General features: G+C 60.9%; 50 protein-coding genes (1 of these 50 running past the window's edge). 14 read left to right on the top strand and 36 right to left on the bottom strand.

The genetic code is table 11. From position 1 onward, the window contains the following. Positions 1-206: the 5' end (the start) of a 4-aminobutyrate--2-oxoglutarate transaminase gene (gabT, locus tag V5E99_RS21325; protein WP_499804234.1), read on the bottom strand. The gene continues 1,087 nt to the left of window position 1, outside the view; 206 of the gene's 1,293 nt are visible here — the first part of the coding sequence; the start codon lies at positions 204-206; the stop codon falls past the left edge of the window. A 272-nt stretch (positions 207-478) separates the two neighbouring features. Here gabT and V5E99_RS21320 point away from each other — a divergent pair, with 272 nt between their 5' ends. Further along, positions 479-1,405 (top strand): 2-hydroxyacid dehydrogenase, encoded by a 927-nt coding sequence (locus V5E99_RS21320; RefSeq protein WP_499804233.1) that lies wholly within the window; start codon positions 479-481, stop codon positions 1,403-1,405. 119 nt (positions 1,406-1,524) lie between these two features. Here the strand turns inward: V5E99_RS21320 and V5E99_RS21315 are convergent, their stop codons facing one another. The 13 genes from V5E99_RS21315 to V5E99_RS21255 form a co-directional block, all read right to left on the bottom strand. Further along, positions 1,525-2,604: a tartrate dehydrogenase gene (locus V5E99_RS21315; RefSeq protein ID WP_499804232.1), complete on the bottom strand. Its 1,080-nt coding sequence runs from the start codon at positions 2,602-2,604 to the stop codon at positions 1,525-1,527. Positions 2,605-2,632: 28 nt separating this feature from the next. Further along, positions 2,633-4,090, bottom strand: coding sequence for an NAD-dependent succinate-semialdehyde dehydrogenase (locus V5E99_RS21310; protein WP_499804231.1), 1,458 nt, complete (start codon positions 4,088-4,090; stop codon positions 2,633-2,635). A 238-nt stretch (positions 4,091-4,328) separates the two neighbouring features. Next, on the bottom strand, positions 4,329-5,486 hold the full coding sequence (argE, locus tag V5E99_RS21305) for an acetylornithine deacetylase (protein ID WP_499804230.1): 1,158 nt from the start codon (positions 5,484-5,486) through the stop codon (positions 4,329-4,331). Then, on the bottom strand, positions 5,483-6,637 hold the full coding sequence (locus tag V5E99_RS21300; RefSeq protein WP_499804229.1) for an NAD(P)/FAD-dependent oxidoreductase: 1,155 nt from the start codon (positions 6,635-6,637) through the stop codon (positions 5,483-5,485). Before V5E99_RS21300 ends, argE begins: the two co-directional genes overlap by 4 nt. After that, positions 6,634-8,010, bottom strand: coding sequence for an FAD/NAD(P)-dependent oxidoreductase (locus V5E99_RS21295; RefSeq protein ID WP_499804228.1), 1,377 nt, complete (start codon positions 8,008-8,010; stop codon positions 6,634-6,636). Before V5E99_RS21295 ends, V5E99_RS21300 begins: the two co-directional genes overlap by 4 nt. Beyond that, complete coding sequence (locus V5E99_RS21290; protein WP_499804227.1) at positions 7,992-8,300, bottom strand: (2Fe-2S)-binding protein; 309 nt, start codon at positions 8,298-8,300, stop codon at positions 7,992-7,994. The genes V5E99_RS21295 and V5E99_RS21290 overlap by 19 nt, the downstream gene beginning before the upstream one ends. Next, positions 8,297-10,138: an ABC transporter ATP-binding protein gene (locus V5E99_RS21285; protein WP_499804226.1), complete on the bottom strand. Its 1,842-nt coding sequence runs from the start codon at positions 10,136-10,138 to the stop codon at positions 8,297-8,299. Before V5E99_RS21285 ends, V5E99_RS21290 begins: the two co-directional genes overlap by 4 nt. A 1-nt stretch (position 10,139) precedes the next feature. Beyond that, positions 10,140-11,015 carry an ABC transporter permease gene (locus tag V5E99_RS21280; protein ID WP_499804225.1) on the bottom strand — a complete coding sequence of 292 codons (876 nt, stop codon included), beginning with the start codon at positions 11,013-11,015 and terminating at the stop codon, positions 10,140-10,142. After that, positions 11,012-11,968, bottom strand: a complete 957-nt coding sequence (locus V5E99_RS21275; RefSeq protein WP_499804224.1) for an ABC transporter permease — start codon at positions 11,966-11,968, stop codon at positions 11,012-11,014. The genes V5E99_RS21280 and V5E99_RS21275 overlap by 4 nt, the downstream gene beginning before the upstream one ends. 45 nt (positions 11,969-12,013) lie before the next feature. Next, positions 12,014-13,651 (bottom strand): ABC transporter substrate-binding protein, encoded by a 1,638-nt coding sequence (locus V5E99_RS21270; protein ID WP_499804223.1) that lies wholly within the window; start codon positions 13,649-13,651, stop codon positions 12,014-12,016. A gap of 83 nt (positions 13,652-13,734) precedes the next feature. Next, positions 13,735-15,009 (bottom strand): NAD(P)/FAD-dependent oxidoreductase, encoded by a 1,275-nt coding sequence (locus V5E99_RS21265; RefSeq protein ID WP_499804222.1) that lies wholly within the window; start codon positions 15,007-15,009, stop codon positions 13,735-13,737. Between the two features lie 27 nt (positions 15,010-15,036). Beyond that, complete coding sequence (locus V5E99_RS21260; protein WP_499804221.1) at positions 15,037-15,705, bottom strand: haloacid dehalogenase type II; 669 nt, start codon at positions 15,703-15,705, stop codon at positions 15,037-15,039. A gap of 439 nt (positions 15,706-16,144) precedes the next feature. Then, entirely contained in the window at positions 16,145-17,617 is a 1,473-nt protein-coding gene (locus V5E99_RS21255) for an aldehyde dehydrogenase family protein (RefSeq protein ID WP_499804220.1), read from the bottom strand. Between the two features lie 242 nt (positions 17,618-17,859). Here V5E99_RS21255 and V5E99_RS21250 point away from each other — a divergent pair, with 242 nt between their 5' ends. Next, entirely contained in the window at positions 17,860-18,717 is an 858-nt protein-coding gene (locus V5E99_RS21250) for a GNAT family N-acetyltransferase (RefSeq protein ID WP_499804219.1), read from the top strand. 38 nt (positions 18,718-18,755) lie between these two features. Beyond that, complete coding sequence (locus tag V5E99_RS21245) at positions 18,756-19,463, top strand: cupin domain-containing protein (RefSeq protein ID WP_499804218.1); 708 nt, start codon at positions 18,756-18,758, stop codon at positions 19,461-19,463. Here V5E99_RS21245 and V5E99_RS21240 read toward each other — a convergent pair. Beyond that, positions 19,456-20,346, bottom strand: a complete 891-nt coding sequence (locus V5E99_RS21240) for a LysR family transcriptional regulator (protein WP_499804217.1) — start codon at positions 20,344-20,346, stop codon at positions 19,456-19,458. The genes V5E99_RS21245 and V5E99_RS21240 overlap by 8 nt on opposite strands. Before the next feature lie 90 nt (positions 20,347-20,436). Here V5E99_RS21240 and V5E99_RS21235 point away from each other — a divergent pair, with 90 nt between their 5' ends. Beyond that, a complete protein-coding gene (locus V5E99_RS21235) occupies positions 20,437-21,414 on the top strand; it encodes an NAD-dependent epimerase/dehydratase family protein (protein ID WP_499804216.1) in 978 nt (325 codons plus the stop codon). Positions 21,415-21,471: 57 nt separating this feature from the next. Further along, positions 21,472-22,257 (top strand): transporter substrate-binding domain-containing protein, encoded by a 786-nt coding sequence (locus tag V5E99_RS21230; RefSeq protein ID WP_499804279.1) that lies wholly within the window; start codon positions 21,472-21,474, stop codon positions 22,255-22,257. A 49-nt stretch (positions 22,258-22,306) separates the two neighbouring features. Here V5E99_RS21230 and V5E99_RS21225 read toward each other — a convergent pair whose 3' ends face one another. After that, positions 22,307-23,209, bottom strand: coding sequence for a helix-turn-helix domain-containing protein (locus V5E99_RS21225; protein ID WP_499804215.1), 903 nt, complete (start codon positions 23,207-23,209; stop codon positions 22,307-22,309). Positions 23,210-23,453: 244 nt separating this feature from the next. Between V5E99_RS21225 and V5E99_RS21220 the strand changes: the two genes are divergently transcribed. The 3 genes from V5E99_RS21220 (at position 23,454) to V5E99_RS21210 (ending at position 26,136) form a co-directional block, all read left to right on the top strand. Next, positions 23,454-24,764, top strand: coding sequence for an ABC transporter substrate-binding protein (locus V5E99_RS21220; RefSeq protein WP_499804214.1), 1,311 nt, complete (start codon positions 23,454-23,456; stop codon positions 24,762-24,764). Between the two features lie 37 nt (positions 24,765-24,801). After that, positions 24,802-25,575, top strand: a complete 774-nt coding sequence (locus tag V5E99_RS21215) for an L-iditol 2-dehydrogenase (protein ID WP_499804213.1) — start codon at positions 24,802-24,804, stop codon at positions 25,573-25,575. A 129-nt stretch (positions 25,576-25,704) separates the two neighbouring features. Beyond that, the gene (locus tag V5E99_RS21210) at positions 25,705-26,136 is read left to right on the top strand and encodes a hypothetical protein (RefSeq protein ID WP_499804212.1); all 432 of its coding nucleotides are present in this window, start codon (positions 25,705-25,707) and stop codon (positions 26,134-26,136) included. Here the strand turns inward: V5E99_RS21210 and V5E99_RS21205 are convergent. Together V5E99_RS21205 and V5E99_RS21200 are read right to left on the bottom strand one after the other, a co-directional pair. After that, a complete protein-coding gene (locus V5E99_RS21205) occupies positions 26,087-26,887 on the bottom strand; it encodes a copper chaperone (RefSeq protein ID WP_499804211.1) in 801 nt (266 codons plus the stop codon). The two genes, V5E99_RS21210 and V5E99_RS21205, sit on opposite strands and share 50 nt — an antisense overlap. Before the next feature lie 8 nt (positions 26,888-26,895). Further along, a complete protein-coding gene (locus V5E99_RS21200; protein WP_499804210.1) occupies positions 26,896-28,470 on the bottom strand; it encodes a tyrosinase family protein in 1,575 nt (524 codons plus the stop codon). 476 nt (positions 28,471-28,946) lie between these two features. Here V5E99_RS21200 and V5E99_RS21195 point away from each other — a divergent pair, with 476 nt between their 5' ends. Together V5E99_RS21195 and V5E99_RS21190 are read left to right on the top strand one after the other, a co-directional pair. Next, positions 28,947-31,124, top strand: coding sequence for a multicopper oxidase family protein (locus V5E99_RS21195; protein WP_499804209.1), 2,178 nt, complete (start codon positions 28,947-28,949; stop codon positions 31,122-31,124). Between the two features lie 40 nt (positions 31,125-31,164). Further along, entirely contained in the window at positions 31,165-32,700 is a 1,536-nt protein-coding gene (locus tag V5E99_RS21190; RefSeq protein ID WP_499804208.1) for a tyrosinase family protein, read from the top strand. Positions 32,701-32,754: 54 nt separating this feature from the next. Here V5E99_RS21190 and nirD read toward each other — a convergent pair whose 3' ends face one another. From nirD to V5E99_RS21145, 9 genes are all read right to left on the bottom strand, one after another. Beyond that, positions 32,755-33,132 (bottom strand): nitrite reductase small subunit NirD, encoded by a 378-nt coding sequence (gene nirD / locus V5E99_RS21185; protein ID WP_499804207.1) that lies wholly within the window; start codon positions 33,130-33,132, stop codon positions 32,755-32,757. Next, positions 33,132-35,693, bottom strand: a complete 2,562-nt coding sequence (nirB, locus tag V5E99_RS21180) for a nitrite reductase large subunit NirB (RefSeq protein WP_499804206.1) — start codon at positions 35,691-35,693, stop codon at positions 33,132-33,134. Before nirB ends, nirD begins: the two co-directional genes overlap by 1 nt. A gap of 444 nt (positions 35,694-36,137) precedes the next feature. Continuing rightward, entirely contained in the window at positions 36,138-37,433 is a 1,296-nt protein-coding gene (locus V5E99_RS21175; protein WP_499804205.1) for an MSMEG_0569 family flavin-dependent oxidoreductase, read from the bottom strand. Positions 37,434-37,483: 50 nt separating this feature from the next. Then, entirely contained in the window at positions 37,484-37,819 is a 336-nt protein-coding gene (locus tag V5E99_RS21170; protein ID WP_499804204.1) for an MSMEG_0570 family nitrogen starvation response protein, read from the bottom strand. Between the two features lies 1 nt (position 37,820). Beyond that, positions 37,821-38,843, bottom strand: a complete 1,023-nt coding sequence (locus tag V5E99_RS21165) for a sll0787 family AIR synthase-like protein (RefSeq protein ID WP_499804203.1) — start codon at positions 38,841-38,843, stop codon at positions 37,821-37,823. After that, on the bottom strand, positions 38,836-39,396 hold the full coding sequence (locus V5E99_RS21160) for an MSMEG_0567/Sll0786 family nitrogen starvation N-acetyltransferase (protein ID WP_499804202.1): 561 nt from the start codon (positions 39,394-39,396) through the stop codon (positions 38,836-38,838). Before V5E99_RS21160 ends, V5E99_RS21165 begins: the two co-directional genes overlap by 8 nt. Before the next feature lie 14 nt (positions 39,397-39,410). Beyond that, positions 39,411-40,493: an MSMEG_0568 family radical SAM protein gene (locus V5E99_RS21155; RefSeq protein WP_499804201.1), complete on the bottom strand. Its 1,083-nt coding sequence runs from the start codon at positions 40,491-40,493 to the stop codon at positions 39,411-39,413. Beyond that, positions 40,480-41,457, bottom strand: a complete 978-nt coding sequence (locus V5E99_RS21150) for a Nit6803 family nitrilase (protein WP_499804200.1) — start codon at positions 41,455-41,457, stop codon at positions 40,480-40,482. Before V5E99_RS21150 ends, V5E99_RS21155 begins: the two co-directional genes overlap by 14 nt. 179 nt (positions 41,458-41,636) lie before the next feature. Further along, positions 41,637-42,119: an MSMEG_0572/Sll0783 family nitrogen starvation response protein gene (locus tag V5E99_RS21145; RefSeq protein ID WP_397452632.1), complete on the bottom strand. Its 483-nt coding sequence runs from the start codon at positions 42,117-42,119 to the stop codon at positions 41,637-41,639. 242 nt (positions 42,120-42,361) lie between these two features. Between V5E99_RS21145 and V5E99_RS21140 the strand changes: the two genes are divergently transcribed. Both V5E99_RS21140 and V5E99_RS21135 read left to right on the top strand, forming a co-directional pair. Next, positions 42,362-44,254, top strand: a complete 1,893-nt coding sequence (locus tag V5E99_RS21140; protein ID WP_499804199.1) for a sigma 54-interacting transcriptional regulator — start codon at positions 42,362-42,364, stop codon at positions 44,252-44,254. Positions 44,255-44,426: 172 nt separating this feature from the next. Continuing rightward, positions 44,427-44,771 carry a hypothetical protein gene (locus tag V5E99_RS21135; RefSeq protein ID WP_499804198.1) on the top strand — a complete coding sequence of 115 codons (345 nt, stop codon included), beginning with the start codon at positions 44,427-44,429 and terminating at the stop codon, positions 44,769-44,771. A gap of 327 nt (positions 44,772-45,098) precedes the next feature. Here V5E99_RS21135 and V5E99_RS21130 read toward each other — a convergent pair whose 3' ends face one another. The 7 genes from V5E99_RS21130 to V5E99_RS21100 all read right to left on the bottom strand — a co-directional run bounded on the left by V5E99_RS21130 (position 45,099) and on the right by V5E99_RS21100 (position 52,602). Further along, on the bottom strand, positions 45,099-45,908 hold the full coding sequence (locus V5E99_RS21130; protein WP_499804197.1) for an NADPH-dependent oxidoreductase: 810 nt from the start codon (positions 45,906-45,908) through the stop codon (positions 45,099-45,101). Continuing rightward, a complete protein-coding gene (locus V5E99_RS21125; protein WP_499804196.1) occupies positions 45,909-47,267 on the bottom strand; it encodes an LLM class flavin-dependent oxidoreductase in 1,359 nt (452 codons plus the stop codon). Positions 47,268-47,572: 305 nt separating this feature from the next. After that, positions 47,573-48,883, bottom strand: coding sequence for a CehA/McbA family metallohydrolase domain-containing protein (locus V5E99_RS21120; RefSeq protein ID WP_499804195.1), 1,311 nt, complete (start codon positions 48,881-48,883; stop codon positions 47,573-47,575). Beyond that, entirely contained in the window at positions 48,819-49,946 is a 1,128-nt protein-coding gene (locus V5E99_RS21115) for a hypothetical protein (RefSeq protein ID WP_499804194.1), read from the bottom strand. The genes V5E99_RS21120 and V5E99_RS21115 overlap by 65 nt, the downstream gene beginning before the upstream one ends. Positions 49,947-50,007: 61 nt before the next feature. Next, positions 50,008-50,757 (bottom strand): ABC transporter permease, encoded by a 750-nt coding sequence (locus V5E99_RS21110; RefSeq protein WP_499804193.1) that lies wholly within the window; start codon positions 50,755-50,757, stop codon positions 50,008-50,010. A gap of 7 nt (positions 50,758-50,764) precedes the next feature. Next, positions 50,765-51,766: an ABC transporter substrate-binding protein gene (locus V5E99_RS21105; RefSeq protein ID WP_499804192.1), complete on the bottom strand. Its 1,002-nt coding sequence runs from the start codon at positions 51,764-51,766 to the stop codon at positions 50,765-50,767. Beyond that, positions 51,763-52,602, bottom strand: coding sequence for an ABC transporter ATP-binding protein (locus tag V5E99_RS21100; protein WP_499804191.1), 840 nt, complete (start codon positions 52,600-52,602; stop codon positions 51,763-51,765). The genes V5E99_RS21105 and V5E99_RS21100 overlap by 4 nt, the downstream gene beginning before the upstream one ends. A gap of 136 nt (positions 52,603-52,738) precedes the next feature. Here V5E99_RS21100 and V5E99_RS21095 point away from each other — a divergent pair, with 136 nt between their 5' ends. Beyond that, positions 52,739-53,482 (top strand): GntR family transcriptional regulator, encoded by a 744-nt coding sequence (locus V5E99_RS21095; RefSeq protein ID WP_499804190.1) that lies wholly within the window; start codon positions 52,739-52,741, stop codon positions 53,480-53,482. 26 nt (positions 53,483-53,508) lie between these two features. Here the strand turns inward: V5E99_RS21095 and V5E99_RS21090 are convergent, their stop codons facing one another. Next, entirely contained in the window at positions 53,509-55,902 is a 2,394-nt protein-coding gene (locus tag V5E99_RS21090; protein ID WP_499804189.1) for a TonB-dependent receptor plug domain-containing protein, read from the bottom strand. A 369-nt stretch (positions 55,903-56,271) separates the two neighbouring features. Here V5E99_RS21090 and yghU point away from each other — a divergent pair, with 369 nt between their 5' ends. Then, positions 56,272-57,111: a glutathione-dependent disulfide-bond oxidoreductase gene (gene yghU / locus V5E99_RS21085; RefSeq protein ID WP_499804188.1), complete on the top strand. Its 840-nt coding sequence runs from the start codon at positions 56,272-56,274 to the stop codon at positions 57,109-57,111. A 27-nt stretch (positions 57,112-57,138) separates the two neighbouring features. On the opposite strand, the gene V5E99_RS21080 is transcribed toward yghU, so the two are convergent. Then, positions 57,139-57,671: DNA/RNA non-specific endonuclease (locus V5E99_RS21080; RefSeq protein ID WP_499804187.1), on the bottom strand; the 533-nt coding region annotated here is incomplete at its 5' end.

Genomic DNA, 57,671 nt, shown 5'->3' with positions numbered 1-57,671 from the left:
GCCGCTACAACTTTCGGGTGATTGTGGCCAATGTTCAGCACGCCGATGCCGCCGACAAAATCCAGGTAGCGCTTGCCATCCACGTCCCACAATTCGGCACCTTGGGCGCGATCGATCACCAACGGGTGAGCGGTAACCAGGCCACGCGGCACGAATTGATCGCGCTGACGGAGCAAATGAGGGGTGTCGTCGACTTTGCTATTCATGGCATTTCCCATCGTGAGTCCGGCAACCGGGAGGTGGTTGCGATGGTGTTCAGGTTAAGGCTTGCGCGAAACGAACTACGCCGAACTTGGGCCCTGAGAAATTCGGATCGACTGTTTTCACCCCGCCAAACGGCAGATTCCTTCAGCCCGCCGAATCTGCCGGGGCCGCACCGATACAGCGTGACGCAAGCCGTTTAACCCGGCGCTTTCGACAGATCCTGCCTCGCCAGTGCGCGATGATGAGAGCACCTTCACCCCTTCAGGAATTGCCCATGGCCCTGCTTTATAAAGCTGACCCTGTGCGCGGCAAACAGTGGCAAGCGCTGTTCGCCGAACACGCCCCGGATATCGAATGGCGCGCCTGGCCGGACATCGGCGATCCGAGCGAGATTGAATACCTGGCCGCGTGGCAGGCACCGGATGATCTTGAGGTTTTGCTGCCGAATTTGAAGGTCTTGTTTGCGCTGTCGGCCGGCGTCGATCAACTCGACCTCAGCCGTATCCCGGCGAGTTTGCCGGTGGTGCGCCTGCTCGATCCGGGCATCACCCGTGGCATGTGCGAGTACGCCAGTTTTGCCGTGCTGAGTTTGCACCGGGACATGCTGAAGTATCGCCAGCAGCAGATGGCGCGGTGTTGGCAGGCGCACTTGCTGCAACCGGCGAGCAAGCGTCGGGTCGGTGTGATGGGCCTGGGCACCCAGGCGCAACAGATTCTGGCGACGTTGCAGCCGTTAGGGTTTGCGCTGAAGGGTTGGGCGCGCAGTGCGCATCGGATTGAAGGCGTTGATTGCTTTGCCGGTGACAAGCAACTGCCGGCGTTTCTCAGCCAGTGCGACATCCTGTTGTGCGTGCTACCCCTGACAGAGCAGACCCAGGGGATTCTGGACCGGGAACTGTTCCGGCAACTGCCCCATGGCGCGGCATTGATCAACATGGGCCGGGGTGGGCATTTGGTGGAAGGCGATTTGTTGGAAGCGCTAGACAGCGGCCAGCTCAGCGGCGCAGTGCTGGATGTGTTGCAGCAGGAGCCGGCGCCGGTGGACCATCCGTTTTGGGGGCACCCGCAGATTCTGCTGACACCGCACATCGCGGCGATGACCCAGCCGGAAAGTGCGTTTGGGGTATTACTGGAGAATATTCGGCGGCATCAACGAGGCGAGCCGATGGTAGGCAAGATCGACCGTACCCAAGGTTACTGAACACACCCCCCCTGTAGGAGCGAAGCTTGCTCGCGAAAGCGGTGTGTCAGTTGATATTGCTGTCGACTGACACACCGCTTTCGCGAGCAAGCTTCGCTCCTACAAGGGATGGTGGTGACTCAGAGACGGGCGGCGATGGCTTTGCCGACATCTTGGGTTGAACCCTTCCCGCCCAGGTCCGGGGTGATCGGTCCGTCAGCAATGACACGCTCGATGGCTTGCAAAATCCCGTCATGGGCAGCGCGATAACGCTCATCGCCGTTACCCAGGAAATCCAGCATCAACGCCCCCGACCAAATCATCGCAATCGGGTTGGCAATGTTCTGCCCATAAATATCCGGCGCCGAACCATGCACCGGTTCGAACAACGACGGAAACCGCCGCTCCGGATCAAGGTTCGCCGAAGGCGCAATGCCAATGGTCCCGGCACACGCAGGCCCCAGGTCGGACAGAATGTCGCCAAACAGGTTCGACGCCACCACCACGTCAAACCGGTCCGGTTGCAGCACAAACCTCGCACACAAAATATCGATGTGCTGCTTGTCCCAGGTGATGTCCGGGTATTGCGCGGCCATCAACGCGGTGCGCTCGTCCCAGTACGGCATGCTGATGGAGATCCCGTTGGACTTGGTCGCCGCCGTCAGCCGCTTGCGCGGGCGGGTCTGGGCCAGTTCAAAGGCAAACTTCAGAATCCGGTCCACGCCACGGCGGGTGAACACCGATTCTTGCAGCACGAATTCATGCTCGGTGCCTTCGAACATTTTGCCGCCGACCGAGGAATACTCGCCCTCGGTGTTTTCGCGGATCACCACGAAATCGATGTCCCCGGGTTTGCGTCCGGCCAGTGGACACGGCACACCGGGAAACAGCCGCACCGGGCGGATGTTCACGTACTGGTCGAAGTCGCGGCGGAATTTGAGCAGCGAGCCCCACAGGGAAATGTGATCCGGCACTTTGTCCGGCCAACCCACGGCGCCAAAGTAGATCGCGTCGAACCCCTTGAGCTGTTCGAACCAGTCGCCGGGCATCATCTGCCCGTGTTCCAGGTAGTAATCGCAATGAGCCCAGTCGAGTACTTCGATGCTTAAATCCAGCTGCCATTTTTTCGCCGCTTGCTCCAGTACCCGCAGCCCTTCCGGCAGCACTTCCTTGCCGATGCCATCGCCGGCAATCGCGGCGATTCTGAATGTCTTGCTCATCAATGTACCTCCCCCCAGTGTCTGTGAATTACAGCCCGCCGATGTGGAAGGCTTTGACTTCAAGGTATTCATCCAGGCCGTACTTGCTGCCTTCGCGGCCCAGGCCCGATTGCTTGATGCCGCCGAACGGCGCGACTTCCATGGAGATGATCCCGGTGTTGAGCCCGACCATGCCGAACTCCAGCGCCTCGCCGAAACGCCATGAACGACGTATGTCCTGAGTGAAATAGTAGGCGCCCAAGCCATAAGGCGTGGCGTTGGCCAGGGCGAGGGCTTCGGCTTCGTCGGTGAAGCGCATCAAGGGCGCCACCGGACCGAAGGTTTCTTCGTTGGCCAGTAGCATGCCGGCGTGGGTCTCGCCGAGCACCGTGGGTTGCACGAACTGGCTGTCGCCGTCAGGAATACCGCCGCACAGCAACACCGCGCCCTGACTCAGCGCATCATCGATGTGCCGGGCGACTTTGCTCACGGCGGCCGTGTTGATCAACGGGCCGATGGTGACGTCAGCGTCGAGGCCGTTGCCGACCTTGAGTTTGCCCACCTCCTCCACCAACCGCTGAGCGAACCGTTCGTAGATGCCGTTTTGCACCAGAATCCGGTTGGCGCACACGCAGGTCTGGCCGGCGTTGCGGAATTTGCTGAGCATAATCCCCGCCACTGCCTGCTCCAGGTCGGCGTCGTCAAACACAATGAACGGTGCGTTTCCGCCCAGTTCCAGGCTCAAGCGCTTGATGTGTTCGGCGCTTTGACGCATAAGCAAACGGCCGACGGCGGTCGAGCCGGTAAAGGAAATCTTGCGCACCGTTGGGTTACTGGTGAGTTCCTCGCCGATGCCGGCAGGCATGCCGGTCAACACGTTGAATACGCCTGCTGGAATGCCGACGCGTTCGGCCAAAACCGCCAGGGCCAGGGCCGACAGCGGCGTCAGGTCCGAGGGCTTGACGATGATAGGGCAACCGGCGGCCAAGGCTGGCGCGCATTTGCGGGTGATCATCGCGTTAGGGAAGTTCCACGGAGTGATCGCGGCGCAGACGCCCACCGGTTGTTTGAGCGTCAGCAATCGGCGGTCGCCGCTGGGGGCCGGCATGGTTTCGCCGTAAACCCGCCGGGCTTCTTCGGCGAACCATTTGACGAAACCGGCGCCGTAGCGGATTTCGCCTTTGGCCTCGTTCAGGGGTTTGCCCTGTTCGCAGGTCATGATCAGCGCCAGGTCGTCGAGGTTGTCGATCATGGCCTGATACCAACGTTCCAGCAGCGCGGCACGCTCGGCCGCCGGTCTTGCGCGCCAGGCTGGCCAGGCCTTGTCGGCGGCTTCGATGGCACGGCGGGTTTCCGCGCCTTGCAGGGCCGGTACCCGGGCCAGCAATTGGCCGCTGGCCGGGTCAATGACGTCCAGGGTCGCGGCGTTGTCGGCGCCGATCCACTGCCCATCCACGTAGGCGAGTTCTACCAAAAGGCCGGGGTCTTTCAAACGATTCTTGAGCATGGTCGAGTCCTGATCCGAGACAGGTTTCAGTCTAGGGAGGTGCGACGGATGAGGATGCTGAAAGCGCGGATTCGGCGGTGTTGGATGCTGAAAATCGGGATGGGACGGCAGGCTCTACCGGCAAGCAAAGTCAAAAGATCGCAGCCTTCGGCAACTCCTACCGTGGATTGAGCTCACCCATGAAATTGCGGTGAACACGGAACCCGTAGGAGCTGCCGAAGGCTGCGATCTTTCGATCTTAAATTTTCAAAGACCCCAACAAACCTTCAAGAAACCGCTCCCCGGCCTCCATCTGGCTGATCTCGATGAACTCGTCCGGCTTGTGCGCCTGTTCAATCGAACCGGGCCCGCAGACCACCACCGGCACATCCAGCCGCTGCTTGAACAATCCACCTTCAGTACCAAACGAAACCTTGGCGGTGCCGGTATCCGGTGCGGCGAAGTTCTTCAGAAAGCGCACCGCTTCAACGCTCGGATGCGTGTCGAGGCCGGGATAGACGTTGAGGGTTTCGATTTCAATCGCCGCGACACTCGACAGCAACCGCGCCTCGCGCACGATCACTTCGGCGCGCTCCTGCATTTGCTCCAGGAACTGATCCAGATTATCCGCCGGCAAATTGCGCACTTCGAAATCCAGGGTGCACAGGTTCGGCACGATATTCAGTGCCCGCCCGCCGCCAATCTGCCCGACATGCACGGTGCTGTAAGGCACGTCGTAGTCAACGTCCTGGGCGCCCTGTTCTTGCAATTGCTGCTGGCTCTGACGCAGCGCCGCGATGAAATCGCACGCCACATGGATCGCATTGACCGAGCGCGGTGCCAGCGACGAATGCGCCTCCAGCCCCCGACAATAAGTGCGATACGAACCCTTGCCCTTGTGCCCGAGCACAAATTGCATGTTGGTCGGTTCACCGATCAGGCACAAAAACGGCCGCATCGGTGCCAGGTGCAGTACATCGAGCAGGCGCCGTACGCCGACGCAACCGGTCTCTTCGTCGTGGGACAGCGCCAGTTGCAGCGGTCGGCTCAGGGAATGGTCGGCGGCGTCGAGCATCGCGTCGATGGCCAGGGCAATAAAGCCCTTCATGTCGCAACTGCCGCGCCCGTAGATCTTGCCGTCCTGCACCGTCGCTTGAAACGGCGGAACCGTCCAGGCCTGCCCCACCGCCGGCACCACGTCGGTGTGCCCGGACAACAGAATTCCCGGCAGCTCTTTCGGCCCGGTGCTGGCGAACAGATTGGCCTTTTTGCCGGTTTCATCCTTGACGATCAGCGACTCGATGCCCTTGCTCAGCAGCAGGTCGCGCACATACTCGATCAGTGCCATGTTCGACTCCGAAGACACGGTGTCGAACGCCATCAAACGTTTGAGAATATCCAGTACACGGGGTTTCATGAGGCCTTGCTCCGTTGCTCGGCTAAATGGGCGAACCGACGGATAGAGAACGGCTCAATCGAAGTGCTGGTGCTGCCGGTGCTGATCAGCTCGGCCATCACATCGCCGACGCCAGGGCCGAGCTGGAAGCCGTGACCGCAGAAGCCGAACGCGTAGAACAAGCCGTCGACCGTACCGCTCGGGCCCATGATCGGCAAGGAGTCCGGCAAGTAGCCTTCGATGCCGCTCCAGACGCGGATGATGTTCAGGTTGCCGACACCCGGCAGCAAACGGCGCATCTGTTCCATCTGGTTGAGGATGCTGCGCGGCTCGACATAGGCTCGGCGATTGAGCATGTCGGGTTTGCTTCGATAGCCGCCGCCGATGACGATGTTGCCGCGCGGGATCTGCCGGAAGTAGATCACTTCCTCGGGAATCTTGGTGTACACGCCGATCACCGTCGGCAAGGCGTAGGGCACCGGCTCGGTCACGGCCATTTGCGGGCCGTGGGTGTCCAGCGGCACCGGTTCGCCGAACTGTTGGGACAGCTTTTGCCCCCAGGCTCCGGCGGTGATCAGCAGTTGTGCAGCGTTGAACTGGCGACCGTCAGTAGTGGTGATAGTGAACTCGCCACCGACCTTCTGCACCTCGGCGACTTCCGTCTGCTCTTCAATTTGAGCGCCGATACGCTTCGCCGCACGGGCAAACGCCGGGGCCGCCAGACGCGGGTTGGCGTGGCCGTCGTGAGGTGCGTAGGAGCCGCCCTTCACATCCTTCCCGAGGAATGGAAAGCGCTGATGCAACTCGGCACCACGATAGATTTTCAGGTCCAGTTGTGCCGCCTCGGGCGCGGCGGCATAGGCCTCAAGCTCAGGGATTTCATCTTCGCGATAACACACACGCATATGGCCGCTGGCGATGAATTCGAGGTCGTCGTCGATCAGTTCCGGCAGGCGTTTCCACAACGCCCAGGAGCGGTTGGCCAGTGCCAATTGCCCCAAATAACGACCCTGACGGCGGACGTTGCCGAAGTTGACGCCGCTGGCGTACTGACCGATCTGGTCACGCTCCAGCAGGATCACCGACTGCCCGCGCTGGCGCAGGAAAAAAGCGGACGCCGAGCCCATCAGGCCGCCGCCGACAATCACCACGTCGGCTTTCTGAACGGTCATGGCGATACCTCCTCGGTGAGCATCGAAAGCGGTTTGACCGGCGCCTGGCCCCGTTGCCGACCGACCTGTTGCACAGTGACGCCTGCCGCCGCCGCAATCACTTCGGCACCAGCCTGAGAACAATAACGACCCTGGCAGCGACCCATGCCGACCCGGCTGAACGCCTTGGCCCGGTTGACTTCGCAAGCACCCTTCTCGCGGACCACCCCACGTAATTCACCGGCGCTGATCATCTCGCAGCGGCAAACGATAGCCGTATCAGGCAAGGCTTTGGCTTGTTCCGCCGGCCACGGAAACGCTTGGGCCAAACCGAGGCGGAACTGATCCATCACGGCCAGGGCCTGGCGTTGTTCGTCGCGTAATCCGGCGTTTACCGGTTGCTGCCGGTCTTCCAGCAGCGCCATGGCCACCAGTCGTCCGGCGTGTTCAGCCGCGTCCGCACCGCGAATCTTCGAGCCGTCGCCGGCCGCGTACACACCGCTGACCGAGGTCCGGCCCTCTTCATCCACCGCCAGCCACCATTGGCCGGAGGCTTCATCGAAACGCATACGACAACCGGCGAGATCGGCCAATTGGGTTTCCGGACGCAGGTGATACCCCAACGCCACAGCATCACAATCCACATTCAGCGTCTCGCCACGCGCCGTCAAAACCCGCACACCGCTGACGCCGCTGGTCGCATCGCCCTGCACCGCCAGCGGTTTGATCCCCAAATGCACCGGAATTTTCGCCCGATACAACTGCGCCAGCAGTTTCATCCCGGTGAACAGCAAACCGGGCCGCGCCAACAGTTTTGGCAACGCGCCGATTCGCTTGCTGAACGGCGACGTGTCGAGCACCGCCGCCACCTTCGCGCCAGCTTTCACATATTGGCTCGCGACCAGATACAGCAGCGGCCCGCTGCCCATGAACACCACGCTGTGACCAATCGAAACCGCCTGGGACTTGAGTGCAATCTGCGCCCCGCCGAGGCTGTAGGTGCCCGCCAACTGCCAGCCTTCAATCGGCATCAAGCGGTCGGTCGCGCCGGTGCAGAGGATCAGCGCGTCGTAATCCACCGTCGAATGTTTGCCCTGGCTGACGCAGCACAATTGCCTTGGTGTCAGGTTCCACACCAGCGTGTCCGGGCGGTAATCAATGGACCCGCGCAGACGATCAAAACTGTCGTGCAGGTCCCGGGCCTTGCGCGCCTCGGTGCCGTACAGCGTGGCGTAATTGCGGGTAAAACCTTGCGGCTGACGACGGTAAATCTGCCCGCCATCGCGATGATTTTCATCGATCAGGATCGGTTTGAACCCCGCCGCCACCAACGTCTCGGCACAGCGAATACCCGCCGGCCCGGCGCCGACAATGACTATCCGTGCAGTGGCCATGTCGCCTCCGGTTGTGTGGTGACGATGTCCAGCCCTTCACGGACCTCATTGGAACAGGCTCGCAGACGTTCACCGTTGCGGGTCCAGACCCAGCAATCCTGGCACGCGCCCATCAGGCAAAACCCGGCGCGCCGGCCGGAATCAAATTCCGACTGACGCAACGCACTGCCCTGGGTCAGCAACGCGACCATCAAGGTGTCGCCCTGCAACGCCTCGATGGTTGCGCCATCCACCGTCAAACTGACGGTCGGTCGGCCCTGCTCGGCCAGCCTCACAAAACGCCCGCTCATGCATAAGCTCCCTGGGTCATGGTGATCACATCCTGCTGGGTTTTCAGCAGTTCGGCGCTGTCGTGATGGCAGAGGATTTCACTGCCGCCGTCGATGATCCGGCGATTCGGCGCCGTGCGGTTGCACAGGCCATCGACCCGCACCGGGCAACGACTGAGGAAGGTGCACAGCTCCGGCCGATTGGCCCTGGCGCCAATTGGCGGCAGCTCGCCACAGGTGGTGCCACAGTTTTCCAGCCAGCCCTGACGCAACTCCGGCACCGAATGGATCAACAAATCGGTGTACGGGTGGAACGGAGCCTGGGCAAATGATTGCCGAGCCCCGGCCTGGATCTTGTGGCCGCTGTACATCACCACAATGTCGTCGCACAGCGCCCGCACGGTGGAGATGTCGTGGCTGATAAACAGGTAGGAAACCCCCAGTTGCTGACGCAGGTCACGCAGCAGTTCGAGAATCGCCGCGCCGACCACCGTGTCCAGCGCCGAGGTCACTTCATCGCAGAGGATCAGATCCGGTTTCGCCGCCAGCGCCCGGGCCAGGTTGACCCGTTGTTTTTGCCCGCCGGACAGCTCATTCGGCCGCCGCTCGGCCAAGGTTCGGGGCAACCGCACCAGGTCGAGCAATTCGCCGATCCGTTCGCGCAACGCCGCGCCTTTGAGGCCGAAATACATCTTCAGCGGTCGACTCAGAATAGTGCTGACGCTGTGCATCGGGTTGAGCGCCGTATCGGCGTTCTGGAAGACCATTTGGATGCGGCGGAACTGTTCGTCGGTGCGTTCCGAGAGACAGCCACCGAGTGGCTGACCATCAAAGGTCAATCCGCCCAGTGCCGGGGTCAGCAACCCGGCCACCACCCGCGCCAGGGTCGATTTTCCGGAACCCGATTCCCCAATCACGCCAATGGCCTGGCCCCGGCGCACGGTCAGGTCGATGTCTTCCAGCACGCGAATCGACGGCATGCCGTGCATGTTCTTGTTGCCGTAGCCGGCGGTCAGGCCCTTGATGGTCAGCAGCGGTTCGTCTTCGGCCACGCCGCTGGGTGGCCGGATCGTTGTATCGGGGCGCGCGGCGGCCAACAGGCTGCGGGTGTATTCGTGGGTCGGGCCTTTGAGCAGCGGCGCGGTGGCGCTTTGCTCGAAGATCTGACCGCCGTTGAGCACGACGATCTGATCGGCCATTTGCGCGACCACCGCAAGATCATGGGACACGTAAACCGCCGTCGCCCCCCGTTCACGCACTACTCGCTTGAATGCGCGGAGCACGTCGATTTGAGTGGTCACATCAAGGGCGGTGGTCGGTTCGTCGAGCACCACCAGCAACGGATCGCTGATCAACGCCATGGCCGCCATCACCCGTTGCAGTTGTCCGCCCGACACTTGGTGCGGGTAACGTTGGCCGATGTGATCCGGGTCCGGCAATGCCAGGTCGCGGAATAATTGGATGGCTTTGGCTTCCAGCACCGCACGGGTGCCGAGGCCATGAATCAACGCGCCCTCCACCACTTGATCGATCAGTTTTTTCGCCGGGTTGAACGCCGCCGCAGCGCTTTGCGCGATGTACGACACGCGGTTGCCGCGCAGGCCCTGCAATTGCTTTTCACTCAGTGCCAGCATGTCGTGCTCGCCAACTTGCACCACGCCACCGGATAACCGACAACCGCGTCGGGCATAGCCCAGCAGCGCCAGGGCGATGGTGGTCTTGCCGGAGCCGGACTCGCCGATCAACGCCAGCACTTCACCCTTTTCCAGGGAAAAACTCACACCTTTGACGATTTCGGTTTCGCCGCGCTCGCCGCAAGCGACCACGCGCAGGTCTTCGACTCGGATCAATTCGCTCATATCAATGCCCTCCCGTGCGGCGACTACGTCGGGACGACAGTCTGTCGATAAACAGATTCACACCGATGGTCAATGTGCCGATGGCCAAGGCCGGAATCACGATCGCCGGCGCGCCCTGATTGAGGCCGCCGATGTTTTCCCGCACCAGCGAGCCGAGGTCGGCGTCGGGCGGTTGCACGCCTAGGCCGAGGAAGCTCATGCCGCTGAGCAACAAGACAATGAAGCCAAAGCGCAGGCCCAGGTCCGTCAGCACCGGGTTGAGCATGTTCGGCAGGATCTCCACGCAAGCGATGTACAACCGGCGTTCGCCACGGGTGCGGGCCACTTGCACGTATTCCAGCGCTTCGATGTTCACCGCCATGCTGCGGGCAATGCGGAACGCGCCGGGGGTAAAGCTCAGCACGGCGGTGCAAATCAGCAAGGTCACCGAGGAGCCAAACGCCGAGACCATGATCAACGCGAGCATCTTGCTCGGGATCGAGATAAAGGCATCCATCAAGCGACTGATTACTTCATCCAGCCACTTCGGCGAAACCACCGACAGCAATGCGCAACTGGTGCCCAAACCGCTGGCCAATACCGCCGCCACCAACGCCAACCCGACGGTAAAACGTGCACCGACCAGAATCCGGCTGAGCATGTCGCGGCCCAGGTAATCGGTGCCGAACGGGTACAGCGCACTGATGCTGTCGAAGACATTGTCAGAGACCACTTCGCCCACCGGATGCGGCGCCAGCCATGGGCCAAAGAGCGCCACCAGCAACCAGATCACACACATCGCCGCGCCGATCAGCCCCAGCCACGCAGGGCCATGGGACACCTTGCCAACCGACAGGTCGGGGGTCTTGGGCGTCGATTTCACAATGAGATTGTTCATTCGTTTCTCAGCCTCGGATTGGACAGAATCGCGCACAGGTCGGCAATCAGCACCAACCCCAGGTACGCGGTACAAAACAGCATGGTGCAGGCCTGGACCAGCGCCATGTCACGGTTGGTCACGGCATCGACCATCAGGCTGGCGATGCCGGGGTAGTTGAAGATCGTCTCGACAATCACCACCCCGCCGAGCAGGTACGACAGGCTCAGGGCGATGGCGTTGGCAATCGGCCCGATGGCGTTGGGCAAGGCATGACGCAGCACGATGCGCATCGGGCTGACGCCTTTGAGCCGGGCCATTTCCACGTAGGGACTGTCGAGTTGATCGATCACAGCGGCCCGGGTCATCCGGGCCATTTGCGCGACGATGACGCAGCACAGGGTCATCACCGGCAAGGCGTAAGTGCGCATGAATTGCCACGGTGAAGTGATGTCGCTGGCATAGGACAGCGCCGACAACCAACCCAGGTTCACCGCAAAAATCAGCACTGCCAGGGTCGCCACCAGAAATTCCGGGACGGCAACCATGGCCAGGGTGAAAAAGCTCAGGAAGCTGTCGATGCGCCCGCCCCGGCCCATCGCCGAGCCGATGCCCAGAATCAACGCCACCGGCACCGACACCAGCGCCGTGGCGGCCGCCAGCATCAGGGTGTTCGGCACGCGGCCGGCCATTAACTCACCGACCGGCATCGCGTTGGACACCGACAGCCCCATGTCACCACTGAGCAGGTTCATCAACCAGTGCAGGTAACGCAGCACACCGGGCTGGTCGAGCCCCAGTTTCAGGCGCAGCGCCGCCACCTGTTCCGGCGTGGCGAACTGCCCGAGCGATTGTTGCGCCGCGTCCCCCGGCAGCACCGCCGTGATCGCAAACAAGACCATGGACACGATCAACAAAGTCACGATCGCAGCGCCCAGACGCCGGCCGATCAACCACAGTGTGTTGCTATTCATCGCCTACCCTCCTGCACTGTCCCTGACGTACAACCCGCCCCACCATCAAGCGTCCAGCCAGACCTGTTCGGCGAACATGTAGCCCATGAAGCCACCCAGCGGATTGCTGCCGTAGCCTTTGATGCGCTGGTCAACGCCATCGATGTTGCTGATGAACACCGGCACGCCAATGCCACAGTGGTCATGCACCAGGGTTTGCATGTCCGCGTACATCTTGCTGCGCTTGGCGTCGTCGGTTTCACCGCGAGCGAGCATCAGCAACTGATCGAACTGGTCGTTCTGCCAACCGGATTCATTCCACGGCGCCTTCGACTGGAAGAACTGCGAAAACATCACGTCGGCGTTCGGCCGTGGGTTGATGTTGCCGAAGCTCAGCGGGTGCTTCATCCAGTGGTTGGACCAGTAGCCATCGCTCGGCAAGCGGTTGACGTCGAGCTTGAGCCCGGCCTGTTTCGCCGATTGCTGCAACAGCACGGCGATGTCCACCGAACCGGTGGCCGCTGGAGAGGCGACCAGCGGCATGCTGATGCTTTCCATGCCGGCCTTCTTGAGCAGAAATTTGGCTTTTTCCGGGTCGTAGACGGTTTGCGGCAGGTCGGCGTTGTAGTAGCGCGAACCGGGAGCGATCGGATGGTCGTTACCGACCACGGCAAAGCCACGGAACACGGCGGATTTGATCTGCTCGCGGTCCATCAGGTGCTTCATGGCCTGGGTGAATTCCGCGCTTTTGCCCGGCATCTGGTCCTGACGGATGATCAAGTCAGTGTAGTTGCCCGATGGCGCATCGACGACCCGGTGCTTGGCGCTGGCCTTGATCCGGGTGGTGGAGCGCGGGTTGACCTCGTTGATCATGTGCACGTCGCCGGACAGCAACGCGTTGACCCGGGACGGTTCGTCGGCAATCGCGATGAACTCGATCTCGTCGAGGTACGGCAGGCCCGGCTTCCAGTAGCCGGTGTTGCGCGCGGCCACCGAGCGCACGCCCGGTTTGAATTCCTTGACCTTGAACGGCCCGGTGCCGATACCGGCATTGAAGTCGGTGGTGCCCTCGGGAACGATCAGCAAATGCGACACGGCGAGGATCGACGGCAATTCGGCGTTCGGCGCGCTGAGGCGAATCTGTACTTCGTTGGTGCCGGTGGCCTTGATCTCGACGAACTGCTCCATCAACGGCATGACTTTGGAACCGGTCAGCGGGTCCTTGTGCCGCGACAGCGAGAACACCACGTCAGCGGCGCTGAGGGTTTTGCCGTTGTGGAAGGTCACGTCCTTGCGCAGGGTGATGGTCCACAGCGTGGCATCGGTGTTGTCGATGCGCTCGGCCAGTTCCAGTTGCGGCACCAGGTGCGTGTCGAAACGGGTCAGGCCGTTGTAAAACATGAAGTGGCGCACGTAGTCGGTGGACAGCGCGCCTTTGGCCGGGTCGAGGGTGTCAGCGGTGGAGCTGGACATGCCGGCGACGCGAATCCGCCCGCCCGGCTTGCCTTTGCCCGGGGTGGCGGCTTCATCGGCCAAGAGCTTGCCGGCGGCGCCGAACAGGCTGCCCGCACCGGCAGCGGCGACACCCGCCACGCCGAGCATTTGCAGGGCGTGACGGCGCGACATGCCACGGTTGAGGCCTTCGAACACGCGCAGGCTGTCCTGGCCGGAAATCAGGGGTGAGTCGATCTTGTTGTCAGTCATATCAGTTGTACCTGTCGAGAAGGAGATGGCTCCGGTTGTCCGGGGCGTTGAAACGCAAACGACGGTGACGCCACAACATCAACTCAATGCAAATAGTCCTGGAAGCGGTAATAAGCGCCCACGAACGGCAGGAACCATGGCTTGCCGAAATGCCCGGGTATCGCCGGCCAGTCGAGTTCGCGCCAGGGGTTGGCCTCGACGTTGCCGGCCATCACGTCGGCCATGACTTGGCCCATGTGCACCGACATCTGCACCCCGTGGCCGCTGTAGCCCATGGAGTGATAAACGCCGCCGTGCTGGCCGGCCCGAGGCAAGCGGTCGGACGTCATGTCGACCAATCCACCCCAGCAGTAATCGATGTTCACGTTGGCCAGTTGCGGGAACATCTGAATCATCGCGGCCTGCAGCACTTTGCCGCTCTTGGCGTCGTTGACGCTGTCGGACATGGCAAACCGTGCACGACCGCCAAACAGCAAGCGGTTGTCCGGGGTCAGGCGAAAGTAGTTGCCGATCATGCGGCTGGTGACATAGGCGCGGCGGCCCGGCAACAACTGCTCGATCAGCTCTTTTGAAAGCACTTCGGTGGCAATCACAAAACTGCCCACCGGCACGATCCGCCGCCGATACCAACCCAAACCGCCATGCTGACAAGCGCCGGTCGCCAGCAGCACTTGCCCGGCGTGCAGCGAACCTTTACTGGTGTTGACCTGATAGCCACCGGCCTGGGCTTTCCAGTCCAGCACCGAGGTGCCTTGATGGATCAACGCGCCGTGACGCGCCGCCGCTTCAGCCAGCCCGACACCGAAGCGCCCGACGCGCATTTGCACGCCGTTGCGTTGCAGCAGGCCACCGTGAAACTGCGCTGAATTCACTTCAGCGCGGGTTTGTTCGGCGGACAGCAACTCGACGTCGGCATCCACTTCCTTGCGAATCAACTCGCAGGTCCGTGCCAGGCCTTCGTAGTGCATCGGTTTGGCGGCCAGTTTGAGCTTGCCGTTGCGGATCAGGTCGCAGGCGATCTTCTCCTGTTCCACCAGCGACACCACGCTCTGCACCGCGCTTTCGTAGGCCTGGTAATAGGCCCGCGCCTTGTCGGCGCCGAGGCTGGCGCTGAGGCCGGCGTAATCCTGGGCGACGCCGGTGTTGCATTGGCCACCGTTGCGCCCCGAGGCTTCGCCAATCACCCGCCCGGCTTCGAGCACCACCACACTGGCGCCCTGCAAGGCCAACGCCCGAGCCGCCGCCAACCCGGTGAAACCGCCACCGACGATGGCCACGTCGACCTGCCCGGGTAACGCGCCGAGCTGGGCACCGGTGAAGGCCGGTGCGGTGTCGAGCCAGTAGGATTCACTGCCCATGTGTCTAACCCCTTATACGGTGACGACTCAGAGACCGACCAGCGCAGCCAGTCCACCGATATCGGTGATCTGCTGATAACCGTAGAAAGCATTGCCCGGCACTTCATGGCCACGGGCGACGAAGGCTTTGTTCTTGATCTTCATGTCGTGGGCCGGCATCAGGTCGTAACGGAAGCTTGAAGACACATGCAAGATGTCTTCCGGGCCGCAGTTGAGGTTGTCGAGCATGTACTCGAACGCCGCCAGGCGGGGCTTGTAGGCCTGGGCCTGTTCGGCGGTGAAGACCTTGTGGAACGGCGCGCCGAGCTTATCGACGTTAGACATGATCTGGCTGTCGCTGGCGTTGGAGAAAATCACCAGGGGGATCTTGTCGGCGATTTTCGACAGGCCGGCCGGGACATCGGCGTGCGGGCCCCAGGTCGGCACGGCGTCGTAGTAAAGCTGACCTTCGTCACGGTATTCGACGCCCCAACGTTTGCAGGTCCGCGCCAGGGCGGTCTTGAGGATTTCGTCGTAAGGCATCCAGTCACCCATAACCTGGTCCAGGCGATAGGCCGAGAAATCCTTGACGAATTGGTCCATCTGCTCCGCCGGGACGCGATCGGCGAACAGCTCGCGGGTCATCGTGCCCATGTGGAAGTTGGTCAGCGTACCGTAGCAGTCGAACGTAATGAATTTGGGGCGTAGGAAGCTCATTGAGTGCGGTCCTGAAGTTCGTTGAGGTCATGGCGCGACAAGCATTCGCTTCGGTTTTGAAGCGGTGATGCAACGCTGCAGCACACCGTCATTACAACACCGTGAAATCAGCAGATGGCGTTAAAAGCGACCTCTGCTCGATACAAACCACCGTTTTAGCCGCCCCCCTCAGCAGACTTTGCGGCCCGCTCCAGCCTTGGGCAAACCCCGTATTTATGCGCTCTTATGGACCTTTATAGTCCTGTGCAAGCCGTGCGTGCGGTGTTTGGCCGCAGAAACTGCGCCGGCCTGAATGAAAACGGGCGCTTCCTGGTGGGAGCGCCCGTTAATGACATTAGATCGGTAGGAGCAAGGCTTGCCCGCGATGGGAACGCCAGGGTATTTCTGATGCACCGCGTCGCCTCAATCGCGGGCAAGTCTTGCTCCGACAGGTGGTGGGTTATTGGAGGATATCGATCAGCACGCTTTTGAAGCGCAGGTTGGCTTCGAAGGCTTCACGCCCCAAGTCCTTGCCGATGCCCGAGCGTTTGTAGCCGCCAGTCGGCAGGATGTAATCGTTACTGCGCCCGTAACGATTGACCCACACCGTGCCTGCTTCCAACTTGCGCACCAGGCGCAACGCGCGGTTGATGTCAGCGGTATGCACACCCGCCGCCAAACCATAGGTGGCATGGGCCGCCAGGCTCAGTGCGTGTTCTTCGTCATCGAACGCCTGCACCGTCAGCACCGGGCCGAAAATCTCTTCGCAAACCGCCGGGTTGGCATTATCGAGGCCAGCCAGTAGCGTCGGCTGGTAGTACGCACCGCCCAACCCTTCGAACAACCCGCCACCGGTCAACACCTCGGCCCCGGCCTGGCGCGAACGCTGAACGATACCGTCAATGCGGCTGGCCTGGAGTCGGGAAATGATCGGCGAGAGCGTGCTCTCGGGCGACCAGGTCGGGCCGGGGCGCAGCTCTTCGAAGTACGCCTGCAAATGCGCGATAAACGGTTCCATGATCGAGCGCTGAATCAACAACCGCGACCCGGACACACAGACCTGCCCGGCATTTCCGGTGATCGCCAACGCCACGGTGCGCGCGGTTTTGGCGATGTCCGGGATATCGGCGAACACCAGTTGCGGACTCTTGCCGCCCAGCTCCAGGGTCACCGGTTTCGGCCCTACTAGCGCACACGTGGACATGATGCTCGACCCGGTTGCGGTAGAGCCCGTGAAGGTCACTTTGCCGACTCGCGGGTGCCGGCATAACGCATCGCCGGTGGTGCGGCCATCGCCCTGGATTACGTTGAAAATCCCCGCCGGCATCCCTGCCTGCAACGCCAGTTCGGCAAAACGCAGGCTGGAGAATGGCGTCAGTTCCGACGGCTTCAGCACCACGGCATTGCCAGCGGCCAGCGCCGGGGCGACTTTCCAGGAGGCCATGCTCAAGGGGAAATTCCACGGCGCAATGGCCGCAATCACGCCGTAAGGTTCGGCGATTTGCAGGCCCAGTCGATCGGTCTGGGTCGCTGCAACCTGGCCTCCATGTTTGTCCGCCAGCTCGGCAAAGAAACGAATGCCTTCAGCCACATAAGGAATGTCCCAGGCGATCACATCCTTATGGGGACGAGTCGAACCGACAGCTTCCAGTGGTGCGAGGACCTCGGCATCCGCTTCAATCAGGTCGGCCCAGCGACGCATGACCCGCGCCCGTTCACGGGGCGGACGGCTGGCCCAGTCGCTGCGGTTGAACGCTTGCCAGGCATTGTTGACGGCTTCGTCCACCAGGTCGGCATCGGCAACCGGCAACTCGGCATACACCTGGCCGTCGGACGGTCGCACCACCTCCAGGCCCGGTTGGGCATCGCGGTATTGACCATCGATGAAGTGAGCGCTGCGCACAGCGATTAGACGAGGATCGAAGCTATCCATGGAGCACTCCAGATAAGGGCCGGGGAGTCGTTGACTCAGGCGTCCATCGTAGAAAAAAAGCCCAAGCATTTGCTGCCGACCTTACGGTGCAATTAAGTAGTAAGTGTGGTCTTGTGGCCCCTGTCTCGCGGAATCTGCCGAATGTTCCGGAGCCCCTTGTCAGCCCTTCGCACAGATGGGATACAGGCACCATCACGCCGGAAAACCGGCCGCTCGCGCACACTGTTTAACGGAGACTCGCCATGTCCGCCCCGCTTCCTTCTGCATACCTTTATCGCCCGATGACCGAGGCCGACTTGCCGGCGGCGCACGCCTTGTCCGTGCAATTGAAGTGGCCCCATCGGCTGGATGACTGGGCCATGGTGTTGCGCATCAGCGACGGTTTTGTAGCGCTGGATGGCGAGCGTTTGATCGGCACCGCTTTCGCCTGCCCACAAGGTGATTTCGCGACCATCGGCTTGGTGATTGTCAGCGACGACTATCAAGGCAAAGGCATCGGCCGCAAGCTGATGGAGCAGGCACTTGCTGCCTGCGAATCGCGCACGCCGATCCTCAACGCAACGCTCGCCGGCGCGCCCTTGTATGTCAGCCAGGGCTTTGTCGAGTTCGGACGGATTGAGCAGTGCCAGGGCCAGGCACACGCGCCGGCCCCCGCCGCGCTGGCCGACGGCGAAACCTGTCGTCCGTTGCGAGAAGGCGACAAGTCACGTGTGCTTCAACTGGCCAACGCCGGAACCGGGCTGGACCGTCGAGCGGTGCTGACGGATCTGTTTGATGTCGTCGAACGGTCAGTCGTTATCGAACGCGATGGACAAGTGCGCGGCTTCGCCATGTTGCGGCCCTACGGTCGTGGTCGCGGCATTGGTCCGGTGGTGGCTGAAACCCTTGAAGAGGCTCAACACCTGATCACGGTGCTGCTGGCCCAAGTACCGGACGCCTTTGTGCGCATCGATATCCCGTCCGATTGCGGCTTGAGCGAATGGCTGGCGGCGGCGGGCCTCAAACAGGTCGACACCGTGGCGCAAATGGCCCGTGGTACGCCACCGCAGCCGGCCAACGATGTGCGCCAATTTGCAGTGGTCACCCAAGCCATCGGCTGACGGATTCAACACCTTCCTTTACACGGAGCATCACCCGCATGTCCCAACCTACCATTCTGCTGTTGGCACGCGCCGACGGCAGCCGCATTGCCACGCCTTTCAAAACTCAGGCACTGAACGCCGCCGACCCATTTATGGACAGTCGCCGCGTCGCCTGGGCTGGCGCTGACGGCGTTTCGGCCGGGCTGGTCGAGGCCAGCCAAGCGTTTGATATCGAGGATTTTCCGCACACCGAAGTGATCGTGGTCCACGCCGGCCACGTCATGCTGAAAACTCAGGAGCAGACGCTGGAGTTGGGCATCGGTGCCAGTGCCGTGATCGGTCGCGGGACTGCGCTAAGAATCGAGCCGCATACCGGGACGCAATGGGCGTTCTGCGCCATGGCCACCGTCACGCCGACGCCGGGCCTGACTTTCCTCGATCCGCTGGCCATGCTCTCGCCTTCCGCTGCGCCGGAACCCCAAATCCTGATCGGCCCGACGCCGCAATGCCGCTCACGCAATATTTTCGAAGACGCGGTCACTGATCTACGTGTCGGCGTCTGGGATTCGACGCCGTACGAGCGCCATGGTCGAGCGCACAAACTCAATGAGCTGATGCACCTGATCGAAGGCAGCGTGACCTTGCTCGCTCCCGATGGATCAAGCGTAATCGTCAACACCGGCGACAGCGTCTTCGTGCCGCAAGGTGCACCTTGTGCGTGGAAAAGCACGCGGTATGTGCGCAAGGTGTATGCCGTCAAATAGCGGTATGCACCAGCAGACACTGCACCAAGGCATCGAAGACCACTTTGCAACGCGGGCTGTTGCGCAAGTCTTCGTGCATGGTGACCCAGGCGTCCAGTTGGAAGGTATAGGGTTCGGGCAATACTCGCACCAGACCTGCGTCGCGCCGGGCCACGGCGGCTTGGCAAAATCCGATGCCGGCGCCCGCGCGGATCATCGCGAGCTGGGCCAGGTCGCTGTCGGAGCGCAGGGAAAAACCTTCACGGGTCCAGCCTGAAACGCGCTTGCTGGCGGCACGCACGAACGGTGTTTCGGTATCGAAGCCAATCAATGTATGCCGAGCCAAGTCCGCTGGTACCGCCGGTGTGCCCTGCCGTTGCAGGTAGTCGGCCTGCGCGTAGAGTCCCAGTTCGACGTTGCCGACGTTGCGGGCGATAAGTTGCTCCTGTTTCGGCGGGGTCATGCGCACCGCAATGTCGGCCTCCCGTTGCAGCAGATCCTGCACCCGGTTACTAGCCACCAGTTCAACGGTCAGGTGTGGATACGCCTGGCGTAGCCGTGCCAATGCCGGCGGCAGTACCTCCACGGAAATTACTTCGCTGGCGGTAATGCGCACCGTGCCGCCCATTGTCTGCCCCTGACCGGCCATCGCCCGCTCCAGCGCGGCGGCGTTGCTGTGCATGGCCTCGGCGTAACCGCGAAGCGTCAACGCCGCCTCGGTTGGCATCAGCCCGGTCCTTGAACGGGTGAACAGGGTTTGTTTGAACGAGGCTTCCAATTCGGCAATGTGCCGGCCCACGGTCGGCTGGGTAATGCCGAGTGTGCGCGCGGCCGCCGATAGCGAACCGTGGGTCAGCACCGCCAGAAAGCTTCGATAGAGTTCCCAACCGATATTTTTAGTCATACATAAATGTATAGCTACTAGCGGATTTTCAGCAATTTCTTTCATCCCGGCCGCGACAGCAGAATGGGCCTCGATCCGGGAGAAACTGACATGACGCAGCGCAATAAGGTTCTGGTACTGGGTGCAACGGGCGGCATTGGCGGTGAGGTGGCGCGTCAGTTGCGCGATGCGGGATGGCAGGTCCAGGCGTTGCAACGGGGGCTCACGCAAAGCAGCGAACCCCGCGAAGGCATTCTCTATCTGCGCGGCGATGCGCTGAACCGCGCCGATGTCATGCACGCCGCAAGGGGTTGCTGTGTGCTGGTTCACGCGGTTAATCCGCCGGGCTATCGCCGCTGGAGTGAATGGGTGCTGCCGATGATCGATAACACCATCGCGGCGGCATTGAAGGAAGGCGCCACGATTGTTTTACCCGGCACGGTCTACAACTACGGCCCGGACGCGTTCCCGCTGTTGACCGAGGACGCCCCACAGCGTCCGCTGACGCGCAAAGGCAAGATCCGCGTCGAACTCGAACAGCGCTTGCTCGCCGCCACACAGCAAGGTGCGCGGGCGATTGTGCTGCGGGCCGGGGACTTTTTTGGGGCGCAGACCGCTAACAGTTGGTTTTCCCAGGGGATCATCAAGCCTGGGCAGGCGGTGAAACGCATCAACCTGCCGGGTGATCCGGGCGTCGGTCATCAGTGGTCCTATTTGCCAGACGTCGCGCAGACCATGGTGCAGTTGCTCAACGTGCGGGAACGCCTGGCGCCCTTCTCGTCCTTCCACATGGCCGGACATTGGGACGCCGACGGCACTCAAATGGCAGCGGCCATCGCCCGTTGCGTCGAACAGAATGGCGGGCAGGCAACACAGCGGGCATTTCCCTGGTGGCTAATGCGTCTGGCCTCACCGTTCGTGGTCACCCTGCGGGAGTTGATGGAGATGCGCTACCTCTGGCAACAGCCGCTGCGCATGGACAACCGCCGTTTGCTCGCAGTGCTCGGGACTGAACCGCACACGCCACTGGCGCTAGCGGTCGAAGCCACCCTGAAGGGTTTAGGCTGTCTTTCGCTCCCCAATCGTTGAAGCTTTCAGCGATACTCGGCGCCCCTCTCATAGGATTTGAAAGTGAGCGCCGAATCGATGAACAACACCAAACCCGCCCTGCTCCTCTGCACATTGCTCGCCCTGCCTTTGGGCGCGCACGCGCAAGCACCGTCGCATCTGGACAGCGTCATGCAGCAGGGTCTGCTGACGGTCTGCACCACCGGGGACTACAAGCCCTACACCTATAAAAATGAAAACGGCGAGTACGAAGGCATCGACATCGCGATGGCCCGGTCCCTGGCCGACAGCCTGGGCGCGAAGGTGCAATGGGTGCAGACCACCTGGAAAACCCTGATGCCCGACTTGCTCGCCGGCAAATGCGACATCGCCATGGGCGGGATTTCCGTGACCCTGGAGCGGCAGAAAAAGGCCTTCTTCAGCAGCACCCTCGATGTCGACGGCAAAGTCCCGTTGGTGCGCTGCGAAGACCAGCCGCTGTACCAGACAGTCGAGCAAATCAACCAGCCTTCGGTGCGGTTGATTGAACCGGCGGGCGGCACCAACGAAGCGTTTGTCCATGCCTTCCTGCCCAAGGCGCAATTACTGCTGCACGACAACGTCACGCTGTTCCAGGCGCTGCTCGACAAGAAGGCCGACGTGATGATCACCGATGCGTCCGAGGCGCGTTATCAGCAGAAACTCAAGCCTGGGCTGTGTGCGGTTAATCCGGGCCAGTACTTCCAGTACGGTGAGAAGGCTTATCTGCTGCCCCGCGATGACATGACCTGGAAGCAATACGTTGATCAGTGGTTGCACCTGAGCAAGGCCACTGGCAACTATCAAAAAGTTGTGGGTGAGTGGCTGGCAACGCCTGGCCAGTAATACGAGCCCCCTCGCCACAAGGTGTTGTGTTTGATTTGAGAAAGTGGGTTTAGCCAACGGCCCCAGTCTTCTGCAATCGCTGCCGATACTCGCTCGGGGTTTCCTGCATTTCATGACGGAAATGCCGGTTGAAATTCGACAGGTTGGCGTACCCCACCTCAAAGCAGATATTGGCCACGCTCAAGGGACTTTGCGCCAGTAAGCGGCACGCCCGCTGCACCCGCAGTTTGCGGGTCAGGTCGACGAAGGTGTGGCCGGTGGAGCGTTTGAAGAACTTGGAGAACGCCGGTTCGCTCATCTCCAGGCGTTGGGCGATGACCGACAGACGCAGTTCATCGGCGAGGTCGTTGAGGATGTAGTCGAAGACAATGCTCATGCGCTGGGCCGTCAAGGCGTCGAGCATGGGCGCGTATTGCAGGCTGGCGAGGGTTTTTCTCTCCCGTTCGGGTGCAGAAGCCAGTAACTGCAACAACGATAGAAACAAACACAACCGCTCAAAACCCTGGCACTGGCCGATCTGTTCCAGCAGCTCGGCGGCCCTCTTGCGGGTAACGCCACCGAACTCGATGCCCCGGGCTGCTTGCCGGAACAGGCTTTGTAACTCGTTGAGCTCCGGCACCAGGTTGCGCAGTTGCATCATCGCCTGGCCGTCGAACTGCAACACCACGTCACGCCCGGCAATCAGCTCGCCCTTGCCCAGGTCACTGATCCAGTCGTGGGGCAAACCCGGGCCGATCAGCGCCACATGGCCAGCCTCGAACAGACCAATGTAGTCCCCCGCGAGCAAACGACCGCTGCCTTCGCGGATCAGGTGGATTTCGAATTCGGGATGATGATTCCAGCGGGCCAGGTCGAAGGGATAGTCGTGTTGATACCAGCGAAAGCTGTGTTGCGGCTCGTTGAGAATGACTTCGAGTGCGGGCTGTTTTTCCGTGGCGGCGTAGTGGCTCATCACTGTCGAGTCCTTCTTGTTCTTGTAGGTCAAGCAAGGTTCACACTAAGGCCTGCGGGCTGCCTAGCGCAATGTCGGGCGGTGACTGATACTTTTTTTCCGCCACAACCACCGGTTAAAAAAGTATCAGTGAGGCATATGCCGTTCATTTGTTGAGCTCATGGGTAGCTGTTGTAATCGGTTCGCCATCCCGGATTACAACAATAAAAGATGCTGCGGCCCACGCCGCAGAGCGGAGAACACCATGAAGCGATTGCCCAACGTATTTTTTCTGTCCGCCGGTTTGTCTTTCGCCCTGCTCGGCCAGGCGGCCGACACCGTCACCATCGCCACCGTGAACAACAGCGACATGATCCGCATGCAAAAGCTCTCGAAAACCTTCGAAGCGATGCACCCGCAGATCAAGCTCAATTGGGTGGTGCTGGAGGAAAATGTCCTGCGCCAGCGCCTGACCACCGACATTGCCACCCAGGGTGGTCAATTCGACGTGCTGACCATCGGCACCTATGAAACGCCGCTGTGGGGCGCGAAAAACTGGCTGGAGCCGATGAAGGATCTGCCGGCCAGCTATGACCTCGACGATATTTTCCCCGCCGTGCGCCAGGGACTGTCCGTCAACAACACGCTGTACGCCCTGCCGTTCTACGGCGAAAGCACAGTCACCTACTACCGCACCGACCTGTTCAAGGACGCCGGGCTAAGCATGCCCGAGCACCCGACCTGGACCCAACTCGGCGAGTTCGCCGGCAAGCTGCACCAACCGGACAAAGAGCAATACGGCATGTGCCTGCGGGGCAAGGCTGGCTGGGGAGAAAACATGGCGTTGCTGTCGACCATGGCCAATGCCTTTGGCGCACGCTGGTTCGATGAAAAGTGGCAACCGCAACTCACCGGACCGGAGTGGACCGCCGCCGCCAACTTCTACGTCGATACCCTCAAGCGCTACGGCCCGCCCGGTGTCTCCAGCAACGGCTTCAACGAAACCCTGGCACTTTTCAACAGCGGCAAGTGCGCGATGTGGGTCGATGCCAGCGTGGCCGGCTCGTTCATCACCGACAAAACCCAGAGCAATGTCGCCGACAAGGTGGGCTTCGTTGCCGCACCGACCCAGGTCACCGACAAAGGCTCGTCGTGGCTGTATGCCTGGTCGCTGGCGATCCCGACCAGTTCCAAACACAAAGACGCCGCCAAAACCTTTGTCACTTGGGCAACCTCCAAAGCGTACATCCAACTGGTCGCCGACCAGGACGGCATCACCAACGTACCGCCGGGCACCCGGATGTCCACCTACAGCGATGCTTATTTGCAAGCCGCGCCCTTCGCCAAGGTCACGCTGCAAATGATGCAAAACGCTGACCCGGCGCACCCCTCCGCCCTGCCCGTGCCCTACGTCGGTATCCAGTACGTGACGATTCCCGAATTCCAGGGCATCGGCACCTCGGTCGGCAAGCAAATGTCCGCCGCCCTCACCGGGCAGATGTCGGTCGAGCAGGCCCTGGCCGCCGCCCAGCAGAGCACCGAGCGTGAGATGAAACGCGCCGGTTACCCCAAGTAAGGCCATGACTTTCAGCATTAACCAACGGATGAAAACGATGAAACGTCTAGAAGGAAAAAGCACCCTCATTACCGGTGCCGCCCGAGGCATCGGCCGATCGTTCGCCCTGGCCTACATCCGCGAAGGCGCAACCGTCGCGATTGCCGACATCAACCTGGAGCGGGCACAAGCCACCGCTGCCGAATTGGGGCCGCAGGCCTATGCGGTGGAGATGGACGTCACCGACCAAACCTCCATCGACGCGGCCATCGCTGCAGTCGTCGCGAACGTCGGCAAGCTCGATATCCTGATCAATAACGCGGCGCTGTTCGATCTGGCACCGATCACCGAAATCACCCGGGACAGCTATGAGCGGCTGTTCTCGATCAACGTCGCCGGCACGCTGTTCACCTTGCAGGCCGCCGCCCGGCAAATGATCAGCCAGGGCCACGGCGGCAAGATCATCAACATGGCCAGCCAGGCCGGCCGTCGCGGTGAAGCGCTGGTGGCGATCTACTGCGCGACCAAAGCGGCGGTGATCAGCCTCACGCAATCGGCCGGGTTGAACCTGATCAAACATGGCATCAATGTGAATGCCATCGCCCCAGGCGTGGTCGATGGCGAGCATTGGGATGGCGTCGATGCGTTGTTCGCCCGCCATGAAAACCGTCCAATCGGTGAAAAGAAAAAACTCGTCGGCGAGGAAGTCCCGTTCGGGCGCATGGCCACCGCCCAGGACCTGGAGGGCATGGCGATTTTCCTGGCATCGGCCGAGAGTGATTACATCGTTGCGCAGACTTATAACGTTGATGGCGGCAACTGGATGAGCTGATTCGGGCTAAAACGCCGCGCATTGCGTGGCGTTTTCCTGTTCACCGGCCAGAAAGCACCCGCAGAACCCCTCCGGCTGGTATTGTGCTGCGCTGTAAAAATACGCCGCATGACTGTGAGGGAATTGACGTTGAGTACTGATGAAAAAATGACCGGGGATTTGTTCGAAGTCGATAAGCGCCTGGGGCTCAAGCCCGTCGTGGACTTCAATAACTATCTGCGCATGGCCTTCGGCGACGGTAAATGCACGTGCATCCGTTGTGTCGCCAGCGAAGGTGACGAAACCGGCTACGAGTACCAACACACCTTCAACCTTGACGGACAAGTGGTGCACCGCCGCTTCGCCTCCACCGCCGGTAGCGATGTGTTGCTGGTGTTGAAGAAAGCCTGGCTGTCGTACACCAAAGCGGAGCTCGAGGTTTACGGCAACCTGGCGCTGGCGACCGTCAAGGAGTTCGTCGCCCCCGAACTGCACAAGCGCCTGGCGCCGCTGTTTCTGGCCAGCGGGCTGGTCAAGGACGTGGACGGGAATTTGCAGGTGCAGCCGCAAGCCGCTGCCTGATTGTTGTAGAACGGGGCGCAAGACCGCGACGGATTGCGCCCTTCACCCGGGAAAACCCCAGACCGTTAGCACCGACGCGCTCATAAGCGATCAGAACCGCGCCGCCCAGCATGACCGGCAGATGGGCGAAAGGCAGGCACAGCGGGATCAACATCAACGCCCAGCACGTCGTCACGCACCAGAACCCGTGGGTCGCGCCAAAACACAACGGGTCGACCAGCGCAGCCATTCCAAACACAGACAGCCGGGGCCGTTGATGGCAACGCGCAAGGCAGCGCGAACGCACGGTGCTCAGTTGCCAGATCAGCCATCCCAGCACCGCAACCGCCCCGGCCACAGGCTCTGAACCCGTGAGCGAAACCAGCAGCAGCGCGATCACAAACAGCAACACACAAGCCGCCAGCCACACACCCAAATAGCCCAGAAAGAACAGCATGATGGCTCGCCAACGGTGGCGCGAGAGCGAGCGAAACCACAAGTGCAACAAAGGCCCCGCCAACGCGGGCGTCATCATCGCCACCAGCATCAAGGTCACGCCCACCGCAAACGCGGCGAGGTCCAGGGTTGAGTAATAGAAATGCAGGTAACTCAGGCCCTCGGCAAACAGCGGGCCAGGATCGGAACGGCACAGAAGCATCAGTTCAGCGTGAACGTTGTCACTGAGGGCAATGACGCCGAACGCGACGAGGCTGATGCTCCATAACGCGCAAGCGAGCGGGTCAAGGCCCGCTTCCCGAAGCCGTGTCGACACGACCATCGTCAGGTCGACTGGCGGTAAATGCTGACCCGTTTGATCGAGATCCCGCGCGCGTCATTGACCGGCACGAACAATACCGGCAAGGCATTCAGATTGGCCTCACCGGTGAGGTGCAGCCGGTCAATCGTATCGGTGATCTCGATCACTTTGCTCAGGCCCGATCCGCCGTGGGGTTTGGCAATGTTGGTCGACTCGCTGATGCCGAACAACGACACCACGCCTGCACGGTTCTCCGGGTGCTCGGCGGCAATGGCGCCTTCGGCCAAACCGACATACACGTCGAAAATGGCCGCGTCATTGTCCCCGGTGATGTTCTCCAGATTGAGGAATACCCGATCAGGCTCCGGGCTCGCGCGCAGCGCGAACGTGGACAGCTTGAAGCTGTCGGTGAGCTTGCGGATTGTGGGCTTATCGGTCTTCACAAGGGTGGCCGAGGGATCGCTTCCCAAGGTAATCGCCTTGCTGTTTGCACCGAGCAGTTCAACCGTGGGTTTCTTGGGCACAGCGTCGACCTCCAGACCGTCAGTGATGCCGGGGACGTCCATGAGCGTTTTCAACGATAACAACCGAAGGTTCAGGCGCTGCTGACCACTCAGCGGATCGGAAATGTCCTCATACAAATAGTTAAGCACGGGCGCCTTCGTGTCCAGCATATCTTTGGGCGCAAATTCCTTTCGACTGCCATCGGCTTGCGGCACCACAAAGCGTTGCTTGCCGCTTGGCCCGTCAAGCCATGACTTGAGCACCGGGTTCTTGAAGTTCGGGTTACGGTTGAGCCACACCTCCCACAGCCGATCGATGTTGGCGTGATGCAGCCAGAAAATCGGATCGAGCCCGGCCGTCAGCGGCATCGACATCAAGCCCAGATTCCGCCAGTCCCGGGGGTCCGTTCCCTTGCGATAACCACCAACAAGGCCATGGACCGGATCGTGCGGCCCCTGTTCAAGCAAACCTTCATTCGGGCGGTCTGCGTTGTGTTGAAAGGGTGTGCGCACCCCACCGAATCCCGGAGAACCATTGAGAACCCCTTCGAAATCAGGGTCGCTCAGGGCCGCCTTCAGATCGACATCCTCTTTGCGGATAACCACCACGCCATCCCCACGGCCAAAACGCCGGGGTTCAAACAGTGGATTGTCGCCACCATCGGGCCAGGCATTCGTTGCAAAGGCTTGCGGCAGCAGGCGCGGATTGGCGACCGCCGTGTCGTTGTAATTCCAATAAGGTAATGCCCAATCGTCCGGCGCTCCCGGCAAGGTTTGTATCGCGGCCCGCACAATCGACTCGTAAGCCGCCAGGTAACCCCGATGCCACGGAATGAAATACCAATTGTGGTGCTGGCACTGATTGCGATCCTGACTGAGGTACTCCGGTGTGTCCGGTTGTTTTTCATCCGCCGCCAACCAGCCGAACTGGCGCCAGACCACCTCTTCAATGCCATGGATCGCCGCGAGGTATTTCCAACTGGTGATATCGCTAAACGGGCGCGACTTCAGCACCTTGACCCCGCGGGCGTACCACAGGAGTTCTGGGGCCCAGGGTTGTTGCAGGCTCCAGACATTGCGTCGTGTAAACGTCATTGATCAGACCTCCCTGTCATCGGGTGTTGTTTACCGGACCACGGTTCTTCCAACGGACTGCGCTCCAAAACTATAGATCAGCTTTAAACGAATCGCTGAAAACACCTTGCAGGTCGACGAACGCCAACTATGCTCCCCGAAAGCTGCACCGGGGCATTGATTCCGGGCAGCAGGACCTCCGGTTAGCCGTCCGGGCATCGCATCGCTGATTTGCAGGAAGCTTGACCACCTGACGACGTAAACGCGTTCGCCGCGGTGTTCCCCAGGGAGGGAGCCATGCCCGCACCAGGACGGTATTGGGTCGCAATCGCGACCGACGATAGCGCGCAGCAGCGCGTCATCGCCTGCACTCCACACCCCCTTCTTCGCTCACGACGATCTATACGTCGCCTGCCCACCTGCCTCCCCAACACTTAAAGGACACGCGGCCATCGCGGCCGCCGCCCCCATTCGCGCAATGGCGCACGGAGAACAACATGACTACGTTTCGCATGGTCCTGGCCGGGTTGATGGTCTGCACCTCGTCCTCGGCGGCGCTCGCCGAATTCGCTGCCCAGCCGTTCCTGGCCCCGCCCAGGCTTCTGGAAAAAGGACCGCCGGGCACGTTGAAGGCGACTGAACTGGCTGTTCCGCAAACCGGCTGCAACCCGGCGGGGGATATCACCCGCGAAGGCCAGACCGTCGAACTGAACCTGCAAGTGCAGCAGCGCGAAAACCAGATCTACAACCCCGGCAACCCCGACGGCGCCAAGGACACGGTCAAGCTGCGATCCTATGGCGGCTGCCTGACCGGCCCGCTCATCGACGTGCGCCCCGGCAACACCCTACGGGTGCACCTGGACAATCAGCTGGATAAAAACGACCCGAGCTGTCCGGGCGGAAAAGACCCGGCCAATGGCGACCCGGGCTGCTTCAACACGATCAACCTGCATTACCACGGGCTTCACGTTTCGCCGGCAGGCAACAGCGACAACGTGCTGCTGAACATCGCCCCGCAAACCAAATTCGAATACGAGATCAACATCCCTACCGATCACCCATCAGGCACCTTCTGGTACCACGCGCACCGACACGGTTCCACGGCGATGCAAGTCGCCAGCGGCGCAGCGGGCGCCCTGATCGTGCGCGGCGCCCGGCCCTACACCGGCGACAAACCGGGAGACATCGACACCGTCCTCAAGAACGCCGCCGGCCAAGCCCTGCCCGAGCAAGTGTTTCTGTTCCAGCAAATCCCCTACGCCTGCTTCGACGACAAGGGCGCCATCATCACGCAAAAGGATGGCACCTGGACCTGCCCCAGCGGCAAGACCGGTGTTGTCGAGGACTTCGGCAAACAGCTTTCTTCGGCCACGGTCTGGGATGAGAGCGGGCGGTTTACCAGCATTAACGGTGTAGTCCAGCCAACGCTCAGCGGCATTGGCGCCGGCGAAATACAGCGTTGGCGCTTTATTCACGGCGGCATCCACGACACGGTGAACCTGCAAATCGTGCCGATGAACACCACCAGCGCAAAAGCCCGGCTCGCATTGACCGGCGTGCTCAGCGGTACGCCCAAGGAGCAAGCCGCGACGATTGCCGAACTGTGTCCGGTGACGGTGCCCGATGGCAGTAAACCCGTGGATCTGGTCCCTCAATTCGAGATCGCCACCGACGGCATCACGCGCACCGCGATTCGCCCCATCGGCGTGAACAAAAAAAGCATCAGCGGCGGCATCGGCAGCAACTTCCTCCAACCCGGTTATCGCAGTGACGTGTTGCTCATGTTCCCCCGGGACGGCACCTACTGCATGCTGAACCAGGCCGCAACGCCCGCCGAACGCGCCAATGCCGGCCCCAAAGGGCCTGGCGGCCAGGGCCCGAACGAAACTCAACTGTTGGCCACTGTGATCGTCTCGGGCGGCAAGGTCGTGACCGACGACCCGCAAACCTATATCCAGCAAGCGCTGTACGACGCCAACAAAACGGATAAATCGCTGCCCGCCGCCGCCCTCGAAGGCCTGCGCAGCGGTGACTTGAAACCGTGGCGCGGGATGGATGACCTCAAGGACGCGGTGGTCAACGATGACATCCAGAAAGCCGACTTTTTCATCGGCAACCCACCCTTCCCGCCCTCACCTGCCGCTACCCCGCCGAAAAAACCGGGAGATCCGTGGACCGGCGCGTTCGGCTTTTACATCAACTACAAATCCTATGACCCGGACCGCATCGACTTCACTCGCCAGGTCAACACCACGGACGATTGGGTACTGAGCTCGCAAGTCGAGCCCCATATCTTTCACATTCACGTCAACCCGTTCCAGGTGATGGATGTGCTCTACGCCAAGCCCGGCGAGAAGCCCAAAAGCATCTTCGGTGCCAACGGCGAGTGCCTGGTGCCGGCCGATGAACTGGGCCTGCAAAACCAGTATTGCGGGATGTGGCATGAGTTCAAGGACACGATTTTCGTGCAGAACGATTACCAGGTACTGGTTCGCACGCACTACGACCGCTACATCGGCGAGTTCGTCATCCACTGCCACATCCTCGACCACGAGGACGGCGGCATGATGACCAATATCCAGATCGTTCCCGACCTCAATGCCAGCGGCGGCGGCATTGGCATGGCCGGCATGAAGCACGCCACCCATCAACCGTCGGACACCCGTCAGCACTGATGGGTTATCCCTTTGCACGAAAGACGACAAGGAGTCGGGCATGACCACTACCTCCACAACAGCACCTGTCAGCAACCCCACCTGGTACGCGCAGATCCGCGACATGTTCACCACCGAAGACCGGGAGCACATGGCCAGGCAAGGCCTCGACCTCGCCAGCTATGAAGCGGTGATGAACCATGCCGGCAACATCTACCAACAAGTGGCGACGGGGAATATGCCGCCGGGACGACCCTGGACGGCCGATTGGGTCAGCACGTTTCTCAACTGGATGAACAACGGCTACCCCAAAGGGGTGCCTGCCACCAGTGCCAATGTCGTAGAGTTCGACGCGCGCACGCTGCTCAGCGCTGTGGCACCTGCCGGCAGGGTTCGCAAGGACGTCACGACGCTGTCCAGCCAGGAACTTGACCTGCTCAAACAAGCGTTTTCGGCGATCCTGGCCAAGGCCCCCGACGACCCGAACGGTTTCTTCGTACAGGCCGGCTATCACTGGTTTCCAGCCCCCAATACCTTTTGCATGCACCACGTCCCGGGCTACAACCCCTGGCATCGGGCGTACCTGGTCAGTTTCGAAAATGCCCTGAGGTCAGTGCCCGGCTGCGAGAACGTGACCCTGCCCTACTGGGACATCACAACTCCGTTCCCCGACGTGCTCAAAAGCGCGCCCTTCGACCAATACGTGCTGCCGCAAGCGGTCGGCGACAACTACCCCGAAGGCTACGTCACGACGCGTTTCAGCTATGAGCAGATTGCTCAGAACCTGCTGCAAAGCGGCGTGACCGACGACGTCAATCGAGCCATGAGCAAGACCGATTGGGAGGACTTCCACGGGTACTGGTCCGGGGCCGCCCACAACACCATCATTTCCGCCCACGACAGTGGCCATAACTCGATTGGCCTGACCATGCAGCACCAAGAAGTGGCTGCTTTCGACCCGGTGTTCTGGTTCTTCCATTGCAACTGGGACAGGGTGTTCTGGGAATGGCAGAAAAAGATGCTGGCCACCGACCTGCATGGCCTGCTCACCACCATCAATGAAACGACTGACGCCCTCAGCTACCAGATTTTCAACGATGCCGCACTTCAGGCGTTGAACCCGTTCACCAGCAACCCGCCAGAACTCAACACCCTGGCGATCATCGACTCGGTGAATCAGCTCGACATCGACTATGGCCCGCCAGCGACCGCCTCGAACGTTGATTTCCTGCCCAAGACCCAGCGCACACTCGCCGCGTCCAAGGCCTTCACCGTCGAAGCCAATCGGGTCAACGTGCGGGTCAGCGGCATCAATCGCTTGAAAATCCCCGGCAGCTTCTGGGTGCATTTGCAGAAGGACGGCAGGACGATCGCCACCCGCTCACTGTTTCAACCGGTGGAAGTCCAGACGTGCGCCAACTGCGTGGCCAACGCCGTCACGCAATTCGACTTCGAATTGCCGATGTCAGAGGTGCTCGGCGGCACGCTCAGCGTCTGGGTCGAACCGGTGGACAAGGATTTCATCGGCGACCGGTTCCCGCAGAAGCTGATGGGCAACCCCACCATTGACGTGCATCTGCTGCTGCAAACCGAGTAGCGCAGCGGACCAGTCGTGAGTGCCGGGCTTCAAGGACGAAGCCCGGCCGCCCTCTCAGTCCGATCCGACTTCCACAACGCCCTCGTTCAAGCGCACCGGCCAGACCCGCAGACGTTGTTGCGGGTACTCCAGGCAACTGCCGTCCTCCAGACGGAAATGTTGCTTGTAGATCGGTGACGCCACCACCAGATCGCCCTTGATGCTCCCCACCAAACCACGGCCGATCACATTCGCCCCGGATTGCGGGTCATGGTTGTCAATCGCGTAGAGGGTCTTGCCCTCGGCGCCTGGCAGGTAGAACAGCGCCACCTGGGCGCCGTCGTGCCAGACGACGACACCGGAGTTGCTCACCAGGTCCTGTTGCTGGCACACCGTTGTCCAGGCCCGGGCGGTTTCCAGGGTTGCAATGCGTCGGGTAGTGGTCTGGCTCATCAGGCAATCTCCTCGGTGACGGGAATCAGGTTGAGTTCGGCGGCCATGATCGGGCGCCGTTGACCGCGCTCCTGGACAAAGTGGATGTCCGGGTCCGGGCGTTTATCGTTGACGAAAGTGCGGAAGCGCTTGAGTTTTTCCGGGTCTTTGAGGGCGTTGGCCCACTCGCATTCGTAGCGATCGACCACGAGCTGCATCTGCGCTTCGAGTTCGTCTCCCAGGCCGAGGCTGTCGTTGATGATCACCTCGGTCAGGTAATCCAGACCGCCCTCCAGGCTTTCGCGCCAGACTGAGGTGCGCTGCAATTTGTCGGCGGTGCGGATGTAGAACATCAGGAAGCGGTCGATGTAGCGGATCAGGGTTTCATCGTCCAGGTCGGTGGCGAACAACTCGGCGTGACGCGGACGCATGCCGCCGTTGCCGGCGATGTACAGGTTCCAGCCTTTCTCGGTGGCGATCACGCCCACGTCCTTGCTCTGGGCTTCGGCGCATTCACGGGCGCAACCGGACACCGCGAATTTGAGTTTGTGTGGCGAACGCAGGCCCTTGTAACGGTCCTCGATCAGCAGGGCCATTTTCACGCTGTCCTGCACGCCGTAACGGCACCAGGTGCTGCCAACGCAGGACTTCACCGTGCGCGTCGATTTGCCGTAGGCGTGGCCGGTTTCGAAGCCGGCCTCGATCAGCTCGCTCCAGATGTCCGGCAACTCATGCAACTGTGCGCCAAACAGGTCGATACGCTGGCCGCCGGTGATTTTGGTGTAGAGGTCGTATTTCTTCGCCACCACGCCAATCGCGATCAGTTTGTCAGCGGTGATCTCGCCGCCGGGGATGCGCGGTACCACGGAGTACGTGCCGTTTTTCTGCATGTTGGCCATGAAGGTGTCGTTGGTGTCCTGCAACGGCACCAGTGAGGTGTCCATGATCGGCTGGTTCCAGCACGAGGCGAGGATCGAGCCCACCGCCGGCTTGCACACGTCGCAACCGGTATGGCCACGGCCGTGCTTGGCCAGCAGTTCTTCGAAGGTGATCAACCCTTCTACCCGCACCAAGGCATAGAGTTCCTGGCGGGTGTAGGCGAAGTGTTCGCACAGGCTCTTGTCGACACTGACGCCACGGGCAATCAGTTCATGCTCGAAGACTTGCTTGAGCAGGCCGGCGCAACCGCCGCAACCGGTGCAGGCCTTGGTTTGCGCCTTGAGCAGGCCGAGGTCGGTGCAGCCGCCATCGATGGCCGAGCAGATCGAGCCTTTGGTGACGTTGTGGCAGGAGCAGACCGTCGCCGATTCGGGCAACGCGCCCGGGCCGAGGGTCGGTGCGCCTTCGGACGACGGCAGAATCAGGCTGGCCGGCTCCGACGGCAACGCAATCGCGTTCTGCATGTATTGCAGCAGCGTGTCGTAGTAACTGTTGTCCCCGACCAGCACCGCGCCGAGCACGTGCTTGCCACTGGCATCCACCACCAGGCGCCGGTAACTGGCGCTGGCCTCGTCGATAAACTGATAGCTGCGGGCGCCCGGCGTATGGGCGTGGGCATCGCCGATAGAACCGACATCGACCCCCAGCAGTTTGAGTTTGGTCGACATGTCCGCGCCAATGAAGGGCTCGGCCACCTCGTTGCACAACTGGGCGGCGACGCCACGGGCCATCTGGTAACCCGGCGCGACCAGGCCAAACACGCTGCCATTCCAGGACGCACACTCGCCGATGGCGTAGATATTCGGGTCGCTGGTCAGGCACTGGCCGTCCACCACGACACCGCCGCGCGGACCGATCTCCAAGGCACTTTGCCGGGCCAGCGCATCCTGGGCACGGATACCGGCGGAGAACACGATCAGGTCGGTTTCAAGGAATTCGTCATTGGCAAAATTCATCCGGTAGCGGTACTGCTCGCCCGGGCTGATCGATTGAGTGGCGCGGGACAGGTGCACACCCACGCCCAGCCGTTCGATCTGGGTCTTGAGCGCAAACCCGCCGAGGTCATCCAGTTGCACCGGCATCAAGCGCGGCGCGAACTCCACCACATGTGCTTCCAGCCCCAGGCTTTTCAGCGCATTGGCGGCTTCAAGGCCGAGCAAGCCACCGCCCACCACCACGCCACGCCGGGCGTTGGCCGCTGCGGCACGGATCGCGTCAAGGTCTTCAAGGGTGCGGTACACCAGCCGCGAATCGCCCTCGGCACCTTCAATTGGCGGCACAAACGGGTAGGAACCGGTGGCCAGGACCAATTTGTCGTAGCCGACACACCCTTGCGCGGTAATCACTTCGCGCCGAACCCGGTCGATTTCCAGCACCGGCACGCCCAAATGCAAGGTGACACCGGGCGTCTGGTACAGCGACGCCTCGGACAGCGCCAGCGACTCGGCGTCGCGACCGGTGAAGTATTCGGAAAGGTGCACACGGTCGTAGGCACGCATCGGCTCTTCGCTGAAGACGTGCAGCCGATAGTGCTCCAGCGCTCCGCGCTCGATCAGTTGCTCGACACAATGATGTCCGACCATGCCATTGCCGATCACGATCAGCGTTTGCAGTTTGTTCAACGCGGCAACATTGGAATTCATAGAGGCACCCATTCACAGCCAATCACGGTTCAAAAAGCAAAAAAAAACGCCTGAAACCTTGCGGTTCCAGGCGTCTTTGCCTGTTCTTTTGCGGTGTCGAAACCAGACGTCTATGCCTGATCCACCGATGTTGCCCATGACCTGATCGTCGTTGACCGGTTGGGCGGCCCTTCTATTGCGTTAATGGCGGGCCTTGGTGGGGTCTATGCAGTGTTTGTGCCAGTGATTCATGAGCGGCCCCGCTACCGGGGCTCGCAGCGCCGTTTTACTGGGCCGCACACCCTGGATTGGCGGTTATGGCTGAAGATTCGAATGCTCCGGACCGATGAAATCGGCGCCGCTGTTTGCCTTGGGTTAGTGCAAGTCGCGGCGCCGGGGCTTTATAAGAGTGCACGACGCGTCGACCTGCCTTGCCCCCGCAGCCAATTTTCCAGCCGCTCGGCGTCAGGCTTTCTGGCCGGAATGCAGCTTGGGCTGAATGTGCGACGCCACCATTTGATCCACCAGGTACCGGGCATCCTGGGCCACTCCGGAGAAACGTCCAGACCCCCAGGTGTATAACCATGGCAATCCGAGGAAGTACAACCCAGGCTGCGCCGTGACCCCGCGCTTGTGCCCGGGATGGCCGCGACCGTTGAAGACTGGGGCCTCGACCCAAGTGAAGTCCGGGCTGAAGCCGATGCACCAGATGATGCTGGTGATGCCTTCGGCCTCAAGGTCCAGCTCGCTGCGCTCTTGCTCGGGCGTCCAGCTCGGCTGATAACGCTCGCCGGGCGGCGCATCGATCGAGTGCTGCTCGATGTACTTGTCGATCGAGCCATTGATCCGGTTATAGACCGCGTCGGCGCTGTCGAGGTTTTCCGCCAGGTTGTTCGCAAACTGCAAGCGAGTGCCCTGCAACCCGTCAAGACGACCGAACAACTGCATGCCTTCACGAGCGAAGTTGCGCAGGTCGATGTCCCGCCCACCATCGCGCCCCGTGACGTAGTGATTGGTGTTGTCGCGCACGCCTTCACGCAGCGGATGGGTGTCGACGCCGATGTCGTAGTAGCCCATTTCCGCCAGCCAGTCGACCACGTCCCGGCCCCGGTAAAAACGCGCGCAACGCGGTGCGTCACCAACTGCCAGATAGACCTTGCGACCGGCCAGGTGCAGATCTTCGGCGATTTGCGCACCCGACTGACCGGAACCGACCACCAGCACATTGCCGGTGGGCAATGCTTGGGGATTGCGGTATTGCTCGGAGTGGAGCTGGTGAATGCTTGCCGGCAAACGCTCGGCCAGGCGCGGGATGATCGGCGTGTGATAACCGCCCGACGCGACAATCACCTGATCGGCGGTGAACTCACCTTTGGAGGTGTGCACCTCGAAGCCACCCACGGCGCGAGGAACCACCCGTTGCACGGCGACGCCTTCACGGACCGGCGCATTCACCGATTTGACGAAGCCGGCCAGGTACTCGTTGATCTCATCCTTCTTCATAAAGCCGTGTGGGTCAGTGCCCTTGAAGTCCTCGGTGTAGGTGTAGCCCGGCAATGCGCACTGCCAGTTGGGCGTCACCAGGCTGAAAGCATCCCAGCGCTGATTACGCCAGGCGTGGGTCACGCTGTGCTTTTCCAGCACCAGGTGATCGACGCCCTCCTGTTGCAAGTAATAGCTGGCCGATAGCCCGGCCTGACCGCCGCCGACGACGATCACGCTGTGGTGGGCGGGTTTGATGGATGTGAGGTGGCTGGTCATGACGCGCTCCGGTACTCGGTAACGAAAAGGGTTAAGGGAAAATCGATGAATCAGAATGAACTCCAGCCCGCACCGATCACCTGGCCGGCGCCTTCGGTGCGCATGGCCAGAACCTCCACATGCCCGATCGCGTGATCGGGCTCGACGAGATAGCTGGCCTGGCCCTTGAGCGAACTCAAGGTGTCCATCGCCGAGCTGCAATAGAAGCCCTTGACCTGCTTGACCCGTTCCGAGGCGTTGTTCAGTGCGCTTTCGATGCGCAGCAGAAAGTCCGTCAGCGGGTAACTGGCGCCCTCCTCCAGGTATTGGTAAATCACGGTCGAGGGCGAATAGCCGGTCGCTTCCTTGCCATTGGGCCAGCGGATTTTGAAATTGACGGCGGGCATGTCAGTGCTCCTGTTGATTCAGGTTTAAAGGGGTCAGATCCAGATGGGAGTAGCCAAAACCGGTGAACGGCTGCGTGCGCAGGTTCCAGAATTCGCCGCGTTGTTCGCCGAGCTGAACGCTCATCGCGCCGCTGGCGTTAACCTGGCCGATGCGTTCACACCGCAAGCCTTCAAAGGCAAACGCGGTTTGTACCTGTGGCCAGTCCTGCTCATTGAGGGTCATCAAAAAGCCGTAGCTGGGGAACACCTGCAGCCAGCGCGCAAGATCGGCGTCCGGCGGACACGGCAGCGCCGCCAAATCGATGGAGGCGCCGCACCCGGTGGTTTCCAGCAGCATCAACAAACTGCCGAGGACCCCGGCATTGCTGATGTCTTTGGCCCCGTGCAACAGCCGGGCTTCGGCCAGGCGCGGCAGCACGTCGAGCTTGCTGCGCAAGCGCTCGGCCGGAACGCCTTCGAAGGCTTTCCAATAGGTGCTGTCGGCATGCCAGGCGCCTTCAAGGTCCACCGCCATGGCGATGACCTGACCGGGCGCAACATGCAGGGTCGAAAGCAATGTTTGCGCAATGCCGGTAATCGCTACGGCCAGCGCCGCCGGGTTACCCGCCGTGAGGCTGGTGTGTCCGCCGGCCAGCACCAAGCCATAGGCTTCGCACGCGTCGCGGATGCCCGCCAACAGTTGTTGCGCGGCGGTGTTGTCGTGATGCCAATAGGCGTTGACCACCGCCGTCGCGCGACCGCCCATGGCGGTGATGTCGCTGACATTGGCCATGACCGCTGACCACCCGGCAAACCACGGTGCCGCTTCGACGAAGGCCGGCAACATGCCTTCGATGGCCAGCAACTGAAAATGATCGCCACAGGCAATCGCCGCCGTGTCATCCCCGGGCAAGGCGTAAAGCTGTTCACGGGTCAGTGATCGTTGTGTGCTGCCGATAACGGCGGCGGGTTGCTGGATCGCCTGTTTCGAGCGCATCGCCGGGGTGCTGCGCAATCTGTCGAGCAGAGCCGTCAGATCAGTCATGGCGAGCCGCCTTCAGCGCACGCAATGACACCTGGCGCGGCATCAACGGGTAGCTCGGCAAATCCGCCTGCATCAAACAATGGGGCTGGCCGAGCAACGCCAAGTGTTCGAGGGTTCGCCAATGCAAACCATGGAAATAGCTTTCATTCTGCGCCTGCACCGTGGCGCGAAACACCTCGCAGCCCAGTTCCTTGGCCCGCGACACCGCTTCGTTGACCAGCGCCTTGCCGATCATGCTGTGCCGCCGATACGCCGGGGCCACGCACAACCGCCCGCCGAACCACAGCCCCGGCTCCGGCTGATAGATGCGCACCGCGCCGACCACCTGATCGGCCATCCCGCAATTGCCGGACAGGGCGACAATGGCAATCGCCTGGAAATCATGGCGGTCCTTGTCCTGCACCAGCAGTTGTTGCTCGTCGGAAAACACCGAGCGGCGCAAGGCGAAATAGGCCTGTTTCTCCCAGTGTTCGCTGGCGGGCTTGACCAACAGCTCACCGGCACGGAACGGTTCAAACGTGCTGTCGACCAAAGCAAAGGCGAGATTAGACATGGCGCTTCTCCGGCTTATTCGTAGCTTTTCAGGGCCGAGCACGCGCCGCATTTGGCGCAGCCGGCATTGATCTGATCCGAGTGCAAACCGTGACGACGCAGGCTCGCGCCGATCTGCGGGTACAAGCGGGCCATCATCGCGCTGTCGGGTTTGGGGTGATGGGCCAACGGCGTGCCGTCGATGGGTACGAACGGCACCACGAACGGGTACACACCCAGCGCGCATAACCGCTCGCTCATCTCGCTGATCGCCGCTTCGCTGTCGCCCAGGCCGGCGAGGATGTAGGTGCTGACCTGACCCCGACCGAAGACCTCGACCGCCGCGCTGAACGCCTCGAAATAGCGGCTCAGTGGCACTTCGGCCTTGCCCGGCATGATCCGCTGGCGCACTTCATCGGTGACCGCTTCCAAGTGCATGCCCAGCGACACCACGCCGCTGTCGGCCAGGCGCTGGAACCAGCGATCATCGTCCGGCGGCTCGCATTGCGCCTGAATCGGCAGAGCGACCGCTGCGGTCACTGCGGCGGCGGACTCACACAAAATCGCCGCGCCACGGTCCGGGGTTTGCGGGGTGCCGGTGGTCATCACCATGTGCTTGACGCCATCGAGCTCGACTGCGGCTTTGGCCACTTCCGCCAATTGCTGCGGACGCTTGCGGGCGATGGTTTTACCTGCCGCCAGCGACTGGCCGATGGCGCAAAACTGGCAGGAGCTGCCGCGATCATTGAAGCGAATGCAGTGTTGTAAAACAGTAGTCGCGAGCACATCACTACTGTGCAGCGTGGCGATTTTCCAATAGGGAATCCCGTCGGCGGTGCTCAAGCCGTAGAACTTCGGCACACCGGGCATCTGCACCTGGCCGACCTGCAAGCCTTCGCGAAAGATCAACGTCTGGCTGCCATCGGCGCTGGGTTGCGCTTGATACGGTGAATCCTGCGAGGCCTGATTGAGGATCGGCACCATCATGGTCCGGCTGCCGAAACTCAGCGCCTTGTGGTCCGACGGCCCGGCGCCCCCCTGCCGGGACAAGCCGTTTTGCGCAGCGGGCCAGCGCACGCCGTGGCATTGCAGTTCGGCCAGCAATTCATTGGTTTGCATGATCGAACTCCTCGGAGGCAATCGCCGCCAGGTGCGGGCTGCGTTCATGCACGTGGGCGGTGGGTGTGCGGTCGATCAACAGGCTGAGCAGTTCCGGACGGCTGTAATGCCCGACCGAATCCATCATCCGTTTGCGTTTATCGATCAGTGCCAGATCAAGGTCGGCGATCACCACACCTTCGCCCGAACGCAGTGGCTCGCCGAGCAACTTGCCTTCCGGCGTGACGATGGCGCTGAAGCAGCCGCCGGAGATCGGGCCGAGGCCGCAGCCGGTGTCCTGCATGATCTGGCCTTGCTGATCGGCATCCAGCCACGCGGTGGCGTTGACCACGAAGCAGCCGGATTCCAGCGCGTGATGGCGGATGGTGACTTCGATCTGCTCGGCGAAAATGTCGCCCACCAGGGAGCCCGGAAACATGGCGGCGTGGATCTGTTCGCCGTCCGCCATCAAGGCGTAGCGAGCCAGCGGGTTGTAGTGCTCCCAGCACGCCAGCGAGCCGATACGCCCGACCGCGCTGTCGATGGCGCGCAGACCGGAACCATCGCCCTGCCCCCACACCATGCGCTCGTGGTAGGTCGGGGTGATTTTGCGCCGATGCTGAATCAGGCTGCCGTCGGCATCGAACAGTAATTGGGCGTTGTAGATCGTGCCGCCATCGCGCTCATTGACGCCGATGGAGACGACCATGCCCGCTTGTTTGCAGGCCTCGCCGATTGCCAGGGTGGCGGCGGACGGCACCGTGACGGATTGGTCGAGCAACTTCAGGTGTTGTGCACCCATGGCGAAGGCCGGCTGCACAAATGAAAAATACGGGTAGTAAGGCACCACTGTTTCCGGGAACACGGCGAATTGAACGCCTTGTCGGCCGAGGGCGATGATCTGCTGGCAGACCTTGTCCACGGTGCCTTCGCGGCTGTAAAGCACCGGGCTGAGTTGTACGGCGGCTGCGCGAATGATGGGCATGAGCGGTCCTGAAGTCAGTAGTGTTCGCAAGATCGACGGGGTCCTGTGGGAGCGGGCTTGCTCGCGAAGGCGGTGTGTCATACGGCAGAGATGTCGCCTGACACTCCCTCTTCGCGAGCAAGCCCGCTCCCACAAGGGCAGTGTTCAACCCATCGGCATTTCGACAATGCCGAAGGCTATCAGGCCGTCCAGGTATCGATGATCATCGCGCCTTCACGGCGCATCAGCAGGCGCAGGTCCATCACGTCCAGCGGGTTGATCGGGCGAATGCCTTCGATCAGGGCTTTTTCGGTCTGGCCGTACAGGGCTTGCAGGGCGAAGCGGCAGGCGTAGACCTCACCGCCCTCTTCCATGAATTGAATGATTTGCTTGTTCACTGCCAGATGACCGGGAAACGCTTCGGCACCCAGGGTCGGGAAACCGCGCTGCACACCCAGTTGCACACCTGGCCCGTACAGCAGGATTTTGGTTTCAAAGCCTTTGCGCAGCAGGCGCTTGGCCTGAAGCATGTTGACCAGGCCGATGGAACCCTCGAAGGCGATGGTATGGAAGGTGATCAAGACTTTTTCGCCGGGCTCGGCTTTGACGTCCTCGAAGACTTTCTCTTCGTAATTGACCAGGAAGTCGCCGTCTTTGTAATGGGGGATGTCCACGGTAGGCATAGTGTCGCTCTCCAGTTTCTTCGTGCTTGAACGTCAGCCTGTGTTGGCTGCCGGGTTGCAGGAGATAGAGCGAACGCCGTGCCAGAAAATTAAACGGAATTTAATACACACTCAAACTATTGATTTTGTTGGATATACCCATCTGAACCGGTTTTTTAAGGCGTATCTGATGCTATCGGCGAATCACGGATTCCCGTAGAAATACGAATATTCGTAGCGGCAAATCACGAGATTTCGTAGTCATGACTGAAACAGACTCTCTCAGCGGTTGGGCCGATCTGGCGTATTCGTCGCGGCACATGGTGTTCGAGCATTGCGCCGAAGCCATCGCCCTGCTCAATCCGTTTTCTGATCGGCTGATCGATCTGAATATCGCTGCCTGCAAGCTGCTCGGCTACCCACGCCAGGAGCTGCTGGAATTGCCGGTGAGCAAGCTGTTCGGCCATCAACTGGCCGATCTGATCGTGTTCACTCAGGCAGTGCTGGACAAAGGGCGCGGCTGGACCGAAGAACTGAGCTGCAACTGCAAGAGCGGCGAACGCATCGAGCTGGAAATTTCCGCCACGACGCTACAGATCAAGGGTGAACAGCAACTGATTCTGGTGCTGCGCGAACTGAGTCACGAGAAATATCAGCGCGACCAGGCTCACACCGAGCGCACCATGCGTGGCGGGCTGATCGAGTGGCGTAACATTCTCAACCTGTTCCAGGAAAGCGAGCGCGATAACCAGTTGCTGCTCAGCTCCGTGGGCGACGGCATCTACAGCATCAACAGCGAAGGCCTGGCCACGTTCGTCAATCCGGCCGGCGCGCGGATGCTGGGCTGGGAACCCCAGGACATGATCGGCAAGAACATCCATCGCATTCACCACCACACCCACGCCGATGGCAGTCACTACCCGGTGGAAGAATGCCCGATCTACAAAGCCGTGCGCGACGGCGTGGTGCACGAGGGCCGCCAGGAGGTGTTCTGGCGCCGTGACGGCAGTTCCTTTCCCGTGGAATTCACCAGCACCCCGGTGATTTCCGATGGCCGCATCGTCGGCGCCGTGGTGGTCTTTCGCGACATCACCGAGCGGCGTAGCACCGAAAACCAGCTGCAAAGTGCCCTGGAAGAACTCAAGGTGCTCAAGGACCGGCTCGAAGAGCAAAACGCCTATTTGCAGGAAGAGATTCACATCGAGCACAACTTCCGCGAGATCGTCGGCCAGAGCGAACCGATCAAAAAAATCATCAAGCAGATCGACGTGGTCGCCCCCACTGATGCCAGCGTGCTGATCAACGGTGAATCAGGCACCGGCAAGGAGCTGATTGCGCGCGCGATCCATCAGGCCAGCCGCCGCAATGCCAGCCCGCTGATCCGGGTCAATTGCGCCGCGATCCCCGCTGAGCTGTTCGAGAGCGAGTTCTTCGGGCACATTCGCGGTGCCTTTACCGGAGCCGTAAGGGATCGCGTCGGACGCTTTGAGCTGGCGGACGGTGGCACGCTGTTTCTCGACGAAATCGGCGAAATCCCTTTGGAACTGCAAAGCAAACTGCTGCGTGTCTTGCAGGAAGGCCAGTTTGAGCGGGTCGGTGAAGAGCGCACGCGCAAAGTCGATGTGCGGATTATCGCCGCGACCAACCGGGATCTGCGCCAGGAAGTCGCGGCGAAAAACTTCCGTGAAGACCTGTATTTCCGGCTCAACGTGTTCCCCATCCAGTCACCGGCACTGCGCGAACGGCCGATCGATATTGCGCCGCTGGCCGCGCACTTTCTCAAACAGACCGGCAAGCGCCTGAACATGCCTGGCAGACGCCTGCGCAACAGCGATATCGAGCGCCTGCAACGCTATTCGTGGCCGGGGAATATTCGCGAGTTGCAGAACGTCATCGAGCGCGCATTGATCACCTCGATTGGCGTCGATCTGAATCTGGATTTACCGGATGAGGCGGCCACGCCAACCAGCACGCTACCGAATGCCGACAGCCAGACCATTTTGACCGACGCGCAAATCCGCGACCTTGAGCGCAGCAACATGCAAGCCGCGCTTACCGCGGCAAAAGGAAAGCTCTTTGGCAAGGGCGGTGCGGCAGAACTGCTGGGCATGAAACCCACCACATTGGCGTCCCGACTCAAACGGTTTGAAATGTAGATCACGGAAAGAAAACCAAAGTCATTATGACTACGCTATGACGTCATAACGACTACTACTGATTTAGGTCAATTTGACAACTACATCTTTAATACATTGATTTTTAGAGATTTAATTATTGGCATGTTTCATGAAAGACCTAGAGACCAATCAATGACCTCCAGGAATCAACATGCGAAGCTCGATCCCTCTCTGCCTGTCTTTGTGCTTGCTCTACCCCGCCTTCACCATGGCGGACCAAGTCATTCGAGAAGTACCGGAAACCACCGCCGGCAAAGGTTACGGCGCACTGACCGGCATGATGGCCGGCGCCGCTGGCGGCCCTTTGGGTGCACTGGCGGGCGCTGGCGTCGGTTTTTTTATCGGGAGCTCAGTACAGAAAGTCTCCGGATTGAGCGGCACCGCCTATGAAATAGAAAACAGCCAGGGAGAGCGCAGCACTGTGCGCTCCCCCAATGCGCGCTTCACCGTCGGCCAGCAGGTGACCCAGAAAGGCTCGCGTCTCGTCGCCGAATAATCATCTTGGCCGGGGACCGCCTCTTCACAAATCATCACAGACCATGATTGCGCCCTATAACGCTATTTCCTGACTCGCAAGTGTAGGGTTTGCGCCTGAAGACCCTCTCTTCTAATTTGTGGTGATCGAGCGCACCGCGCACCTCGCCGCGCTGGAAAATCCGCAAGCGGTGAACCCCTTGATCGAACGTTTTTTGAATGAGGCCAAAGGCTTCAAGCCAATGGCCTTATCCAGAACTGAATCACCGATTATTTAGCCTGTTTCCGATAATCATCCTTGCCGGTTATGCACGTGCCGGCGGGAAACCGAGATGACCCGGCCACCGCATCATTTCTGTTCGAAGCGCTGCCCCTTGAGCACTGCGCTGATATGTTCACGCCCGTTCAATGTCTTGATGCTGCGCAGGCGTTCGACGGCCTGCTGCGACCAACTGGGCGTGCTGAGTCCCTGCTCGCGATAGAAGGCAGCGATGTGCTGGTCGTAGTCTTCGATCAACTGCTGCTCCACCGGCTGCCCGTAAGTCTCGCGGTGCAGCACGACCTGTTGCGGCAGTCGCGGTTTAACGGCGCTCGGGTGTGCCGGATCGGCATAGCCGACACACAAGCCAAAGACCGGAAACACCAGCGGTGGCAGTTGCAGTTCGTCGATGACGGCCGCGAGGTTATTGCGCAGGGCACCGATGTACACACTGCCCAACCCCAGGGATTCCAGCGCCACCACGGCATTTTGCGCCGCCAGCGCCGCGTCGATGCTGCTGACCAGCAGGCTATCGAGGTAGGCCGGCGCACCCAGGTCGATGTCGCGCCGTTCGGCCTGGCGTTCGATCCGCGACAGATCCGCCAGCCACACCAGGAACAGCGGTGCCTGACGGATATGCGCCTGGTTCCCGGCGAGTTCGGCCAGGCGTGCCTTGCGTGCCGGGTCCTCGATTGCCACCAGGCTCCAGGCTTGCAGATTGGACGAGGTGGCCGCCGATTGCGCAGCCGCCACTAAGGTGCTCAACGTCCCTTCCGGCAGTGGCTTATCCAGATAGCTGCGCACACTGCGGTGCTGCACGAGCGACTCGATGATTTCATTCCATGGCGCGCCTTGCGGCCACTCGCCGTGGCGGTAGCGATGATTCAAGGACGAAGACATTCAGGCACCCACCGCTTGCAAGGTTTCTGTTTGCGCAACACGCGCGGCGCTGTGGCGATTGACCGGCACCGGCAAGCCCAGGTGCCCCCGCAAGGTGCTGTGGCTGTACTCGCTGCGGAACAAGCCGCGCTCACGCAGCAGCGGCAGGACTTCGTCGGTGAAGCGGGCAAACTCCCCCGGCGCCCCTACGCGGATGTTGAAACCATCGACGGCCCCTTCGACAAACCAGCGCTCGATCTCGTCGGCAACGGTCTTCGGCGAGCCGACAAAATTCGAAAACGGTGCGGCAAAGCGCAAGGCCGTCTGGCGCAGCGTCAAGCCTTGATCACGCGCGACGTGCTTGATGTGCTCGGCATGACCGCGATAACCATTGCTGCCCAGATCCCCCAGCTCCGGGAACGGTTCGTCGAGCGGGTATTGGGTAAAGTCGTGGTAGTTGAACGGGCGCCCCAATTGCACCAGCGCCTTATGCAAGTCCAGCTCACCGTGGCGTTCGCGGTCGATGGCCTGGGCCTGTTCGTCGGTGTCGGCAATGATCGGCGCGATACCCGGCAGGATGGTGACGTGATCGGGGTTGCGTCCGGCGGCGGCAGTGCGTTGTTTGATGTCGGCGTAGTAGGCTCGGGCATCCTCGAAATTGTCCACGCCGGCGAAGATTCCTTCGGCGAAGTTCGCCGCCAGGTTGCGCCCGGATTCGGAAATCCCGGCCTGGAAGATTACGGGCTGGCCTTGGGGCGAACGGGCGATGTTTAGCGGCCCGGTAACCGAAAAGAATTCGCCCTGGTGATCGAGGCGATGTTGACGTTGCGGGTCGAGGAAGACTCCGCTTTGCTTGTCGCGCACAAAGGCGTCGTCTTCGTAGGAGTCCCACAACCCTTGCACCACTTGCAGGTGCTCGCCGGCCCGGCGATAGCGCTCGGTGTGATCAATGTGCTGCTCGCGCCCGAAGTTCCCCGCGGCCCCTTCAAGCCCTGTGGTGACCACATTCCAACCGGCCCGCCCGCCACTGATCAAATCCAGCGAGGCAAATTGCCGAGCGACGTTGAACGGTTCGGTATAGGACGTCGTCAGGGTGGCGACCAGACCGATCTTCGACGTCGCCCCCGCGACGGCGGACAACAGCGTAAGCGGTTCCAGGCGATTGAGAAAATGCGGGGCCGATTCCGGGGTGATGTAAGGGCTGTCGACAATGAAGATCAAGTCAAACTTCGCCGCCTCGGCCTGTTGTGCCTGCTGGCGGTACCAGTCGATATCGATGCTCGCATCACCGGGTATTTCCGGGTGCAGCCATTCATTCTGAGCGGTACCGACGCCAGTGAGGATCGCGCCGAATTTGAGTTGTCGTGGTGAAGTGGACATCTGGATATTCCCCCGGAGATGGCAGCACAGCTAGCCTGTGGAGGATGACCTTATGCGTTGGAAATACGCTTGTGAAATGCTTTGTTGATCTATCCTAATTATGAAAACTAATGATCATGGCGTTTTTTATTATTCCCATACCGCATACAAATCCGTACGAATACTCCCATGTGGGAGCGGGCTTGCTCGCGAAGGCGATGTGTCAACCGACACTTGATGTTGACTGACACATCGCCTTCGCGAGCAAGCCCGCTCCCCCCATGTTCACGGCGTCGAGCTGCCATGAAGAACTCGACGCCGTGACCTCAGGCAAGCGTCAGGAACAACGCCGAGGTCCAGACTCTGGACTGGTCCCGCTGGCGCGCACAAATGAACAACGGATGCTCGCGACCCGGTTGCAGGTTGAGCCGGGCCAGCTCGATCTGCCCTTGCAGCTCGCGCGGCAGCGGCGCAGCGGTCGTTCGTTCAAGTGAGACTTTCAACTCGGCGCCCGGTAACTCTTCGACCACTTGGGACTGCGCCAGCAGCTCTTCACCGGACAGTTCCATCAGCACGGTCGGCGCGTGTACGTAAGGCTGCGGTTCCGACGGATCGCCGACCTTGATGTAGTTGTCGATGCGGCTGTGGATCTGCAACGTCGCGCCGGCCAATTGCGACAGGTCGATCTCGATGCTGTCGGTGTCGCCGTTGGTGTCGGTGCGAAAGGCCAGCACCGTCGCATCCTTGCGCCAGACGGTTTGCTCGGGATGATCCAGGCCCAACGCGCGAAAGCCATTGATGGCGGCCCCCGTGACGCGAATTTCACCGGTCCAGTAGGCGCCGCGATAACGGTCCTTGATCCGCGCGCCACCGAGGCGCAGACGAATGCGCTGGGCGGAAAACCCCAACTCCTGATGCAGGTTGCGTGACCAGATCAGCTTGTCGCCATCGAACAGATCGACCTGCTCCCAGCCCGACTCGCCCAGCAGTCGATAGTCCAGCGTGGCATTCGAATCGGCGCTGAAGACTTCCCCCATAAAGTGCTGGCCCTGGCGCAGGCTGGCAAACGAACGCTCACCGGTGGTGGCGAAGGTGCGACGAGCACGAAGTGCCTTGCCGACACTGGCGCGGTCGAACGTCTCAGCGACCACACCGGTCAGCCCGCCACGAGAGCCAAACACCGCCGTGGCCGGTACCCCGCCACCGCAACGGCCCTGATGCTCATCGCTGTTGGCGGCGGCACCGACGCGATAACCGCGCTGAAGCGCTTCGGCGTAGACCCAATGGAATTGGCCCCAGGCCGAGCCGACTTCGATCAACCGTTCCAGCTCCGGGTGATGCCAGTCGAGGTTGCAACGGCGCCCACCGACATGAGGCATCATCAGGTGGCCTTCGGGGTCCTTGGCATACGCGGCGTACAACTCGTCCACCGGCCAGGCGCCGGGTTTGATGGTGCCGGCGGTGAACTCGTTCCATTCAAAGGAACGCACCAAACGCCCCTGATTGTCGAACGGAAACTCGGGTTTCCGATCGTGCAGGAACACCACATTGCGGTCGCCGCCGGCGCAGGAGTTACCGCACCATTCGGTGCCGGGATAACACACAAAGCGACCCGGTTCGTTGAGTTCGTGAATCACGATTGACCGCCTGATCCCAGCGTTGCTCGGTGATATTGAAATCATTGGCGGTGTAACCGAGGACATCGAGGCCGGCGACATCGCGGCCATAGCTGAGGTTGTACAAGGTGTCGTTGGTGCCCACGGTGTCATCGGAGTGCACATGCAGGTCCGCATACAGCGGACGCAATGCCGTCCCCGCCGGATCGACCGTAACAAAGGCCTGGGCGCCACGAACGAAAGGCGCCTCCACGTCCGCCAACAATCGCCACTCGCCCACCGCACCGAGATCGAAACCTTCGAGCCGGGCCGTGGCCCAACCTTGCGCCGCCAGGGTGAAGGGTTGTTGGCGCTCACCCCCTTCGGGATCAACGAGGGTCAGGACACCGTTGAGCGGCAAGTTGCGACAGGTGTTGCCCCAGGCATCATCCACCCTGAGCAGAACGTCAAACGCCTCTCCCGCACTGACCAGCCTAGGCACAATCACCTGCACACTCTGCGCCGGTCCCGGCACGATGTTCAGCAAGGGATCGCCCGGCACTTCAGCAAATTTCGAGCTGCCCAACGGGTCGATAAACAGACGGAAGCGGAAGTCTTTCTCAACGAAACTCTGCACCCGCGTGCCGGCACCGCCCTGACGACGATCACCCAGGCGAAGGGTGATTTTGTCGCCGGGATTCAGGTAACCGTCGACGATGTCGATGATGATCGCTTTCTGAAACGGCCGCTCATGCCCCTTCTGGTCGAAGCGCACCTTCAAGTGCTGCACCGTGGCCTGACTCTGACCGGGGACTAGCTCGCCTGCCTGATATTCGGCGCTGACATAGTTGGGCCCGGCCGGATTCGAGGTCTGGAACAGCGCCCAGTCGGAGTAGAACTTGAAGGCCAGTTTCAACCACGCGCCGTCAGCCAAACCGCTGCCACCGACCTCGTAGACCAGGGTGATTTCATCCCATTGACCGGCAATCAACGTGTCTCGGTCACAGTCGATGCTACCGAGGAACGGGCGTTTCTTGTTGCGTTCGTAGAGGCCTTGGGGGGCGATGTAATGCCCGGCTTCGCGGGGATCGAAAACGTTACTCACATGACACCTCGTGCAGTGGTCCACTGAAGGTTTGAACAGACAAAAAGACACGTGGCGATGCTCACTGCACGCGCCATTTCTGGTAGTGACGCTCGATGCGCCGGAACACAAAACTCTCCATCAGCCAGGCAATCAGGCCGATCAGTACGATGCCGAGCAACACCTGGCTGCTGTTGCCGATCTGCCCGCCCGTGGACACCATCCAGCCAATGCCTTGGGACGCGCCGATCATTTCCGCCGCGACCAATGCCCGCCAGCCCTGGCTGAAACCGATGCGTAAGGCCGCCGTCACAAACGGCAATGACGCCGGCAGGTAGACGTGGGCCAGCAGTTGCCAGGCGTTGGCACCCAAGGTCCGTGCGGCGCGGACTTCGCCACCGCGAATACTCTGCACGCCCTCCTGGAGGGTCACAGCCATGGGGAACACCGCCGCGATGAAAATCACCAGCACAATCGAGACGTAACCCAGGCCGAAAATGATCATGATCAGCGGCGCCCAGGCGATCGGCGGGATCGCCATGAACAAGCTGTTGAGCGGCGAGATGAAATCGCGAAAGCGCGACGACAGACCACCGGCCGTGCCCAAAAAAATCGCGACGATCACGGCGGCGCAGAAGCCGCCGACCTCTTCCAGGACACTGGCCCTGAGGTGTTGCCACAGCGAGCTGTCGCTGAGCCAGCGCAACGCTTCGCGCGCTACATCCCAGGGCTGCGGCAGGATGTAAGTGGGAAATCGGCTGGCCAGGGCGATCCAGATCAACAGCAGGAATGGCAGCGACGCCCATCCCCAATTCGGTTTTGGCAAGGACATGACTGACTCAGCGCGAGGCTTTTTCCAGGTAGGAGGTATCCACGATCTGCTCGGTCTTGAGCGTGGTATCGATAAAACCGAGGTCGTGGGAGTAATTCATCAAGCGCTGGATGAATTGAATGTCCGAAGCCTGCAAGTCCGCCGACCACCCCAGTCGGGTGCGCGCCTGGGCAACGATGGTTTCGGGCGCGATGGTCTTGCCGTCGGCGCCTTGCACCGCTTCGAGCTTGAACGCCTCGGCGATGATCCGATTCGATTCGTCGGGGTGTTCGTTGAGAAAGGCGATGGCCTTGCGGTGTGCGCGCAGCAACTTCACCACGTCGTCCGGGCGATCCTGCAAGGTTTTGGGCAACGCGATCACCACGTACCACGGGTATTCAGGCAGCGCCTGATTGACGTCGAGCAGAATCCGGCTCGACCCGCGCAACAACGACTGGCTGACAAAGGGTTCCCAGGAAAACGCGGCGTCGACGATCCCGCGCTCCAGTGCGGCGTTCATGTTGCCGGGGGGCATATCGATGATGTCCAAGTCTTTGTCTGGATTGAGCCCGGCCTTTTCTTTGAGCACATAACCGCGCAGCAGCACGTCCATGCCACTGCCCTTCTTGACCCCGGCCAGTTTTTTGCCCTTGAGTTGATCCAGGCTGGTAATCGGGCTCTTGGCGTCGACAATCACCGCCGCTTGCCCGTAATTGACCTTGGCCAGAATCCGGCTTTGCAGGCCTCGGGAAAACCATTGGTACACCGGCGGCGTGCCGACATAAGCCACGTCCAGTTCACCGGCAGCCAACGCCTGCTGGATCACCGGGCCATCGCCCAATGCCTTGAGATCGACATTCAAGCCTTCCTCCCGGTAATAACCCTGTTTCTCGGCGATCAGCGCCGGCGCATTGGCCATGGCAAACACATAACCCACGTGCAGGGGTTTGTCCTCGACGGCCATGGCCAATGGGCTGCTGGCCAGTGCGGCAACAGACAATGAAAGGGCAAGCAGCGAACGTTTGATCATGCGGTTAACTCGGGTTGGCGGGTTGGGTGCGGGGTGGCTGCGGACACTTCCATGACATGGGAAATGCGCTCCATCAGCTCATTGCGGTAATCGAGAAAGGCCGGCAAGCGACGGGTTTTCAGGTTGGTGCGAGGGCGCGGCAGATGGATCTTCAGCTCGCTGTGGATACCGCCCGGGGCGATGTTGAGCACGATCACCCGATCCGCCAGGAACACCGCTTCGTCGATGTCGTGGGTAATGAACAACACCGTCTGACCCAGCTCGGCCCAGATACGCAACGTCTCTTCATTCATGCTGTTGCGGCTGATGGCATCCAGCGCGGCGAAGGGTTCATCCATCAGCAACACGCTGGGCTCAAGGGCCAGGGTCCTGGCCAGGGAAATACGCTGCTGCATTCCACCCGAGAGCTGATGGGGCAATCGATGAGCTGCCTCTTCCAGACCGACCAGGCGCAGGTACTGCAACGCTTGGGCACGCTGCTGCGATTCGCTGAGCTGCGCAGTCATCCGCAAGCCGAAGCGAACGTTTTCCAGAGCACTCAACCAGGGAAACAACTGCGGCGCCTGAAACACATAACCCAGTTCCGAACGCTCTGGCCGCACCTCTGTCTGGTTGATGCTGATCTGACCGCCCTGGGGTTGTTGAAAACCGGACAACAAGTTCAGCAACGTGGTTTTCCCGCAGCCGGAGGGCCCAAGGATCGCGACGAATTCACCGGGCCGGGCGTTCAGGCTGAAAGCAGAAAACACGCGATGCCCGTTGGGATAGCTGAAGCTGATGTCATCGACCGTCAGCACGTCGGCTTGCTGCGGTACGTAAGCGTTGGTTTTGGGCATGGCAAGTGTCGTCAGGTCGTTTACAATGGGAACGCCTGACATAATACGTATTAATACAAGTTGTCCCAATAACCTATTTTTATAACCTTAGAAGTGAAGGCGCACCGCCCCACTCCAAGGACCATGGAAGCCGACCGTGTCCACGTCCATTCTGCGCGACAGCACCACCTCGCTCTACGAACAGATCGCCCATCGACTGCTGGAAGAAATTCAGCGCGGTGACTTTGAACCCAGCGGCAAACTGCCCTCAGAAGCCGAGCTGGGCCAACGCTTTGCAGTCAGCCGCGTCACGGTGCGCCTGGCGGTGGGCAAGCTCAGCGACGACGGCGTGGTGGAGCGCAAGCAAGGGAAAGGTACGTTCGTGGCGGCGAAACAGGTTCGACATGGCCTGGATGCGTTGCGCAGTTTTCATGAAGCGTTGCTGCTGCAAGGGCTCAAACCGAGCATGCGGGTCATCAGCCATGCACTAGCGCCAGTGCCGGAAGCCTTGCGCGGGTTGTTTGAAGCGGCGGACGATTGCCTGCTGCTGGAGCGACTGCACTTTGTCGATGACGAACCCATCGCACTCGGGCGCAGCCATTTGCCGGCCGAGCTGGCCAGCGTGGTGTGGACGGATGTCGAGCAGCAACCGATTTACTCCATTCTGGAGTCGATCACCGGCCTGGCAGTCACCCGCGCCGACTTGGCGATCCGTGCGCAAGAAGCCGATAAAAGCCTGGCCACTGCCCTGCACATCAAACGCGGCGCAGCGTTGTTGGTCATGGAGCGCACCTCGTACTTCGCCGACGGCCGCTGCTGCGACCGCACGACATTTTTCATCCGGCCGGAACGCTACGCCTTTGTCCTCAGCGGCGTGTTCAAATCCACAAGCGGCCGTTAAAACGACCGCTTGTACCCCCTCATCAACTACCAGTTATAGGTGATCTTGCCGTAGTAAAACGCGCCGCTGTAGCCGTACGGCGAAAAGGTGCTGTACGCCAGGTTGCCACCGCTTGAGGCATACGCGTTGACCTTCTCCGGGTACTTGTCGGTGACGTTGTCGCCCCCCAGGGTGAACAGCCAGTTTTTCAGTTTGTAATCGACGGCCAGGTCCAGCAACCACGCGGCACTGAAGGTCTGATCGTTGATTTTGTCCGTCTGGTAACTGGTGAACTCGCCATACCGCACCAGATTGGAATGCAGCGCCCAGTTGCCATAGTTGAAGTCGTTGGCCAGGCTCAGCTTGTGCTGCGGCGTGGTGTCGCCCAGCAAACCAATGCGCTCGCGCCGATCGACGCGCACCAGGTTGACACCGAGCTGATCGAGAATCGCCGGATTGGCTTTCACGTCGGTCACTTTGGTGTGGTTGTAGTTGTAGCCGACGGTGCTGTTCCAGCGAATCCCGTTATCGAGTTGATAGCGATAGCTGGCAACCAGATCCACCCCGTCGGTACTGGTGTCGGTGGCATTGGTGAAGTACCGCGCGCTGGTGTAGTTGATGTTGCCGACACCGTTATCCTTCAGGTAATTGATCGCGGTGTTGTTGAGCACCAGATTCGATGACAGCGATACACGGTCACGGATATCGATGCGGTACACATCAGCGGTCACGGTCAGGTTATCCAGCGGTTCGAGCACCAGCCCAAGGCTGTAGTTGCGTGACTTTTCAGCCTCCAGATCCTCTGCGCCCAATAGTCTGGCCACCTGACTGTTGGCCGGAAAGGTACCGGACTCCTGAATGGTGCTGCCGATCAACTGCGACGAGGTAAACGCGAAGTTTTGCTGAGCCAGCGACGGCGCCCGGAAACCGGTGGACACGCTGCCGCGCAAGGCGACCTGAGGCGTGAAGTCGTAGCGCGCCGAGAGCGAGCCGCTCACGTTGGAGCCGAAGTCGCTGTAGTCCTCATGACGCACTGCCGCCGACACCGCCAGCTTCTCGGTGAAGTTGGTTTCCAGGTCCAGGTATTGGGCAAAGTTGTTTCGCGAGGTACTGCCGGCATCGGAATCACGGAAACCGCCTAACCCGGAACTGCCCGTCTGGTAATAAGACTCAGGCTGCCCCGCTTCGATCTGATAGCCCTGACGCAGGTACTCGGTGCCGAAGGCCACCGACACCGGATACGGCAACCAGCCCAGGCTGAACTCCCGGGACAGGTCCAGGCTCAGTTGCTTCTGGTCGTTGGTCAGCGTGCCGTTGTCGAACGAGTGCGGAGTGTTCAAGCCCAGAGACGTGTTGATGGTTTTGGTGCCCAACTCATACGAGTTCTTGCCGTAGTTGGCCGACACGTCGTAGTGCCAGTTGTCGACCAGTTCGCCACGCAACCCGACCACCAGGCTGGTGTCTTCCAGCGTGCCGTTGATCAGCGGCAGATAGCCGTTGGGATAGATCGCCCGATTGTTGTTCGAGGCGTTGCTGGCCCGATAAAACGCCGCCGTTTCGCCCCGGCGTTTGCTGTAGCCACCAAAGGTATAGAACTCGGCCGCATCGTTGAAGCTGTACTCGGAGTTGAATTCAAGCTTGCCCTCCTCCGTTTCGGGTTCGCCCTGACGGAAGACATGCTGGCCGTACGTCGTGGAACCGATACTGGCCGCGCGGAAGTCATCACCGGCGCGGTCGGTGTAATCATTGTTCGCGCCTTCCGCCGAGAGGTTCAGGAAGCCATTGGCCCCCAGGGCGAAACCACTATTGCCGGCGACCTGGCGCTGAATGCCATCGCCCTTTTTGTATTCGCCGTACTTGGTCGAAATCGAACCGCCATGGTCGGCGTTTTTCAGGATGATATTGATCACCCCGGCGATGGCGTCCGACCCATAACGCGCCGAGGCGCCATCGCGCAGGACCTCGACGTGGTCGATGGCAGACAGCGGTATCGCATTCAGATCCGCCGGCGCCGACCCACGCCCTACCGCACCGCCGAGATTGACGAATGCCGAGGTATGACAGCGCTTGCCGTTGACCAGCACCAGGACCTGATCCGGCGATAATCCGCGCAACTGCGCCGGTCGGGTCAGTTCGGCGCCGTCCACCAGGCTGGGCCGAGGGAAGTTGATCGACGGAATCAGCCGGGCCAGCACCGTACCCAATTCGTTGGAACCGGAACTGCGCAAGCTGTCTCCGGAAATCACGTCAATGGGTGAAAGCGAGGCGCTGGCCGTGCGTTCCTGGGCCCGGGTGCCGGTGACGATTACCGTATCGAGGCGGGTTTGTGTGGTGTTATCTCCAGCGGCTTCTTCAGCCAATGCGCCAGCGCTCCAGAACGCGCCCAATACGTTGGCCGAGATAATGGCCGTGGACAGAAGGTGTCGTGTGTAGCTCCCCATACCGCTCCCTATTGCTCTAAATCCATGGCCAAAAAGCCTGGAACTCAGACGAGCGATCCGTGCGGCGGACGGTGGCGGTCATCAATCTGATTTAGGATGAGTCCAGTGGTCCGGCGATATACTCTAAAGCGATATTAAATAAATATTTAAATACCATTAAAGAATAAGCGATGGCATAAGGCCGCTTACGACCTTGCTCGGCTGTAAGCCCCTGCAGGGCGAGCCCCATTCGGGCTTCAACTATTTTGCAAAGCTGCAAAGAACAACTGCTGGAGGAATTGGTGGGGCATTAGATTAGGATGATCGCGGCCCTGGACTTTTCATCCGCAGGCTATGTGATCACTGCCAATCAACCAGGAGGTTCGTCTCATGAGCAAAGCGCCCTATGTCCCTGCAAAGGTCTGGAAAAATGACGCCGCGTCTGGCGGTCAGTTCGCCAGTATCAATCGTCCAACTGCCGGGCCGACGCATGACAAGGCGTTGCCCATTGGCCAACACCCGTTGCAGCTCTATTCGCTGGCCACGCCCAATGGCGTGAAGGTCACCATCCTGCTCGAAGAACTGCTGGCGCTTGGGCACACGGGGGCCGAATACGACGCTTGGCTGATCCGCATCAACGAAGGCGATCAGTTCTCCAGCGGCTTTGTCGAGATCAATCCGAATTCAAAAATCCCGGCCCTGGTGGACCGCAGCGTAGAGCCGGCGATCCGCGTTTTCGAGTCCGGTTCGATCCTGCTGTACCTGGCGGAAAAGTTCGGAGCTTTCCTGCCCGCCGATCTGGCAGGACGCACCGAAACCCTGAACTGGCTTTTCTGGCAGATGGGTGCGGCGCCCTACTTGGGTGGCGGCTTCGGGCATTTCTACGCCTACGCGCCGGAGAAGCTTGAGTACCCGATCAACCGCTTCACCATGGAAGCCAAACGTCAGCTGGATGTCCTCGATCGTCGCCTTGCCGAGAGCCCGTACCTGGCCGGTGACAGCTACACCATCGCCGATATTGCGGTCTGGCCCTGGTACGGCCAACTGGTGCGCAACAACGTCTACTCGGCCGCCGAGTTTCTTTCTGCGCAGGAATACACCAATGTGCAGCGCTGGGCAGAGGACATCGCCAACCGGCCTGCGGTCATCCGTGGGCAGCGCGTCAACCGGACCTGGGGCGACGAGTCGAGCCAGGTACCGGAACGGCATGATGCGAATGATTTGGGCTGAACACCGCCGCCATCGTCCATCAAGCGATCAAGAGTGCCCGACGGAACCGCTGACCGGCAGATTGCCCAGCAGGTTAAGCCCGGTGCTCTTCACGAACGCGTCATAGTCCATCGGCTTCTGGATGCGGGTTTCGGCGTTGGGCAGCACGTAGGCCCAGGCACGCTTGGACGATGCGTCGTAAACCAGCTTGAATAGGCGCGTCGGCACCCAAACCTTGTTATCGCCGATGGTGTTGTGGTCGGCGTCAAAGAGCGGGCCGGTAAAGACAAACACATTGCCATCGGCGCGCTTGGCAAACTTTCTGACGTCGGACTCGACCTTGCTCCAGATCTTGCGGTTATTGGTCGGGTCTTGCGGCACCATGTTCGACAGCGCGAAGGACTGGGCCATTGCATTGGGGCTCGGCGCGTCGGCTGCCGGGGATTGATGACCACGGTCCACGGCTGGATGTTGGCTGCGGTAGTCACTCAACTCCGCGCGCCCACTCTTGGGGATGCGTGGGTCCGGGTAGAACTGGTTGGTGCGCTCCTCGCCTTTGGCATCCTGCAACTGGGCTGAGT

The organism is Janthinobacterium sp. LPB2021202312-11-4 (assembly GCF_037049705.1).
GTDB lineage: Bacteria > Pseudomonadota > Gammaproteobacteria > Pseudomonadales > Pseudomonadaceae > Aquipseudomonas.
The sequence above is the reverse complement of the archived record's forward strand: the minus strand, read 5'-3'. Positions and strand labels throughout refer to the sequence as shown.

Bases quoted from the DNA above. Each gene is read 5' to 3' on its own strand.
- V5E99_RS21285 (WP_499804226.1), bottom strand. From the start codon at position 10,138: ATGAGCGAATTGATCCGAGTCGAAGACCTGCGCGTGGTCGCTTGCGGC.
- V5E99_RS21220 (WP_499804214.1), top strand. From the start codon at position 23,454: ATGAAGCGATTGCCCAACGTATTTTTTCTGTCCGCCGGTTTGTCTTTC.
- V5E99_RS21090 (WP_499804189.1), bottom strand. From the start codon at position 55,902: ATGGGGAGCTACACACGACACCTTCTGTCCACGGCCATTATCTCGGCC.
- V5E99_RS21240 (WP_499804217.1), bottom strand. From the start codon at position 20,346: ATGACTAAAAATATCGGTTGGGAACTCTATCGAAGCTTTCTGGCGGTG.
- V5E99_RS21225 (WP_499804215.1), bottom strand. From the start codon at position 23,209: ATGAGCCACTACGCCGCCACGGAAAAACAGCCCGCACTCGAAGTCATT.
- V5E99_RS21140 (WP_499804199.1), top strand. From the start codon at position 42,362: ATGACTGAAACAGACTCTCTCAGCGGTTGGGCCGATCTGGCGTATTCG.
- yghU (WP_499804188.1), top strand. From the start codon at position 56,272: ATGAGCAAAGCGCCCTATGTCCCTGCAAAGGTCTGGAAAAATGACGCC.
- V5E99_RS21310 (WP_499804231.1), bottom strand. From the start codon at position 4,090: ATGCTCAAGAATCGTTTGAAAGACCCCGGCCTTTTGGTAGAACTCGCC.
- V5E99_RS21150 (WP_499804200.1), bottom strand. From the start codon at position 41,457: ATGCCCATCATTCGCGCAGCCGCCGTACAACTCAGCCCGGTGCTTTAC.
- V5E99_RS21255 (WP_499804220.1), bottom strand. From the start codon at position 17,617: ATGGATAGCTTCGATCCTCGTCTAATCGCTGTGCGCAGCGCTCACTTC.
- V5E99_RS21265 (WP_499804222.1), bottom strand. From the start codon at position 15,009: ATGGGCAGTGAATCCTACTGGCTCGACACCGCACCGGCCTTCACCGGT.
- V5E99_RS21135 (WP_499804198.1), top strand. From the start codon at position 44,427: ATGCGAAGCTCGATCCCTCTCTGCCTGTCTTTGTGCTTGCTCTACCCC.
- V5E99_RS21275 (WP_499804224.1), bottom strand. From the start codon at position 11,968: ATGAATAGCAACACACTGTGGTTGATCGGCCGGCGTCTGGGCGCTGCG.
- V5E99_RS21190 (WP_499804208.1), top strand. From the start codon at position 31,165: ATGACCACTACCTCCACAACAGCACCTGTCAGCAACCCCACCTGGTAC.
- V5E99_RS21175 (WP_499804205.1), bottom strand. From the start codon at position 37,433: ATGACCAGCCACCTCACATCCATCAAACCCGCCCACCACAGCGTGATC.
- V5E99_RS21260 (WP_499804221.1), bottom strand. From the start codon at position 15,705: ATGAGCTTCCTACGCCCCAAATTCATTACGTTCGACTGCTACGGTACG.
- V5E99_RS21230 (WP_499804279.1), top strand. From the start codon at position 21,472: ATGAACAACACCAAACCCGCCCTGCTCCTCTGCACATTGCTCGCCCTG.
- V5E99_RS21130 (WP_499804197.1), bottom strand. From the start codon at position 45,908: ATGTCTTCGTCCTTGAATCATCGCTACCGCCACGGCGAGTGGCCGCAA.
- V5E99_RS21320 (WP_499804233.1), top strand. From the start codon at position 479: ATGGCCCTGCTTTATAAAGCTGACCCTGTGCGCGGCAAACAGTGGCAA.
- V5E99_RS21300 (WP_499804229.1), bottom strand. From the start codon at position 6,637: ATGACCGTTCAGAAAGCCGACGTGGTGATTGTCGGCGGCGGCCTGATG.
- V5E99_RS21125 (WP_499804196.1), bottom strand. From the start codon at position 47,267: ATGTCCACTTCACCACGACAACTCAAATTCGGCGCGATCCTCACTGGC.
- V5E99_RS21100 (WP_499804191.1), bottom strand. From the start codon at position 52,602: ATGCCCAAAACCAACGCTTACGTACCGCAGCAAGCCGACGTGCTGACG.
- V5E99_RS21155 (WP_499804201.1), bottom strand. From the start codon at position 40,493: ATGCAAACCAATGAATTGCTGGCCGAACTGCAATGCCACGGCGTGCGC.
- V5E99_RS21110 (WP_499804193.1), bottom strand. From the start codon at position 50,757: ATGTCCTTGCCAAAACCGAATTGGGGATGGGCGTCGCTGCCATTCCTG.
- V5E99_RS21290 (WP_499804227.1), bottom strand. From the start codon at position 8,300: ATGAGCGGGCGTTTTGTGAGGCTGGCCGAGCAGGGCCGACCGACCGTC.
- V5E99_RS21245 (WP_499804218.1), top strand. From the start codon at position 18,756: ATGTCCCAACCTACCATTCTGCTGTTGGCACGCGCCGACGGCAGCCGC.
- V5E99_RS21165 (WP_499804203.1), bottom strand. From the start codon at position 38,843: ATGACTGATCTGACGGCTCTGCTCGACAGATTGCGCAGCACCCCGGCG.
- V5E99_RS21160 (WP_499804202.1), bottom strand. From the start codon at position 39,396: ATGTCTAATCTCGCCTTTGCTTTGGTCGACAGCACGTTTGAACCGTTC.
- argE (WP_499804230.1), bottom strand. From the start codon at position 5,486: ATGAAACCCCGTGTACTGGATATTCTCAAACGTTTGATGGCGTTCGAC.
- V5E99_RS21250 (WP_499804219.1), top strand. From the start codon at position 17,860: ATGTCCGCCCCGCTTCCTTCTGCATACCTTTATCGCCCGATGACCGAG.
- V5E99_RS21170 (WP_499804204.1), bottom strand. From the start codon at position 37,819: ATGCCCGCCGTCAATTTCAAAATCCGCTGGCCCAATGGCAAGGAAGCG.
- nirB (WP_499804206.1), bottom strand. From the start codon at position 35,693: ATGAATTCCAATGTTGCCGCGTTGAACAAACTGCAAACGCTGATCGTG.
- V5E99_RS21280 (WP_499804225.1), bottom strand. From the start codon at position 11,015: ATGAACAATCTCATTGTGAAATCGACGCCCAAGACCCCCGACCTGTCG.
- V5E99_RS21200 (WP_499804210.1), bottom strand. From the start codon at position 28,470: ATGACGTTTACACGACGCAATGTCTGGAGCCTGCAACAACCCTGGGCC.
- V5E99_RS21235 (WP_499804216.1), top strand. From the start codon at position 20,437: ATGACGCAGCGCAATAAGGTTCTGGTACTGGGTGCAACGGGCGGCATT.
- V5E99_RS21295 (WP_499804228.1), bottom strand. From the start codon at position 8,010: ATGGCCACTGCACGGATAGTCATTGTCGGCGCCGGGCCGGCGGGTATT.
- V5E99_RS21105 (WP_499804192.1), bottom strand. From the start codon at position 51,766: ATGATCAAACGTTCGCTGCTTGCCCTTTCATTGTCTGTTGCCGCACTG.
- V5E99_RS21195 (WP_499804209.1), top strand. From the start codon at position 28,947: ATGACTACGTTTCGCATGGTCCTGGCCGGGTTGATGGTCTGCACCTCG.
- V5E99_RS21315 (WP_499804232.1), bottom strand. From the start codon at position 2,604: ATGAGCAAGACATTCAGAATCGCCGCGATTGCCGGCGATGGCATCGGC.
- V5E99_RS21145 (WP_397452632.1), bottom strand. From the start codon at position 42,119: ATGCCTACCGTGGACATCCCCCATTACAAAGACGGCGACTTCCTGGTC.
- V5E99_RS21270 (WP_499804223.1), bottom strand. From the start codon at position 13,651: ATGACTGACAACAAGATCGACTCACCCCTGATTTCCGGCCAGGACAGC.
- nirD (WP_499804207.1), bottom strand. From the start codon at position 33,132: ATGAGCCAGACCACTACCCGACGCATTGCAACCCTGGAAACCGCCCGG.
- V5E99_RS21215 (WP_499804213.1), top strand. From the start codon at position 24,802: ATGAAACGTCTAGAAGGAAAAAGCACCCTCATTACCGGTGCCGCCCGA.